The organism is Lelliottia nimipressuralis (assembly GCF_004115925.1).
Classification (GTDB): domain Bacteria; phylum Pseudomonadota; class Gammaproteobacteria; order Enterobacterales; family Enterobacteriaceae; genus Enterobacter; species Enterobacter nimipressuralis.
Window position 1 is genome coordinate 1 of record NZ_SDDX01000013.1, and the last position, 57,671, is coordinate 57,671.

The 57,671-nt window shown below is 55.0% G+C and carries 50 protein-coding genes (1 of these 50 running past the window's edge); 16 read left to right on the plus strand and 34 right to left on the minus strand.

The features are described 5' to 3' along the window. Positions 1–128 precede the first annotated feature (128 nt). A complete protein-coding gene (gene proS / locus ETG88_RS10895; protein ID WP_100777538.1) occupies positions 129–1,847 on the plus strand; it encodes a proline--tRNA ligase in 1,719 nt (572 codons plus the stop codon). 51 nt (positions 1,848–1,898) lie between these two features. Here the strand turns inward: proS and nlpE are convergent, their stop codons facing one another. From nlpE to ETG88_RS10910, 3 genes are read right to left on the minus strand one after another with little or no spacing between them, the layout of a single operon-like run. Then, positions 1,899–2,597, minus strand: a complete 699-nt coding sequence (gene nlpE, locus ETG88_RS10900; RefSeq protein ID WP_129035395.1) for an envelope stress response activation lipoprotein NlpE — start codon at positions 2,595–2,597, stop codon at positions 1,899–1,901. Positions 2,598–2,631: 34 nt separating this feature from the next. Continuing rightward, positions 2,632–3,054 (minus strand): alternative ribosome rescue aminoacyl-tRNA hydrolase ArfB, encoded by a 423-nt coding sequence (gene arfB / locus ETG88_RS10905; protein ID WP_100777540.1) that lies wholly within the window; start codon positions 3,052–3,054, stop codon positions 2,632–2,634. Further along, positions 3,051–3,596 (minus strand): YaeQ family protein, encoded by a 546-nt coding sequence (locus ETG88_RS10910; RefSeq protein ID WP_100777541.1) that lies wholly within the window; start codon positions 3,594–3,596, stop codon positions 3,051–3,053. The genes arfB and ETG88_RS10910 overlap by 4 nt, the downstream gene beginning before the upstream one ends. 198 nt (positions 3,597–3,794) lie before the next feature. Between ETG88_RS10910 and ETG88_RS10915 the strand changes: the two genes are divergently transcribed. Together ETG88_RS10915 and rof are read left to right on the plus strand one after the other, a co-directional pair. Then, positions 3,795–3,995 (plus strand): YaeP family protein, encoded by a 201-nt coding sequence (locus ETG88_RS10915; RefSeq protein WP_095280858.1) that lies wholly within the window; start codon positions 3,795–3,797, stop codon positions 3,993–3,995. Continuing rightward, positions 3,982–4,242: a Rho-binding antiterminator gene (gene rof, locus ETG88_RS10920; protein ID WP_100777542.1), complete on the plus strand. Its 261-nt coding sequence runs from the start codon at positions 3,982–3,984 to the stop codon at positions 4,240–4,242. The genes ETG88_RS10915 and rof overlap by 14 nt, the downstream gene beginning before the upstream one ends. A gap of 28 nt (positions 4,243–4,270) precedes the next feature. Here rof and tilS read toward each other — a convergent pair whose 3' ends face one another. The 20 genes from tilS to rpsB form a co-directional block, all read right to left on the minus strand. Further along, positions 4,271–5,557: a tRNA lysidine(34) synthetase TilS gene (tilS, locus tag ETG88_RS10925; protein ID WP_129035396.1), complete on the minus strand. Its 1,287-nt coding sequence runs from the start codon at positions 5,555–5,557 to the stop codon at positions 4,271–4,273. A gap of 62 nt (positions 5,558–5,619) precedes the next feature. Beyond that, positions 5,620–6,009 (minus strand): VOC family protein, encoded by a 390-nt coding sequence (locus tag ETG88_RS10930; RefSeq protein ID WP_100777544.1) that lies wholly within the window; start codon positions 6,007–6,009, stop codon positions 5,620–5,622. Positions 6,010–6,067: 58 nt separating this feature from the next. Then, on the minus strand, positions 6,068–8,206 hold the full coding sequence (locus ETG88_RS10935; RefSeq protein ID WP_129035397.1) for a lysine decarboxylase LdcC: 2,139 nt from the start codon (positions 8,204–8,206) through the stop codon (positions 6,068–6,070). Between the two features lie 102 nt (positions 8,207–8,308). Beyond that, positions 8,309–9,268: an acetyl-CoA carboxylase carboxyl transferase subunit alpha gene (gene accA / locus ETG88_RS10940; RefSeq protein WP_100777546.1), complete on the minus strand. Its 960-nt coding sequence runs from the start codon at positions 9,266–9,268 to the stop codon at positions 8,309–8,311. Positions 9,269–9,280: 12 nt separating this feature from the next. After that, complete coding sequence (gene dnaE / locus ETG88_RS10945) at positions 9,281–12,763, minus strand: DNA polymerase III subunit alpha (protein WP_123429456.1); 3,483 nt, start codon at positions 12,761–12,763, stop codon at positions 9,281–9,283. 38 nt (positions 12,764–12,801) lie between these two features. Next, positions 12,802–13,398, minus strand: coding sequence for a ribonuclease HII (gene rnhB / locus ETG88_RS10950; protein ID WP_102104634.1), 597 nt, complete (start codon positions 13,396–13,398; stop codon positions 12,802–12,804). Continuing rightward, positions 13,395–14,543, minus strand: coding sequence for a lipid-A-disaccharide synthase (gene lpxB, locus ETG88_RS10955; protein ID WP_123429458.1), 1,149 nt, complete (start codon positions 14,541–14,543; stop codon positions 13,395–13,397). The genes rnhB and lpxB overlap by 4 nt, the downstream gene beginning before the upstream one ends. Further along, positions 14,543–15,331, minus strand: a complete 789-nt coding sequence (gene lpxA / locus ETG88_RS10960; protein WP_100777550.1) for an acyl-ACP--UDP-N-acetylglucosamine O-acyltransferase — start codon at positions 15,329–15,331, stop codon at positions 14,543–14,545. The genes lpxB and lpxA overlap by 1 nt, the downstream gene beginning before the upstream one ends. Positions 15,332–15,334: 3 nt before the next feature. Beyond that, a complete protein-coding gene (gene fabZ, locus ETG88_RS10965) occupies positions 15,335–15,790 on the minus strand; it encodes a 3-hydroxyacyl-ACP dehydratase FabZ (protein WP_007373234.1) in 456 nt (151 codons plus the stop codon). A gap of 104 nt (positions 15,791–15,894) precedes the next feature. After that, positions 15,895–16,920 (minus strand): UDP-3-O-(3-hydroxymyristoyl)glucosamine N-acyltransferase, encoded by a 1,026-nt coding sequence (gene lpxD / locus ETG88_RS10970; protein WP_100777551.1) that lies wholly within the window; start codon positions 16,918–16,920, stop codon positions 15,895–15,897. 3 nt (positions 16,921–16,923) lie between these two features. Beyond that, complete coding sequence (gene skp / locus ETG88_RS10975) at positions 16,924–17,418, minus strand: molecular chaperone Skp (RefSeq protein WP_100777552.1); 495 nt, start codon at positions 17,416–17,418, stop codon at positions 16,924–16,926. A gap of 122 nt (positions 17,419–17,540) precedes the next feature. Continuing rightward, on the minus strand, positions 17,541–19,958 hold the full coding sequence (gene bamA / locus ETG88_RS10980) for an outer membrane protein assembly factor BamA (protein ID WP_102104632.1): 2,418 nt from the start codon (positions 19,956–19,958) through the stop codon (positions 17,541–17,543). Between the two features lie 31 nt (positions 19,959–19,989). Then, complete coding sequence (gene rseP / locus ETG88_RS10985; RefSeq protein ID WP_102104631.1) at positions 19,990–21,342, minus strand: sigma E protease regulator RseP; 1,353 nt, start codon at positions 21,340–21,342, stop codon at positions 19,990–19,992. A gap of 11 nt (positions 21,343–21,353) precedes the next feature. Next, positions 21,354–22,211, minus strand: coding sequence for a phosphatidate cytidylyltransferase (gene cdsA, locus ETG88_RS10990; RefSeq protein ID WP_100777555.1), 858 nt, complete (start codon positions 22,209–22,211; stop codon positions 21,354–21,356). Between the two features lie 12 nt (positions 22,212–22,223). Then, positions 22,224–22,982, minus strand: coding sequence for a (2E,6E)-farnesyl-diphosphate-specific ditrans,polycis-undecaprenyl-diphosphate synthase (gene ispU / locus ETG88_RS10995; RefSeq protein ID WP_100777556.1), 759 nt, complete (start codon positions 22,980–22,982; stop codon positions 22,224–22,226). A 181-nt stretch (positions 22,983–23,163) separates the two neighbouring features. Next, on the minus strand, positions 23,164–24,366 hold the full coding sequence (gene ispC / locus ETG88_RS11000) for a 1-deoxy-D-xylulose-5-phosphate reductoisomerase (protein ID WP_129035398.1): 1,203 nt from the start codon (positions 24,364–24,366) through the stop codon (positions 23,164–23,166). Between the two features lie 98 nt (positions 24,367–24,464). Further along, on the minus strand, positions 24,465–25,022 hold the full coding sequence (frr, locus tag ETG88_RS11005) for a ribosome recycling factor (protein ID WP_095280841.1): 558 nt from the start codon (positions 25,020–25,022) through the stop codon (positions 24,465–24,467). A 170-nt stretch (positions 25,023–25,192) separates the two neighbouring features. Then, positions 25,193–25,918: a UMP kinase gene (gene pyrH / locus ETG88_RS11010; RefSeq protein ID WP_100777558.1), complete on the minus strand. Its 726-nt coding sequence runs from the start codon at positions 25,916–25,918 to the stop codon at positions 25,193–25,195. 149 nt (positions 25,919–26,067) lie between these two features. Continuing rightward, the gene (gene tsf, locus ETG88_RS11015) at positions 26,068–26,919 is read right to left on the minus strand and encodes a translation elongation factor Ts (RefSeq protein WP_100777559.1); all 852 of its coding nucleotides are present in this window, start codon (positions 26,917–26,919) and stop codon (positions 26,068–26,070) included. A gap of 121 nt (positions 26,920–27,040) precedes the next feature. Next, positions 27,041–27,766, minus strand: coding sequence for a 30S ribosomal protein S2 (rpsB, locus tag ETG88_RS11020; RefSeq protein WP_100777560.1), 726 nt, complete (start codon positions 27,764–27,766; stop codon positions 27,041–27,043). A 322-nt stretch (positions 27,767–28,088) separates the two neighbouring features. Between rpsB and map the strand changes: the two genes are divergently transcribed. The 4 genes from map to ETG88_RS11040 all read left to right on the plus strand — a co-directional run bounded on the left by map (position 28,089) and on the right by ETG88_RS11040 (position 32,983). Continuing rightward, a complete protein-coding gene (map, locus tag ETG88_RS11025) occupies positions 28,089–28,883 on the plus strand; it encodes a type I methionyl aminopeptidase (protein ID WP_102104629.1) in 795 nt (264 codons plus the stop codon). A 64-nt stretch (positions 28,884–28,947) separates the two neighbouring features. Beyond that, a complete protein-coding gene (glnD, locus tag ETG88_RS11030; protein ID WP_107702225.1) occupies positions 28,948–31,623 on the plus strand; it encodes a bifunctional uridylyltransferase/uridylyl-removing protein GlnD in 2,676 nt (891 codons plus the stop codon). A 34-nt stretch (positions 31,624–31,657) separates the two neighbouring features. After that, complete coding sequence (dapD, locus tag ETG88_RS11035) at positions 31,658–32,482, plus strand: 2,3,4,5-tetrahydropyridine-2,6-dicarboxylate N-succinyltransferase (RefSeq protein ID WP_129035399.1); 825 nt, start codon at positions 31,658–31,660, stop codon at positions 32,480–32,482. Between the two features lie 111 nt (positions 32,483–32,593). Beyond that, a complete protein-coding gene (locus ETG88_RS11040; protein ID WP_100777563.1) occupies positions 32,594–32,983 on the plus strand; it encodes a DUF3461 family protein in 390 nt (129 codons plus the stop codon). A gap of 84 nt (positions 32,984–33,067) precedes the next feature. Here ETG88_RS11040 and cdaR read toward each other — a convergent pair whose 3' ends face one another. The 3 genes from cdaR to dgt form a co-directional block, all read right to left on the minus strand. Further along, the gene (cdaR, locus tag ETG88_RS11045) at positions 33,068–34,225 is read right to left on the minus strand and encodes a DNA-binding transcriptional regulator CdaR (protein ID WP_100777564.1); all 1,158 of its coding nucleotides are present in this window, start codon (positions 34,223–34,225) and stop codon (positions 33,068–33,070) included. Between the two features lie 152 nt (positions 34,226–34,377). Next, entirely contained in the window at positions 34,378–35,826 is a 1,449-nt protein-coding gene (gene degP / locus ETG88_RS11050) for a serine endoprotease DegP (RefSeq protein ID WP_100777565.1), read from the minus strand. Between the two features lie 130 nt (positions 35,827–35,956). After that, positions 35,957–37,471, minus strand: coding sequence for a dGTPase (dgt, locus tag ETG88_RS11055; protein ID WP_123429462.1), 1,515 nt, complete (start codon positions 37,469–37,471; stop codon positions 35,957–35,959). A gap of 82 nt (positions 37,472–37,553) precedes the next feature. On the opposite strand from dgt, the gene mtnN reads away from it, so the two are divergent. The 3 genes from mtnN to ETG88_RS11070 are packed head-to-tail and all read left to right on the plus strand — an operon-like array spanning position 37,554 to position 39,695. After that, positions 37,554–38,252, plus strand: coding sequence for a 5'-methylthioadenosine/S-adenosylhomocysteine nucleosidase (gene mtnN / locus ETG88_RS11060; protein ID WP_100777567.1), 699 nt, complete (start codon positions 37,554–37,556; stop codon positions 38,250–38,252). After that, positions 38,245–39,042, plus strand: a complete 798-nt coding sequence (gene btuF, locus ETG88_RS11065; protein WP_129035400.1) for a vitamin B12 ABC transporter substrate-binding protein BtuF — start codon at positions 38,245–38,247, stop codon at positions 39,040–39,042. Before mtnN ends, btuF begins: the two co-directional genes overlap by 8 nt. Before the next feature lie 29 nt (positions 39,043–39,071). Next, complete coding sequence (locus tag ETG88_RS11070) at positions 39,072–39,695, plus strand: TRIC cation channel family protein (protein WP_100777569.1); 624 nt, start codon at positions 39,072–39,074, stop codon at positions 39,693–39,695. A 74-nt stretch (positions 39,696–39,769) separates the two neighbouring features. Here the strand turns inward: ETG88_RS11070 and erpA are convergent, their stop codons facing one another. Both erpA and clcA read right to left on the minus strand, forming a co-directional pair. Beyond that, entirely contained in the window at positions 39,770–40,114 is a 345-nt protein-coding gene (gene erpA / locus ETG88_RS11075; RefSeq protein ID WP_100777570.1) for an iron-sulfur cluster insertion protein ErpA, read from the minus strand. An 85-nt stretch (positions 40,115–40,199) separates the two neighbouring features. After that, positions 40,200–41,600: a H(+)/Cl(-) exchange transporter ClcA gene (clcA, locus tag ETG88_RS11080; protein WP_107702230.1), complete on the minus strand. Its 1,401-nt coding sequence runs from the start codon at positions 41,598–41,600 to the stop codon at positions 40,200–40,202. A 178-nt stretch (positions 41,601–41,778) separates the two neighbouring features. Here clcA and hemL point away from each other — a divergent pair, with 178 nt between their 5' ends. Continuing rightward, positions 41,779–43,059, plus strand: coding sequence for a glutamate-1-semialdehyde 2,1-aminomutase (hemL, locus tag ETG88_RS11085; RefSeq protein ID WP_100777572.1), 1,281 nt, complete (start codon positions 41,779–41,781; stop codon positions 43,057–43,059). A 56-nt stretch (positions 43,060–43,115) separates the two neighbouring features. Here hemL and fhuB read toward each other — a convergent pair whose 3' ends face one another. The 6 genes from fhuB to hrpB form a co-directional block, all read right to left on the minus strand. After that, complete coding sequence (gene fhuB, locus ETG88_RS11090; protein ID WP_129035401.1) at positions 43,116–45,098, minus strand: Fe(3+)-hydroxamate ABC transporter permease FhuB; 1,983 nt, start codon at positions 45,096–45,098, stop codon at positions 43,116–43,118. Further along, a complete protein-coding gene (gene fhuD / locus ETG88_RS11095) occupies positions 45,095–45,985 on the minus strand; it encodes a Fe(3+)-hydroxamate ABC transporter substrate-binding protein FhuD (RefSeq protein WP_129035402.1) in 891 nt (296 codons plus the stop codon). The genes fhuB and fhuD overlap by 4 nt, the downstream gene beginning before the upstream one ends. Beyond that, a complete protein-coding gene (gene fhuC, locus ETG88_RS11100) occupies positions 45,985–46,782 on the minus strand; it encodes a Fe3+-hydroxamate ABC transporter ATP-binding protein FhuC (protein WP_123429467.1) in 798 nt (265 codons plus the stop codon). The genes fhuD and fhuC overlap by 1 nt, the downstream gene beginning before the upstream one ends. Positions 46,783–46,829: 47 nt before the next feature. After that, positions 46,830–49,007: a ferrichrome porin FhuA gene (gene fhuA, locus ETG88_RS11105; protein WP_129035403.1), complete on the minus strand. Its 2,178-nt coding sequence runs from the start codon at positions 49,005–49,007 to the stop codon at positions 46,830–46,832. Positions 49,008–49,245: 238 nt separating this feature from the next. Then, complete coding sequence (gene mrcB / locus ETG88_RS11110) at positions 49,246–51,768, minus strand: bifunctional glycosyl transferase/transpeptidase (RefSeq protein ID WP_129035404.1); 2,523 nt, start codon at positions 51,766–51,768, stop codon at positions 49,246–49,248. 83 nt (positions 51,769–51,851) lie between these two features. Then, complete coding sequence (gene hrpB / locus ETG88_RS11115; protein WP_129035405.1) at positions 51,852–54,281, minus strand: ATP-dependent helicase HrpB; 2,430 nt, start codon at positions 54,279–54,281, stop codon at positions 51,852–51,854. A gap of 72 nt (positions 54,282–54,353) precedes the next feature. Here hrpB and thpR point away from each other — a divergent pair, with 72 nt between their 5' ends. The 5 genes from thpR to pcnB all read left to right on the plus strand — a co-directional run. Next, positions 54,354–54,884, plus strand: a complete 531-nt coding sequence (thpR, locus tag ETG88_RS11120; RefSeq protein ID WP_129035406.1) for an RNA 2',3'-cyclic phosphodiesterase — start codon at positions 54,354–54,356, stop codon at positions 54,882–54,884. A 13-nt stretch (positions 54,885–54,897) separates the two neighbouring features. Further along, a complete protein-coding gene (gene sfsA, locus ETG88_RS11125) occupies positions 54,898–55,602 on the plus strand; it encodes a DNA/RNA nuclease SfsA (RefSeq protein WP_100777580.1) in 705 nt (234 codons plus the stop codon). Positions 55,603–55,776: 174 nt separating this feature from the next. Next, complete coding sequence (gene dksA / locus ETG88_RS11130) at positions 55,777–56,232, plus strand: RNA polymerase-binding protein DksA (protein ID WP_001155232.1); 456 nt, start codon at positions 55,777–55,779, stop codon at positions 56,230–56,232. Positions 56,233–56,303: 71 nt separating this feature from the next. Further along, positions 56,304–57,194, plus strand: coding sequence for a tRNA glutamyl-Q(34) synthetase GluQRS (gene gluQRS / locus ETG88_RS11135; protein WP_129035407.1), 891 nt, complete (start codon positions 56,304–56,306; stop codon positions 57,192–57,194). Positions 57,195–57,369: 175 nt separating this feature from the next. Then, on the plus strand, positions 57,370–57,671 hold the start of the coding sequence (gene pcnB / locus ETG88_RS11140) for a polynucleotide adenylyltransferase PcnB (protein WP_100777582.1). It continues 1,099 nt past the right edge of the window; the window shows 302 of its 1,401 coding nt (coding positions 1–302); the start codon lies at positions 57,370–57,372; its stop codon lies off the right edge, out of view.

The following is a 57,671-nucleotide window of genomic DNA, read 5'->3' on the forward strand; positions in this document are numbered from 1 at the left end:
CTGGAAGAGCGCTAATTTTATTTTTCCTCTCTTTTGGCATCTTTGCCACACTGGTAAACTAAACCACTTTTTTTGTGTCAGTCTGACGTTTCAGCCTGGTCCAATCGTCGAAATGGAACCGTAACAACATGCGTACTAGCCAATATCTGCTCTCCACACTGAAGGAGACACCTGCCGACGCTGAAGTCATCAGCCACCAGCTGATGCTGCGCGCCGGGATGATCCGCAAGCTGGCCTCCGGGTTGTACACCTGGTTGCCGACCGGCCTGCGCGTCCTGAAAAAAGTCGAAAACATCGTGCGTGAAGAGATGAACAACGCCGGTGCTATCGAGGTGTCCATGCCTGTGGTTCAGCCCGCTGACCTGTGGATGGAAAGTGGTCGCTGGGAGCAGTACGGCCCGGAACTGCTGCGCTTTGTTGATCGCGGCGAGCGTCCGTTTGTGCTCGGCCCAACGCATGAAGAAGTGATCACTGACCTGATCCGTAACGAGCTGAACTCGTACAAACAGCTGCCGCTGAACTTCTTCCAAATCCAGACCAAGTTCCGTGACGAAGTTCGCCCGCGTTTCGGCGTGATGCGTTCCCGCGAATTCCTGATGAAAGATGCCTACTCTTTCCATACCTCACAGGAATCCCTGCAGGAAACTTACGACGTGATGTACGGTGCCTACAGCAAAATCTTCTCCCGTATGGGTCTGGATTTCCGCGCTGTACAGGCTGATACCGGTTCAATCGGCGGTAGCGCCTCTCACGAATTCCAGGTGCTGGCTCAGAGCGGCGAAGATGATGTGATCTTCTCCGATACCTCTGACTACGCGGCGAACATCGAATTTGCTGAAGCGCTGGCACCTGCCACTCCGCGCGCAGCGGCGACCGAAGAGATGAAACTGGTCGACACGCCAAACGCGAAAACCATCGCCGAGCTGGTTGAGCAGTTCAATCTGCCGATTGAGAAAACGGTGAAAACGCTGCTGGTGAAATCCGTTGAAGGTAGCGCGTATCCGCTGGTTGCCCTGCTGGTTCGTGGCGATCACGAGCTGAACGAAGTGAAAGCCGAAAAACTGCCGCAGGTCGCAAGCCCGCTGACATTTGCTACCGAAGCGGAAATCCGTGCGGTGGTTAACGCAGGTCCAGGTTCACTGGGTCCGGTTAATCTGCCGGTTCCAGTCGTTATCGACCGTACCGTTGCCGCCATGAGCGATTTCTCTGCTGGCGCTAACATCGACGGTAAGCACTACTTTGGCATCAACTGGGATCGCGACACTGCGACGCCAGAAGTGGCGGATATCCGTAACGTGGTTGCCGGCGATCCAAGCCCGGACGGCCAGGGTCATCTTCAGATCAAACGCGGTATCGAAGTAGGCCACATCTTCCAGCTGGGGACGAAGTACTCTCAGGCGCTGAACGCAGCCGTTCAGGGTGAAGACGGTCGTAACCAGATCCTGACCATGGGTTGCTACGGTATCGGTGTGACACGCGTTGTGGCTGCTGCCATTGAGCAGAACCACGATGAGCGCGGCATCGTCTGGCCAGACAATATCGCGCCGTTCCAGGTAGCAATTTTGCCAATGAACATGCATAAGTCTTATCGTGTTCAGGAACTGGCTGAGAAACTGTACAGCGAACTGCGCGCGCAGGGCATCGAAGTGCTGATGGACGACCGTAAAGAGCGTCCGGGCGTGATGTTTGCGGATATGGAACTGATCGGTATCCCACACACAGTCGTCATCGGCGACCGTAACCTCGATAGCGACGAGATTGAATATAAATACCGTCGCAGCGGCGAGAAGCAGATGATCAAGACTGGCGACATTCTTGATTACCTGGTGAAAGCCATCAAAGGTTAAGACATAAAAAACCCCGCCTCGGCGGGGTTTTCTTTTACGTCTGATTCAGTCTTACTTGCTGTCGCAGTCTTTACCCGCCACAAACTTTGCATTCTTATCCGTTACCAGCGTTTTGACCATCTCACCGCTGTCCGGGTTCGGCTCCAGCGTGAAGTGACCGTCCACCGTCAACAGTACCGGCTTGCTGTCATTCCCGCGCGCCACGGCATAATCACGTTCCAGCTGGGCATTATTCGCGACACTCACTTTTTTGCCCGTGGCACAGTCGGTGAAGACCGCTGCATCCGCCATGTAGAAATACATGCCGCGCATTGCCATTGGAGTGGACGGCAGCGCTGCTTTAACTGGTGCAAGGGTGTAATTAAACTGGGACTCGATTGGATTCCCTTCTCGATCCAGCATCTCCATGCCTTCGCCTTTGGCACGGAAATAGGTTTTCTCGCCTTCAGCATCCGTCAGCACCAACTTCTCAGCCGTGCGTGCCCATTTACCATAAGACGCAAAGGAAGAGGGCTCTTTCGCGCCCTGATAGCGCTGGTTCATCACCCATGAACCGTCCTTTTCCAGGAACAGAGTCGTTTCAATACCTTCACAGTCTGCGCACGGCAGAACGCCGCGCCAGCTCTGCTGCATCGGCTTCAACTCTTCGGAGTGCGTCGGTTGCAGAGTCTGCATCTCGGCGCGGTTGTTACACCCTATTAATGCAAACAGTGTGGACGCGGCCAACACTGACAATATCGCTTTATTCACGATGAATTCCTTATAACAATGTAATCCTGGTACGTTATTCCTGGGGCCGACGTACTTTTCCACGCAGTGATTTTACGGTGGATTTCTGCGCTTTTGATGACAATCGGCGCTCTTTCGACGCCCGCGTCGGTCGCGTGGCCCGGCGGCTTTTTTGCACCGCCGTAAGCTCCTGTATGACCGCCACCAGCCGGGAAAGTGCGGCTTCGCGATTCAAATCCTGGCTGCGGTACTCTTGCGCCTTAATAATGATGACGCCATCGCTGGTAATCAGATGATGGCTGGCAGCCAGCAGGGCTTCTTTATAGGACTCTGGCAGGCTGGAGGCCCGAATGTCAAAGCGCAGATGAATCGCCGTTGAGGCTTTATTTACATGCTGGCCACCCGCACCCTGAGCCCGGATCGCGGTAATTTCCAGCTCATTATCAGGAATGGTAACGGTTCGGGACACCACAATCATGACGGGGATTGCCACGCAGTCAGATGAATTTCCAGATTATTCTGAGCATCAGACAGCCAGATTGCCCCATCCTGAATCGTCGCCTGCAGTGCCATCGTACGGGTGGCAAATGCGGTCAGTTGCGCCAGCTGTTCGTCATCCAGATACCATACCGACAGGTGCGAATACTGCGCGCATTTACGCTGGTTTTGCTGCCACCAAATCTCCGCAGCACGTTGATTATAGGCGAAAATCGCGACTTCAGCCGCCTGAGTGCAGGCCTTTTTGATACGACGCTCGTCCGGCAGACCCAGTTCGATCCACAAATCGATACCCATATGATCGTTACGCAGCCAGGCTTCCGGCTCTTCTTCAGCGCTCAAACCACGCGTAAATTGCAGGCGTTCATTGGCGTACTTAATCCACGCCAGCAGGCGCAGCATCATGCGCTCCTGCGTTTCGGACGGGTGACGGGCCAGCGTTAACGACGCATCGAGAAACTGGTTGCGGTCAAGGTCAGCTACGTTGACTACCGCTTTATAAATTGTCGCTTTCAGCGCCATGAGAGAACTCCATTCGAATCAGGTGCCCATTGTAGCGAAATTCCGGCCAAAAGGCTGTTACGCAGCGGCGAATCTCAGCAATATCAAGGCGCTGATATTGCTTGAATGAGTATGGTATAGTCACCTTGCTAAACCGAGTTTATCTTCGTAGGCTTAAGTGTATCTCACAGTAACGTCAGTGCGCTGGCAGGAGGGGATGTGGAAAATTATTGTGAGTTAATTCGCAAAAGGTATGCGGAAATTGCCAGCGGAGATCTGGGGTATATCCCGGATGCGTTGGGCTGTGTATTGAAAGTGCTGAATGAAGTGGCGTCGGACGCCAGCCTTTCAGAATCGGTCAGGGAAAAAGCGGCGTATGCTGCTGCGAATTTACTGGTGAGCGATTATGTCAATGAATGATACCTATCAACCCATCAACTGTGATGACTACGATAACCTCGAGCTTGCCTGCCAGAATCACCTGATCCTGGCGCTGGCCTTAAAAGACGGCGAGGAGCTGAAAGCAAAAGCGAGTGACCTTGTATCACGTAAGAACGTTGAATATCTGGTCGTCGAAGACGCAGGTGCAACGCGTGAACTTCGTCTCGATAAAATTGCCAGCTTTAGTCATCCGGATATCGGCACCGTCGTGGTGAGCGAATCCTAATTCCTTTTAACGGGCAGCTCACTGCCCGTTACGCTTTCCGCTCGAAACTCACACCCTGTTCCGCCCAGCCTTCCTGCGTGATAAACACGCCCGCCGCCGCAATTAAGTTTTCGCCATAAAAAAGCAGAGGCGTGGAATCACGTAGCCAGGGCGGGATATGGCACTCCTGCCAGATTTTTTTCAGCTTGCGCCCGCCGTTACGATCCACAATGTGTAAATTCCCGCTGGCCTTAAAACGGATCGTTACCTTTTCACCCGCCTCCGGCAGTCGTACATTCCCGGCACCTTCAAGACAAACCTGGCCCGCCCCCTGCGGCAGTTCCAGTGGCTTACGGATATTACCCCACGGAAGGATTTCATCGGCCAGTGACGGCTGATGCTTGATCCACCAGAGCTGCTCTTTGTAACGTCTCAGTTCAAAATCGTTAAAGCGTAAGCACGGATTGGCATCTTCGCGCGCCTGCGCGACCTCTTCCCAGATGCGGTTGAGCATGTCGCGCGAGGGCATCTGGGCATCATGACCGGCCAGCCAGCGTCGCAGCAGCGCTCCACGGCGCACGGCACTCATCGCCAGCAGCGGCGCAATGCGCAGCGCTCGCTCTTGCGACATCAGGCTCTCCAGCTCCTCGCTGAGGAGTTCATCCAGCAAGCTCTCCTGCTCTGCGCATAATTTCGCACTCCTCGCCGTCGCCTCGGCAAAGTGCGGCCAACGCTGAGAAAGTTCGGGCAAAATGCGCAGGCGAAGGAAGTTCCGGTCGTAGGCGTCATCCTGATTGCTTTCATCTTCAATCCAGCAAAGATAATGTTCCTGCGCCCAGCGCTCCAGTGAAGCGCGGGTTTCCCTCAGCAGTGGGCGTAATAAGTGCGTACCGGCAAATTCACTTCGCTCAGCCATTGCGGATAATCCTGCCGGGCCGCTGCCGCGTTTGAGCGCTAATAAGAAGGTTTCACACTGATCGTCGAGATGCTGCGCCGTGACAATCGCTTCGCCGGGCAGAAGTGATTTCTCAAAGGCAGCATAGCGCGCTTTCCGTGCCTGAGCTTCAGTCCCGAGACCTTCATCCAACAGCGTCACGCGTTCAATCAAAAGCGGGATATTCCAGGCCAGGCAAAGCGACTCGCAGTGAGCGACCCACTCATCGGCAAAGGGACTCAGCCCGTGATGAATATGAATCGCGCGGATTTGCACGTCCGCTTCCTGTTCGCGCCATAGCATCAGTCGGTGCAGCAGGACGGTTGAATCCAGGCCGCCGCTAAAGCCCACCAGCAGCTGGCGGTAAGGAGAAACTGACTGGGCAATCGCAGGTTGGGTCATAGCGGAATTCACAGAGAGACAATGCCCGGAAAATTACCGAGCATTGTCATGGATGGCAAGCATTACTGCTGATAAAGCTCCAGCGGCAAACCGTCCGGATCGTTGAAGAACGTAAAGCGCTTGTCGGTAAAGGGATCGATGCGAATGGCTTCGCACTTCACGCCATGCGCGTCAAGATGCTGCACCGCCTGCTCGATATCCCCTACGCTGAAGGCCAGATGGCGAAGCCCACAGGCTTCAGGCCGCGACGGGCGTGCTGGCGGGAAAGGAAAAGAGAACAGCTCAATCACATATTGCCCGTTCAACGCCAGGTCACCTTTCCACGAATCACGCTCGGCGCGATACGCTTCGCTCATCAGCGTGAACCCGAGAATGTCGCAATAAAATGCCTTACTTTTGGCATAGTCAGTCGCAATGATCGCAATATGGTGAACCTGTTTTAAACCCAGCATAGCCTCTCCTTTTTATGAGGAGTAAACGTTACAACCGAGCCCCCTGGCACGCAAGGGCTCAGCTATTTTTTAAGACTCGCACCCAGTAGCCGCCGTTTTCATCGCGTTTCGCCCCGTGAATGTCGGTCTCAAACCCGGGATAGTGCCGCCCCACCGAGCACAGCATCAGCAGGAAATCGAGCACTGCCCGGCTTTGTTCGGTAATCATCTCCCCCGGCATCAACAGCGGAACGCCTGGCGGATAAGGCAGGATCATATTCGCCGATATGCGCCCCACCAGATTTTCCAGCTCGATAGTTTCCACTTCCCCTTTCACCTGACGTTGCCAGGCTTTGTGCGGCGTCAGTTTCATTTCAGGTAAAACGTCAAACGCCTGCAGCATCAGCCGGGGCAGATCGTGCTGACGGATCAGCTTGTGGATCCCCTGAGCCAGATCCTGGATCCGCATGTTGCGGTAGAAATCTGGATCTTCGGCATACAGATCCGGCAGCATATTTTTTACCCGCAGATTGAGATCGTAGGCGCGTTTGAACTCCATCAGTCCTCGCAGCAGCCCCATTGCGCGGGTTTTATCGATGCCGATACTGAACAAAAACAGCAGATTGTACGGCCCGGTTTTCTCCACCACCACGCCTCGCTCATCGAGGAATTTCGCCACCAGCGCCGCGGGAATGCCGTCATCGCTCATCGTCCCCTGCTCATCCATTCCCGGCGTCAGAATGGTGACTTTTACCGGATCGAGGAACATATGATCCGCATCAGCATCGCGGAATCCATGCCAGCTCTCGCCTGGCGCGACGGACCAGCACTCCGCTTCATCAATCTCCTCCGGCTGCCAGATATCAAAGAACCAGCCGTCGGCTTCGTCTTTGAGTCGCTGGACCTCTTTGCGGAAATGGAGCGCTCGCTCCACCGAACGATTGATCAAGCGTTTGCCCGGATTCCCCCTCAGCATCGCGGCTGCCGTTTCAATCGAGGCCACCAGCGGATAGCTCGGCGATGTGGTGGTGTGCATCATAAAGGCTTCGTTGAAGGTCTCTTCGTCGTATTCGCCCTTAATGTGGATCAACGATGCCTGCGAAAACGCCGCCAGCATTTTGTGCGTCGACTGGGTTTCGAAGAACACTTTACCCGGCACCCGCTCACCGCTCATTCCGCTTTTGCCCGCATAGATCGGGTGGAAATTCGTGTAAGGAACCCAGGCGGAATCAAAGTGGATCGAGGGGACATCCAGCGTCTGCTTTATCCAGTTGGTGTTGTATAGCAGCCCGTCGTAAGTCGAGTTGGTGATCACGGCGTGAATGGGCCAGCTCGCTCCTTCAACAGATGCGACTTTTTGTTCAATGGCGGCGTAGGAAAACTCCCTGCGTGGAATACCCCCCAGGATGCCTAACGCATTTCGCGTCGGCGACAGCCAGAGCGGGACGACATCGCTCATCATCAGCAGATGGGCCAGCGATTTGTGGCAGTTGCGATCAATCAGCAGCGTACTTCCGGCCGGGGCGGCGTACATCCCGACAATCTTATTGGAAGTCGACGTGCCGTTCGTCACCATATAACTCTGTTCGGCGCCGAAGGTGCGGGCAATATACTCTTCCGCCTCCAGATGCGGGCCGGTGTGATCCAGCAGCGATCCCAGCTCTGTGACCGAAATCGAGACATCCGCTTTCAACGTGTTGCCGCCAAAGAAATCGTAGAACAGGCAGCCAACGGGGCTTTTCTGATACGCCGTACCCGCCATATGGCCCGGCGTGCAGAAGGTGTATTTGCCCTCTTTTACGTAATTGAACAGCGCACGGGTAAAAGGAGGCGTGATGTTATCGAGATACTCATGTGTGTATTGCTCGATGCGCGTCGCAATATCGTCGGCAGCGCCGAGGGCATACTCAAAAAACCACAGCGCCATGCGCATATCATGAGCGCTGACATCCATCGTCGAATGGGTATTGATAAAGGCGTACAGCGGCAGATATTCATTAAGTTGATTGATATCGCTGCACAGCTCCAGATCGTACTCATCCCAGTCGAAAACGACGCCACAGATGCGTGGATTGTGTTCGATAACCTTCAGCAGATCGGCGCTGTTGTTCGGCCAGATAAGCTGAAATCCGCGGGACTGCAGTGATTTTTCCAGCTCCTTGATGGGCTCGTCTTTATAAAAGACGCCATGTGGACCCATGATGGCAATGATGTTCATGGTCTACCTCCTTGAAAAACATTAGATAAGCATAGCCGAGGTAAACGGCAGGTATAAAAAAAGCCGCAACAGTGTGCGGCTTTTAAGATTTATGTGTGCAACTTACGCGTAACCGTAGCTCATCAGGCGCTGATAGCGACGGTTGAGCAGGTCTTCTTTGCTCAGCACATCGAGATCGGCCAGGTCAGCCAGCAGCTGCGCCTTAAGGGAAGCGGCCATCACTTCCGGCTTACGGTGCGCGCCACCCAGTGGTTCTGGGATCACGGTATCGATCAGTTTCAGCTCTTTCAGGCGTGGTGCGATGATACCCATTGCTTCCGCTGCCAGCGGCGCTTTGTCTGCACTCTTCCACAGAATGGAGGCACAGCCTTCAGGGGAGATAACGGAATAGGTGCTGTACTGCAGCATATTCACTTTATCGCCCACGCCGATAGCCAGTGCGCCACCGGAGCCGCCTTCACCGATCACGGTACAAATCACCGGAACGGAGAGACGCGACATTTCACGCAGGTTACGTGCGATAGCTTCAGACTGACCGCGCTCTTCTGCACCAACACCTGGGTATGCACCTGGGGTGTCGATAAAGGTCACGATAGGCATGTTAAAGCGCTCTGCCATTTCCATCAGGCGCAGGGCCTTACGGTAGCCTTCCGGCGCTGGCATCCCAAAGTTACGACGGATTTTCTCTTTGGTTTCACGGCCTTTCTGATGACCAATGATCATCACCGGGCGACCATCCAGACGTGCGATACCGCCAACAATGGCTTTGTCGTCAGCATAAGCGCGATCGCCTGCCAGTTCGTCAAATTCATCAAACGCCAGGCGGACATAATCCAGGGTGTACGGGCGCTGTGGATGACGAGCCAGCTGGGCAATCTGCCATGCGCCGAGATCGGCAAAGATTTTGCGCGTCAGTTCTACGCTTTTTTCACGCAGACGATGCACTTCTTCGTCGATGTTAATATCCAGTTTTTCATCCTGACGGCTTACCGCTGTCAAAGAATCGATTTTCGCTTCCAGCTCTGCAATCGGCTGTTCGAAATCAAGGAAATTCAGACTCATAGTATTCCTGTATTAGTCAAACTCCAGTTCCACCTGCTCCGAACCAATGAGGCCACGGAGATCGTTAAGTAAACGATCGCTCGGAGAGACACGCCACGTTGCACCAAAGCGCAACCGCGCGCGTGCATCCGCCCTCTGATAGTAGAGATGTACTGGAATGGTCCCCGATCGATGGGGTTCCAGAGACTGACGGAGTCGGTTTAAAAGCTGGTCATCAATTTGCCTGTCCGTCAGCGAGATAGCAAGCCCGCGAGCATATTTTTCCCGGGCTTCGTCAATATCCATCACTTCACGGGCCATCATTTTAAGCCCGCCGCTGAAGTCATCAAAGCTGACCTGTCCGCTGACGATAAGTATGCGGTCGTTTTCCAGCAAATGCTGGTATTTTTCCAGCGCTTCGGTGAATAACATCACCTCCAGCCGCCCGGAACGGTCATCCAGCGTACAGATGCCGATGCGATTACCGCGCTTGGTGACCATAACCCGCGCAGCAATGACGAGCCCCGCCGCCGTGGTCATTTTACCACGTTCTGTCGGATGCATGTCTTTTAGCCTGTAGCCTCCGACATAACGCTCAATTTCTTTCAGATACTGGTTGATCGGATGCCCCGTCAGGTACAACCCTAACGTCTCACGCTCCCCTTCCAGCACCGTATGTTCCGGCCACGGCTGGCAGTTGGCATATGATTGCTCAATTTGCTCAGGCTCTTCTGCCAGCACGCCAAACATATCCGCCTGACCAATCGCTTCCGCTTTTGCGTGCTGATCGGCGGCTTTCAACGCATCGCCGAGGGAATTCATCAGCGCTGCGCGATGCGGCCCGAGGCGGTCAAACGCCCCGGACATTATCAGTTTTTCCAGCACCCGGCGGTTCAGCTTTTTGGTGTCGGTACGGGCACAGAGATCGAAAAGCTCGCGGAAGTAACCGCCATTGTTACGCGCTTCGATAATGGCTTCGATTGGGCCTTCGCCTACGCCTTTGATGGCGCCAATCCCGTAGACAATTTCACCGTCGTCGTTGACGTGGAAATGGTACATCCCGGCGTTAATATCCGGAGGCAGGATTTTCAGCCCCATGCGCCAGCATTCGTCGACCAGGCCGACCACTTTCTCGGTGTTATCCATATCGGCGGTCATTACGGCCGCCATAAATTCTGCCGGGTAGTGCGCTTTCAGCCACAGGGTTTGATACGAGACCAGCGCGTAAGCAGCAGAGTGCGATTTGTTAAATCCGTAACCGGCGAATTTCTCTACCAGGTCGAAGATTTTTATCGCCAGCTCACCGTCAACGCCACGGCTTTTCGCCCCCTCTTCAAAGGTGCCGCGCTGCTTGGCCATCTCTTCCGGCTTTTTCTTACCCATTGCACGACGCAGCATATCCGCGCCGCCAAGGGTGTAGCCGGAAAGCTCCTGAGCAATCTGCATCACCTGTTCCTGGTACAGGATAATGCCGTAGGTTGGCTCAAGAACGGGTTTCAGACACTCGTGCTGCCACTGGACGTCAGGGTAAGAGATCTCTTCGCGCCCATGCTTACGGTCGATAAAGTTATCAACCATCCCTGACTGCAACGGGCCCGGACGGAACAGGGCCACCAGTGCGATCATATCTTCGAAGCAGTCGGGCTGAAGACGTTTAATCAGATCTTTCATGCCGCGCGATTCAAGCTGGAATACCGCTGTGGTTTCCGAGCGCTGCAGCATGTCGAAGCTTTTCTTATCATCGAGCGGGATGGCGGCGATATCAATCGGCTCCAGGCCCTGTTTGGCCCGGCGCGGGTTGATCATTTTCAGCGCCCAGTCGATGATAGTGAGCGTTCGCAAACCAAGGAAGTCGAACTTCACCAGGCCCGCGTACTCCACGTCGTTCTTATCAAACTGCGTGACCGGATGTTGCCCTGATTCATCGCAATACAGCGGGGCAAAATCAGTGATTTTAGTCGGCGCGATGACCACGCCACCGGCGTGTTTACCGGCGTTACGCGTGACACCTTCCAGCTTTCGCGCCATGTCGATCAGCGCTTTTACCTCTTCGTCAGCTTCGTAGATTTCCGGCAGCTGAGGTTCCGCTTCAAAGGCTTTCGCCAGCGTCATACCTGGATCGGGTGGCACCAGTTTGGAGATGCGATCGACAAAACCGTACGGATGGCCGAGCACGCGTCCCACGTCGCGGATAACCGCTTTCGCCGCCATCGTGCCGAAGGTAATGATCTGCGATACCGCGTCACGACCGTACATGTCCGCAACGTGCTCAATCACCTGGTCGCGTTTCTCCATGCAGAAGTCAACGTCGAAGTCGGGCATCGAAACACGTTCCGGGTTAAGGAAACGTTCAAACAGCAGGTCGAATTCCAGCGGATCGAGGTCGGTGATTTTGAGCGCGTAGGCGACAAGTGAACCCGCACCGGAACCACGCCCAGGGCCTACCGGCACGCCGTTATCCTTCGACCACTGGATAAACTCCATAACGATCAGGAAGTAGCCGGGGAACCCCATCTGGTTAATCACCTGGAGTTCAATATCCAGGCGCTCATCGTAGGCCGGGCGTTTTTCGGCGCGTTCGGCCGGATCCGGGAACAGGAATTCGAGACGCTCTTCCAGACCCTCTTTCGATTTCACCACGAGGAAATCTTCGGTGGTCATATCACCGGTCGGGAATTGCGGCAGGAAGTATTCGCCTAAACGAACAGTGACGTTACAACGGCGGGCAATTTCGACGCTGTTTTCCAGCGCTTCCGGAATGTCGGCAAACAGTTCACACATTTCGTCTTCGTTGCGCATGTACTGCTGCGACGAATAGTTACGCGGACGCTTGGGATCGTCGAGAGTAAAACCATCGTGGATGGCCACGCGGATCTCGTGCGCATCAAAGTCGCCAGGCTCAAGGAAACGCACGTCGTTGGTCGCGACGACGGGCAGACCGCGTTCTTCCGCAAGGGCCACCGCCGCATGCAGATAGCTCTCTTCATCAGGACGACCGGTGCGGATCAGCTCAAGATAGAAACGATCCGCGAAGTGTTCTTCATAAAATGCAACGCACTGATCCACCAATGCGCTATTGCCGCGCAGCAGGCTTTTGCCCACATCGCCCAGGCGGCCACCGGAGATCAGCAGTAAGCCTTCGTTCAGCTCTGCCAGCCACTCGCGGTCGATCCACGGACCCGCCGCGCCGTAGCCGCGCTGGTAGGCGCGGGAAATCAGCAGCGTCAGGTTCTGGTAGCCGGTGTTATTCATGGCTAACACGGAAATCTGCGTCAGCTCATCACCAATCAGATCGCACTGGACGTGAAAATCCGCACCGACAATCGGCTTCAGGCCGGAGCCGTGCGCCGTTCCGTAGAACTTCACCAGACCGCATAAGTTGGTGAAATCGGTGATCGCCAGCGCAGGCATGCCAAGGGAGGCCGCCTTTTTTACCAGCGGCCCGGTCTTCGCCAGCCCATCAATCATGGAGTAGTCGCTATGCACCCGCAGGTGTACGAAACGTGGTTCAGCCATCTTCAGATTCCGCGTTACTTAATTACTTGCGTATTGATTCAGGACACCAGTCCCAGTGCGCGTTTCACCGGACCAAAACTGCGCCGATGATGTTCAGTTGCGCCGTGTTCAGCCAGTCTTTCCAAATGGAAAGCGGTTGGATATCCCTTGTGCTGGGCAAAGCCATACTGGGGAAAGGTGAGGTCCAGCGCGGCCATTTCGGCATCGCGCGTGACTTTGGCAATGATAGACGCTGCGCTGATTTCAGCCACACGGCTATCGCCCTTCACCACCGCCATCGATGGCATAGGTAGCGCAGGACAACGGTTTCCGTCGATCAGCACATATTCAGGGACAATATTCAGCCCGGCAACGGCGCGCTGCATCGCCAGCATCGTGGCATGCAAAATGTTCAGCGTGTCGATCTCTTCTGGCTCGGCGCGGCCTAAGCTCCACGCCAGCGCTTTTTCTTTGATCTCATCGAACAGCGCCAGGCGGCGTTTTTCAGAAAGCTTTTTTGAGTCGTTCAGCCCGACAATCGGGCGAGCCGGATCGAGGATCACGGCAGCGGTCACTACCGCACCCACCAGCGGACCGCGTCCAACTTCGTCCACACCCGCAACCAGGTGCGTGTGAGGATAAACAAATTCCATCATTTTGCTAACTCCAGCACCGCATCAGCCGCCTGCTCATCGGCATTACAGCGGATCTGCTGATGCAACTCCCGGAAAGTGTCATGCATCTGGTGGCTGGTTTTGCCGTCTGCCAGCAAGGGCAGCAGCGCATCAGCTAATGCCTGAGGCTGACACTCATCCTGCAGTAACTCTTTCACCAGCTCGCGCCCGGCAAGCAGGTTTGGTAATGAGACATAATCCGTTTTCACCAGACGTTTCGCCAGCCAGAAGGTGAACGGCTTCATGCGATAACCCACTACCATCGGACATTTCGCGAGCATGCATTCCAGCGCCGCAGTTCCCGAGGCCAGCAGCGCAGCGTCGCTGGCGAACATCGCCTCGCGGCCTTTGCCATCCAGAAGGTGGATGTGCAGATCAGGGGCCACTTCGGCTTTGATACGCTCGAACTGCTCGCGGCGTTTGGCATTTACCAGCGGCACAACGACTTCAAGATCGGGGTAAGTCTGGCGAAGGATTTGCGCCGTTTTCAAGAAATCGGCGCTGAGCATTTCCACTTCAGCACCGCGACTTCCCGGCAACAGGGCCAGGCAGTGGGCGTCGTGCGGAATGCCAAGAATATCGCGCGCCGCGTTTTTATCCGGATCCAGCGGCATGGCGTCTGCCATGGTGTGGCCGATAAAGCGGCAGGGAACATTGAATCTATCGTAAAACGCTTTTTCGAAAGGCAGAAAAGCAAGCACCAAATCGGTCGATCTGCCTATTTTGAAAACACGTTTCTGTCGCCACGCCCAGACGGACGGACTGACGTAGTGGATCGTTTTGATACCCTGCTTTTTCAGGTTCCCTTCGAGGGTAATATTGAAATCAGGGGCATCGATCCCGACGAACACATCGGGTTTGAGATCGGTAAAACGACGGGTGAGATCGGCGCGGATGTGCAGCAGGCGGCGTAAACGGCCTAGCACTTCAACAATGCCCATCACCGCCAGCTCTTCCATTTCGTACCAGGCTTCACAGCCTTCGGCCTGCATCAGCGGGCCTGCCACGCCGACAAAGCGGGCATTGGGTACGCGAGCCTTGAGTGCGCGGATAAGACCTGCACCAAGAATATCGCCGGAGGTTTCTCCGGCGACCAGGGCTATCGTTAATGGACGATTGTCGACCATTAACGGATCAGACCGCGAGTTGAGCGTTCAAAGAACTCGGTGAACGCTTTCACTTCAGGGTGCTGTTCTGCCAGCTCTGCAACTTCTGGCTTGGCCTCTTCCAGCGTTTTACCGCTACGGTACAACAGTTTGTACGCGTTGCGGATCGCGGTAATCGCTTCGCGGCTAAAGCCACGACGCTTGAGACCTTCAATGTTGACGCCAAACGGCGTCGCATGGTTGCCCTGCGCAATCACATACGGTGGGACATCCTGCGCCACACCGGAGCAACCGCCGACCATCACGTGTGCACCAATGATGCAGAATTGATGGACTGCGGTCATGCCGCCAATGATTGCGAAATCGTCAACCGATACGTGTCCTGCCAGCGTTGCGTTGTTGGCGAGGATACAGCGGCTGCCCACAGTACAGTCGTGCGCGATATGCGCGTTGACCATAAAGAGGTTGTCGCTGCCCACCTTCGTCAATCCACCACCCTGTACTGTGCCACGATGAATGGTGACGCTTTCGCGAATGCGGTTGCGATCGCCGATTTCCACACGGGTCGGTTCGCCAGCATATTTCAGATCCTGGTTCACTTCGCCAATGGAGGCAAACTGATAGATCTCATTATCGCGGCCAATGGTCGTATGACCATTCACCACCACGTGAGATTTCAGTACGGTACCCTCGCCAATAACGACATGGGGTCCGACAATACAAAAAGGACCAATGTGGGCGTTAGCACCAATTACGGCGCCCTCTTCCACAATGGCGGTTGGATGAATAAAGGCGGATTTATCAATCACGTATCAGGCCTCCCGGCTACGCGCACACATCATGGTCGCTTCGCAAACAACTTTGCCGTCAACCAGCGCAACGCCTTTGAAGCGCGTCAGGCCACGGCGCGTTTTTTCAAAAGTCACTTCCATGATCATCTGATCACCAGGCACGACTGGGCGCTTAAAGCGCGCTTCATCAATACCCGCGAAGTAATACAGTTCACCTGGCTCCAGTTTACCGACGCTTTTAAACGCCAGAATACCGGTAGCCTGTGCCATCGCTTCCAGGATCAACACACCCGGGAAGATAGGTTTACCAGGGAAATGTCCCTGGAAGAATGGCTCATTTACAGAGACATTTTTCACTGCGCGCAGAAAACGACCTTCTTCAAAATCCAGCACACGATCTACCAGCAAAAACGGGTAGCGGTGCGGCAGAAGCTCTAAAATCTCTTCAATATGCAGAGTATGAGTGTCGGTAGTCAAAATACTCTTCCTGTCAAAATTTACTGAATAGCAATAATAACACGGCCTGCCGGTTTATAAGAAAGCCGACAGGCCGGGAAATTTAGCGTTATAGGGATGAACGTTTAGTCTTGTTGATCGATTTTGCGCTCAATCGCTTTGAGACGCTTGCTCATATCATCAATGTTCATCACCAGAGCTGCGGTTTTACGCCACACTTTGTTCGGTTGCAGCGGAATGCCGGAGGAATAGACACCAGGCTCAGTGATAGGACGCATCACCATACCCATGCCTGTCACCGTGACCTTGTCGCATATTTCCATATGCCCATTGATCACGCTGGCACCACCGATCATGCAGTAACGGCCAATTTTCAGACTGCCTGCCATGATCACGCCACCTGCAACAGCTGTATTGTCGCCAATCACAACGTTATGCGCAATCTGACATTGGTTATCAATGATAACACCATTACCAATGATGGTGTCGTCGAGGGCACCGCGGTCAATCGTTGTGCATGCGCCGATCTCAACGCGATCGCCGATAATTACCCGGCCGAGCTGAGGGATCTTAATCCAGTTACCACGATCGTTGGCATAACCAAACCCGTCCGAACCGATCACGGTACTGGACTGGATCAGGCAATTTTCGCCGATTTCGATCTCATGATAGACGGTCACATTGGCCCATAAACGGGAGCCTGCACCAATTTTAGTCTGTTTACCCACGAAACAACCCGCGCCAATCACCACGTTATCACCGAGAACAACATCGGATTCGATAACGGCATTCGGGCCAATTGCAACGTTATTACCCAGCTTCGCCGTCGGATCAATGACTGCACTGGCAGCAATGTTCTGCGCCGGCTGCGGCGTGGTATCAAGAATTTGAGCCATACGCGCGTAAGTCAGGTAGGGATTTTTTACTACCAGTGCGCTTGTCGTGGCAAACGGAAGGTCGTCCTGCGTCAGAACGACAGCAGACGCCTGGCATTGAGCCAGGTGCTCACGGTACTTCGGGCTTACCATGAACGTTATTGTGCCTGCTTTAGCAGATTGCATGGACGCAACAGCGGTGATGACGATATCGCCATCACCGTGTAATTCTGCATCCAACTGCTGAGCGAGATCAGCCAGTCGAATTGAAGGCATTACTTATTTAACCTGTTTCAGTACATCAGCAGTGATGTCTTTCACATCGCTACTGTTGAAAGCAACGGCATTCGCATCAACAACCAGATCGATGTTCTGATCCGCTGCAACAGCTTTCACAGCAGACTGAATACGAGTTACCAGTTTGCCACGCTCTTCGTTAGAACGACGCTGACGATCCTGCTCGAAAGCCTGTGCTTTCTGAGAGAAAGTCTGACGCTGTGCCATTACGTCTTTTTCCAGCTTGCTACGGTCGCTCGCTTTCATGGTAGAACCATCACGCTGCAGACGCTGCATTTTGGACTGAAGATCGTTTTCCATACCTTGCAGTTCACCAGCACGGCCTTTGAATTCGTTTTCCAGAGTCGCAGAAACACCCGTTTTCTGGGCTACCTGCTGGAAAAGATTACCCATGTTGACGATTGCAATTTTGTCCGCTGCCTGAGCAGAAGTCACCATTGCCAAACCCAGACCTGCAGCTAATAACCACTTTTTCACAATAAACTCCTTACCATCCCATTGGTACCCGAAGGTACCGTTCTTTGCGTGGCAAGGCGATCGTCTATGCGATCGCCGGTTGTCAGCGCTACACTGCCAACGCATTCCATTGCAACGGATAATTACCAGGTTTTACCAATGTTAAACTGGAACTGTTCCGCTTTGTCTCCATCGTATTTCTTAAACGGCTGGGCGTAGGAGAAGACCAACGGCCCCAACGGTGACATCCATTGTAATGCGATACCTGCAGACATGCGAATGTTGCTCGGATCGCTGTAATCCGGCACACCTTCTGCTTTCATCTGAGCAGTGTTATCCCAGTTGGTATCCCACACGGTACCCGCATCCCAGAAGAACGAGGTACGCACAGAGTTCGCATACTTATCGCTGATGAACGGCGTAGGCGTAATGATCTCCAGGCTGGCGACGCCCATGGCGTTACCACCCACCGCGTCATCAGAGCTACAGACTTCTGACGAAGACTTCTTATCACAGTTATCAGAGTCGTTGCCGCCGTAGTACACCGCTTTCGGACCAATGTTATTGGACTGGAAGCCACGTACTGTGCTGGAACCACCGGCATAGAAGTTTTCATAGAATGGCAACTCTTTGCCACCTAAGCCGTCACCGTAACCCCAACGTGTACGACCCAGCACAACCCACTTGTGATCCTCATCAATTGGGAAGTAAGACGCCGTGTCCAGCGTAACTTTGTAGAACTCGTTATCAGAACCTGGAACGGTCACTTTACCGTTCAGGTTGACGCGAGAACCCGCTGTCGGGAAGAAACCACGGTCAAGGCGGTTATACGTCCAACCGTAGTTGAAGGTGAAGTCATCTGCAGCGAAACCGTTGTTGTCGCTTGAGGTGCTCGCCGACTGACCGATAGAGTCCAGATAACGCCACATTGCCACCTGCGGTTGCATATTGGACAGGTCGTTATGCACGTAACCTAAACCAGCACGCAGGGTGTTGTATTCGTTAATCGGGAAGCCAAGCGTGCCATCCACACCATAACTTTTGTTGGTGTACGAGGACAGGTCCGCATCGTCTGCTTTAAAGTCGTTATAGAAAATACGACCGCCCAGGCTCACACCGTCAACGGTGAAGTATGGGTTAGTGACAGAGAACTCAGAATAGGTCTGGTAGTCGTTCTTGGTACCGTTGATACCAACGGAATAGCCCGTACCTAACCAGTTATCCTGCTGAACGCCGACCTGGAAGCTCACGCCACTTTCGGTGCCGTAACCCACGCCGAAGTTAAAGCTACCGGTGTTACGCTCTTTCACCTTGTAAACCACGTCTACCTGATCCGGGCTGCCTGATACACGCTGTGTATCGGTATCGACCGTTTCGAAGTAACCCAGACGGTTCAGACGCTCTTTACCCTGGTCAACGAGGTCGCTGCCCAACCATGCGCCTTCCATCTGGCGCATTTCGCGACGCAGTACGGAATCTTTGGAGGTATCGTTACCTTCAAAGCGAATTTTACGCACATAGAAACGGTTACCCGCATCCACGTTAACGTGGAGCTTAACGGTTTTATCCGTGTCGTTGATTTCTGGCTGAGTCTGTACGCGCGGGTAGGCATAACCATAACGGCCGAGCAGCTTTTTAATGCCGTCTTCCATTTTGGTCACTTTCGCGCCGCTATACAGTTCACCCGGTGCAAGCTTGGTCAGACTCTCGATCTCAGCGGAATGACCCGCCAGGTTTCCGCTTACTTCAACACCGGAAAGCTTGTACTGATCGCCTTCAGTGATGTTAACCGTAATGTAGATACCTTTCTTGTCCGGAGTCAGACTGACCTGAGTAGAGTCAATGTTGAAACGGGCATAACCGCGGTCCAGATAGTAGCTACGCAGGGTTTCGAGATCGCCCGCCAGCTTCTGCTTCTGGTATTTACGATCGCCGACTACGTTCCACCACGGCACTTCATCGCGCAGCTGGAAGGTAGAGATCAGCTCGTCCGTACTGAACGCGTGGTTGCCCACGATGTTGATCTGCTGGATCTTCGCTGAAACGCCTTCCTGGAAGACGAGTTTCAGATCGACGCGGTTACGCGGCAGCGGAGTGACAACGGCTTTGACGCTCGCGCTGTACTTACCGACGCTGTAGTAGAAATCTTCCAGTCCTTTTTCGATGTCGGACAGGGTTGTGCGGTCCAGAGATTCACCCACACGAACACCAGATGCTTCAAGGTTTTGCTTGAGCATATCGTCTTTCACCGATTTGTTACCGGAGAAAGTGATACTGGCAATCGTCGGGCGTTCTTTCACCTGAACCAGCAGCGTATCACCATCGCGCAGGACGCGAACGTCCTCAAAGTTGCCAGTGGCAAACAGTGCACGAATGGTGTTACTGATATCTTCATCATTAACCGTGTCGCCCTGGCGAACTGGCATACTGAGGAGGGCCGCACCGACGGCGACACGCTGAAGACCTTCGAAATGAATATCCTTCACTACGAAACCTTCAGCACCGTATACGGTTGCGCTGCTAAACAGCAGCGACGCTATGAGCAACTTTTTCATCGCCATCGTTATTATGCATTCTTCCTAACTATCTCTCTTACAACCGAGAGAAATCATTGAAAAGCGCAAGCCCCATTAACAGCACTAGCAGTATCGAGCCAATGCGATAACTAAAGTCTTGAACTCGCTCGGATACCGGTCCACCTTTTAGCTTTTCGATCGCTAAAAACAGCAGATGCCCCCCGTCTAATACGGGAAGCGGGAACAGGTTGATTATCCCGAGGTTCACGCTAATGAGCGCGAGAAACATGAGATAGTAAATCACCCCGAATTCCGCTGACATCCCAGCCCCTTGAGCGATAGAAATCGGCCCACTGAGGTTGTTCAGTTTTACGTCACCGGTAATCAATTTCCCCAACATGTTGACCGTCAGCTTCATCAGTTGCCATGTTTTATCCGTGGCTTCAAGGATGGCGCTGAACGGCCCATACTGGCGTATTGTCTTGTACTCATCTGGCAGCGGAATCACTTTGGGCACTACGCCCGCAAATCCTTCTGCCTTACCACCGCCCGGTTTGGTGTCCGGGATTAGCGTCAAGGAGAGCGGACTCCCCTGTCGTTCGATCTCAACTGCCAGCGGTGTGCCAGGATTATCGCGCACCAGAATAACAAACGTCATCCATTGTGTTAACGGTTGACCATCGACTTTAACGATCCTGTCGCCCGCTTGCAAACCTGCTTTACTCGCCGCCGAGTCAGCCTGCACTTCAGCTAACACCGGTTCGATCTGCGCACCGCGTGGGCGAATGCCCAATGCCGCAACCGGATCTTCTTTATCTGGCTCAAACGCCCAGTGACGCAAATCGAGGACTTTATCCTGACGCTGACTGGCACCAAAGGGTGAAACAGTGATGGTGGTCTGGTCATCGCCGATTTTAGAAACCAATTGCAGCCTGACAGCTTCCCAATCAGGGGTTTCGATACCATCGATCGCTTTAAGTTCCATGCCCGGTGCAATTTGCGCCGTCGCGGCGATGGAGTTGGCGGTTATTTCACCAACAACCGGACGAACACCAGGGACACCGATGATAAACACCAGCCAATAGGCGAAAATGGCGAAGATGAAGTTCGCTACCGGACCGGCAGCAATGATGGCGGCGCGCTGGCCGACGGTTTTGTTGTTGAAGGCGTAGTGTCGCATCTCAGGCGCAACAGGCTCTACGCGCTCATCCAGCATTTTTACGTAGCCGCCGAGCGGGATCAGCGCAATGACAAACTCAGTACCATGGCGATCAGTGCGACGCCAAAGCGCTTTACCGAAGCCAATCGAAAAACGCTCGACCCGCACACCGCAACGCCGCGCAACCCAGAAATGGCCAAATTCGTGCACAGTGATGAGTACACCAAGTGCAACAATGAACGCCGCCAGATTCCATAGGATGCTCAGCATAAAACCTTCCGTTAAATCGTGCCAAATACCAGCAACAACAGGCATGCGAAGACCGGTACCGCAGCCGTCAGGCTATCGATGCGATCCAGTATTCCACCATGTCCTGGGATAAGGTGACCGCTGTCTTTGATCCCTGCTTCACGCTTGAACATGCTCTCGGTTAAATCCCCAAGAACGGACGCCAGCGCGGCAAAAATAGAACAAATCAGCAGCGTGCTCGGTGCGACGTCAAGATTCGCCCACACGCCATATCCCCAGGAGATAATCGCCGCCGTAAACAGACCGCCGATGAACCCCTGCCAGGTTTTGCCAGGCGACACTTTCGGCGCCAGTTTATGTTTGCCAAAGAGTTTACCAAACATATAGGCCCCGGAGTCAGCACCCCAGACGAGAATCATCACATAGAGCAGCCACAGTGAGCCACTGTAGTGGTTGTCGTCGTAGTGCCAGACACGCAGCACAAGCATACCCCAGAAAAAAGGAACAATTGTGAGCAGGCCGAAAATCAGGCGCAGCGTTTTAGAGTTGCGCCAGAATGTTGCAGAGCCGGGATAAAAAAGCACCAGCAGCAATGCGACAACCCACCAGCCCAGCGAGGCCCACAGGGAACCCTCAATCAGTGGCTGATGGATATTGTGATGATACTCAGGCAACAACAACAGCATCAGCGCCAGTAACAGGCCACAGAGTACAGCCAGCCATACCCGCTGAGTGCGCGAAGTAAAGCCGCTAAGCTGCCCCCATTCCCACGCGGCGAGCATACACACCACCAGCGTGACAATGGCAAATCCCACCGGCGGCAGTAAAAACAGCGCCGCGATAACGATGGGTATTAATACAAAAGCGGAAATCAGGCGATACTTCAGCAAAAGCTACCCCCATCAGACTTTTTCGGCGCCTGGCTCAGTGCCGCCGAAGCGACGCTCACGATTGGCAAAGGCATTCAGCGCACCTTCAAAGTCTTGTTCATCAAAATCGGGCCAAAGAACATCCGTAAAGTAAAGTTCGGCATAGGCAATTTGCCAAAGCAAAAAGTTACTGATTCGATGTTCTCCCCCTGTCCTAATAACCAAATCCACAGGTGCCAGTTCGTTCATGCAGATTTGCTGACCCAGCGCCTCTTCATCAATTTGGTCGGGTCTTAACAGCCCTTCCTGAACTTGCTCAGCCAGATGCCGAACACCCTGGATAATGTCCCAACGTCCGCCGTAATTCGCCGCGATATTGAGCGTCAGACCGGTATTGTTTTCGGTCACCGCTTCCGCTTTACGAATGCGTTCCTGCAAACGTGAGTTGAAACGACTGGTATCACCGATAATGCGCAAGCGGACGTTGTGGCGGTGCAGGCTTTTTACTTCGCTGTCGAGCGCCCACACAAACAATTCCATCAACGCAGTCACTTCCTGCGGCGGTCGATTCCAGTTTTCACTGCTGAAAGCATAGAGCGTTAACGCATCAATGCCGTTATTGGCGGCAAAAGATACGGCGCGGCGAACAGATTTCGCCCCAGCTTTATGCCCAAAGGCTCGTATCTTCCCTTGTCTTTTCGCCCAGCGGCCATTGCCATCCATGATGATTGCTACATGGCGACAGCCATGAGCTGGCAAGTTTTCGCTTATTGGTTGATTCGCAGACAACATAACGCGTTTTTAGTCCCTGAAAGGATTTAACGGTACTCAGGAATACTGAAGCCTTTCCACAAAAAAGCCGTGTAAACCACGGCTTACCTGACCACTCTACGTCAAATACCAGCGATCAGGTGGCGCAGACTATATCACCGAAGCCCAACGCTAACAAATAGCACGACGACTCGTGGGTGGATTATCGCCCGCTTGCGAGACGCGTCACTTGTTCGCGTGCAACGACGCGCGCTTGCGCATCGACTGCCAGCACTGCTTCCACGCTCTGCGGTTCACGCAAATCCATCGCTTCAAGCACCGAAAGATTGAGTGCGGCGATATCCGTAAAGCGGATGTGCTGATTCAGAAATGCCTCAACGGTCACTTCATTGGCGGCATTGAGCGCGGTAGTCGCCGCTTGTCCCTGATCGAAGGCGTTCATCGCCAGTTTCAGACAAGGGTAGCGATCGTAGTCAGGCTCGCTGAAAGTCAGTGAGCTGATTTTGCAAAAGTCGAGCGGTTTTACCCCTGAGACTACACGGTTCGGCCACGCCATCGAATGGGCGATAGGCGTGCGCATGTCCGGTTCGCCCAGTTGCGCCAGCACGCTACCGTCCTGATAGCGCACCATCGAGTGAATCACCGACTGCGGGTGGATCAGCACTTCCATCTGTTTCGCCGATGCATTAAACAACCAGCGAGCTTCAATGTATTCCAGACCTTTGTTCATCATAGTGGCGGAATCGACGGAGATTTTTCGTCCCATCGACCAGTTCGGATGCCGACAGGCCTGATCGGGCGTCATTGCGGCCAGTTCAGACAGCGGCGTTTCACGGAATGGGCCACCAGACCCGGTAAGCAAAATTGACACCACGCCATTCTGCTCAAGTGAAGCGTACCCCAGGTTTTCCTGAAAAGGTTGCGGTAAACTCTGAAAAATCGCGTTATGTTCGCTATCTACCGGTAAAAGTCGCGCACCTCGCGCTTTCACGGCTTCCATAAACAGGCGGCCGCAGGTCACCAGCGACTCTTTATTTGCCAGCAGTACCGTCTTACCGGCATCAATAGCAGCAAGCGTTGGCAGTAAACCCGCTGCCCCCACGATGGCCGCCATGACCTGGTCCACGTCACTTAGCGCAGCCATTTCGCATGCAGCCTGCTGACCACTTAAAACCTCAGTGCGACTGCCATTCTCTGTCAGTAACGTTTTGACCTGGCGAGCACTTTCCTCGTCATCCATCACCGCATAGCGGGGAGTAAACTCCAGACACTGTTCAACCATGCGCTGCACGTTCTTACCGGCCACGAGGGCGATTACCGTGTACTGGTCAGGGTTGTGACGAACAACGTCGAGAGTGCTGCAACCGATAGAGCCGGTCGAGCCGAGAAGAGTTAAATGCTTCATGAGATGCCCGGAAGAAAAGTTAGACCATATAAAAGCAAAACGCCGCCAGCAAAGTCACAGGACTTTCTGAACGGCGTTTTATCAGATGACGTCAGAAATCAGAACTGCATCAGTTCCGCTTCTTTATCTGCCAGCGCCGCGTCAACTTTCTTGATCGCAGCGTCGGTCATTTTCTGCACGTCGTCCTGAGAACGACGATCGTCATCTTCGCTGATTTCTTTCTCTTTCAGCAGTGCTTTCACTTTATCGTTCGCATCACGACGCACGTTACGCACGGCAACGCGAGCGCCTTCAGCTTCGCCACGCACGACTTTGATCAGCTCTTTACGACGTTCTTCTGTCAGTGGAGGCAGCGGAACGCGGATATCAGTGCCCGCAGAGCTTGGGTTCAGACCCAGATCGGAAGCCATGATGGCTTTTTCAACAGCCGGACCCAATGAACGATCGAAAACGTTGATTTTCAGGGTACGGGTGTCTTCAACCGTTACGCTCGCCAGCTGACGCAGCGGAGTTGGGGTACCGTAGTATTCCACTACAATGCCATCCAGCAGGCTTGGGGAAGCACGACCAGTACGCACTTTGCTGATTTGGTTTTTGAACGCTTCTACGCATTTTTCCATGCGTGTTTCAGCATCTTTTCTGATGTCGTTAATCACGTTACGAATCCTTGAACACTAGTCTCAGGCAGACTATCCGCCAGCACAGCCGCTATAGGTGTGCTAAGTATAGTCGCGTTTAATTCATGACAACGCCAAAGGCGCGTCCAGGTAACAAACCCACTACAAAAGTAATGCGGAATCTTACCTGTATTTGTCGTCAACGGAAATTATTCCGTGATCAAAGTGCCTTCTTTTTCACCCATCACTACGCGACGCAGTGCACCAGGCTTATTCATGTTGAAAACACGAATCGGTAATTTGTGGTCACGAGCCAGCGTAAAGGCGGCAAGATCCATCACTTTCAGCTCTTTATCCAGCACTTCGTTGTAGCTCAACTGATCATACATGGTCGCAGTCGGATCGGTTGCTGGATCGGCAGTAAACACGCCGTCGACTTTGGTGGCTTTCAGCACCACGTCTGCTTCGATCTCGATCCCGCGCAGGCACGCTGCGGAGTCGGTCGTAAAGAACGGGTTACCGGTACCGGCGGAGAGGATCACGACGCGGTTATTGCGCAGCAGGCTGATCGCCTCTGCCCAGCTGTAGTTATCACATACGCCATTCAACGGAATAGCGGACATCAGGCGGGCGTTCACATAGGCACGGTGAAGCGCATCACGCATCGCCAGGCCATTCATCACGGTTGCCAGCATACCCATGTGGTCGCCCACAACGCGGTTCATACCCGCTTTCGCCAGACCAGCGCCACGGAAGAGGTTGCCACCGCCAATAACTACGCCAACCTGGATACCCAGTTCAACCAGTTCTTTGATTTCCTGTGCCATGCGGTCAAGAATGCTTGCGTCAATACCGAAGCCTTCCGTTCCCTGCAGTGCTTCGCCACTCAGCTTAAGCAGAATGCGTTTGTACACGGGTTTTGCATTGGTAGCCATGTTTCTTTCCTGAGACTGTCAACGATTAAGATGGGGGTTAATTCTGGCGACATAGTATGCCGCTTATCAGTACAGAAACCAGAGGGCTCTGTCTGATTTACACATGAGGGGCAAAAAGAAGCCGCCCTCAGGCGGCTCCTTCGCAATCATTAAGACTGCTTGGACATTGCAGCAACTTCTGCTGCGAAGTCAGTTTCAACTTTCTCGATGCCTTCGCCCACTTCGAAGCGGATGAAGCCAGTTACGTCAGCGTTGTGCTCTTTCAGCAGCTGAGCAACAGATTTGCTTGGATCCATAACGAAAGGCTGGCCAGTCAGAGAAACTTCGCCGGTGAATTTCTTCATGCGGCCTTCAACCATTTTCTCTGCGATTTCTTTAGGCTTGCCAGACTGCATGGCGATGTCCAGCTGAACCTGGTACTCTTTTTCTACTACTTCAGCAGACACGTCTTCTGGTTTCACGAATTCTGGCTTGCTTGCAGCGATGTGCATAGCCAGCTGTTTAACCAGCTCTTCGTCAGCGCCTTTAGCCGCAACCAGAACACCGATACGTGCGCCGTGCTGGTATGAACCCAGAACGTCGCCTTCCAGTGCTGCAACACGACGGATGTTGATGTTCTCACCGATTTTAGCAACCAGAGCAACACGTTCTTCTTCGAACTGTGCTTTCAGAACGTCAACGTCAGTGATTTTGCCAGCAACCGCTGCGTCCAGTACTTTGTTTGCGAAAGCCTGGAAACCGCCGTCTTTAGCGACGAAGTCAGTCTGGCAGTTAACTTCCAGAATGATGCCGTAGGTGCCGTCGATCTTAGTGATGATCACGCCGTCAGCTGCAACGTTACCTGCTTTTTTCGCCGCTTTGATTGCGCCGGATTTACGCATGTTTTCGATTGCCAGCTCGATGTCGCCGTTCGCTTCAGTCAGCGCTTTTTTGCAATCCATCATGCCTGCGCCAGTACGCTCGCGCAGCTCTTTTACCAGGGATGCGGTAATTTCAGCCATTCTTTAATCCTCGGGAGAGATGTCCTGCCCGGTTTAAGAAACCAGACAGGCTTAAAAGTGAAAAAGGGGCCAGATAGAGGCCCCTATTTATACACGGTACTAAATAAGGGACAGAACCTTATTATTCAGCTTCTACGAAGCTTTCTTCCGCCTGGGAAGCCAGATCCTGGGAACGGCCTTCACGAACGGTAGCAGCAACAGCGCTCAGGTACAGGCTAACAGCACGGATTGCATCGTCGTTACCCGGGATAACGAAGTCAACGCCGTCCGGATCGGAGTTGGTATCAACGATAGAGAATACCGGGATACCCAGGTTGTTAGCTTCTTTGATTGCGATGTGCTCGTGATCAGCGTCGATAACGAACAGAGCGTCTGGCAGACCGCCCATGTCTTTGATGCCGCCCAGGCTGTTTTCCAGCTTGTCCAGCTCACGAGTACGCATCAGCGCTTCTTTTTTGGTCAGCTTATCGAAAGTACCGTCCTGAGACTGGGTTTCCAGATCTTTCAGGCGCTTGATGGACTGACGAACAGTTTTCCAGTTGGTCAGCATGCCGCCCAACCAGCGATGGTTCACGAAGAACTGATCGCAGCTGTTTGCAGCTTCTTTCACAGCTTCGCTTGCAGCGCGCTTAGTACCAACGAACAGAATCTTACCTTTACGGGAAGAGATCTTGTTCAGCTCAGCCAGGGCTTCGTTGAACATTGGTACAGTTTTCTCAAGGTTGATGATGTGAACTTTGTTACGCGCGCCGAAGATGAAAGGCTTCATTTTCGGGTTCCAGTAACGGGTCTGGTGACCGAAGTGAACACCAGCCTTGAGCATGTCGCGCATGGAAACAGTTGCCATGTTTAAAACCTCTATTTAAAAGTTGGGGTTATGCCTCCACGTATCCCATATTACCGACCCCGAAGGGCACCCCGGAATATGTGCCGATACGTGTGTGTTATTTACACAATGTGAGAGTTGTCGCCTCTGGTCCATCTTGTGTATTACAAATGGATCGGAAGTCCGGCGCGCTTTATACCACAAAACGCCACCATAAACCAATAATTGTTGGCGGTGTGTGCTGTTAATGATTCTCAATTTGGCAGGCAACGCTCCAGACTGGTACCATTGACAACACTTAGACTAGTATTGTCGAAAAAATCGACACTGATGGACAGATTACATGGCTATCTCTATTAAGACCCCAGAAGAAATTGAAAAGATGCGCGTCGCCGGTCGTCTGGCCGCTGAAGTGCTGGAAATGATCGAACCGTACATCAAACCGGGCGTCAGCACCGGCGAACTGGATCGCATCTGTAACGACTATATCGTCAACGAGCAGCACGCGGTCTCCGCCTGCCTCGGCTATCACGGTTTCCCGAAATCCGTCTGCATCTCTATTAATGAAGTGGTGTGTCACGGTATTCCGGATGACGAGAAACTGCTGAAAGATGGCGACATCGTTAACATCGACGTGACCGTCATTAAAGACGAGTATCACGGCGACACCTCCAAAATGTTTATCGTCGGCAAGCCGACCATCCTCGGCGAGCGCCTGTGCCGCATCACCCAGGAGAGCCTCTACCTGGCGCTGAAAATGGTTAAGCCGGGCATCCGCCTGCGTACCATTGGTGCCGCGATCCAGAAATTCGTGGAAGCGGAAGGTTTCTCCGTCGTGCGCGAATACTGCGGTCACGGCATTGGCCGCGTGTTCCACGAAGAGCCGCAGGTTCTGCATTACGATGCGGATGACGGCGGTGTGGTGCTGCAAAAAGGCATGACCTTCACTATCGAACCGATGGTGAACTCCGGCGACTACCGCATCCGTACCATGAAAGATGGCTGGACGGTAAAAACCAAAGACAGAAGCTTGTCTGCGCAGTACGAGCATACTATTGTGGTAACAGACAACGGCTGCGAAATTATGACGTTGCGAAAGGATGACACCATCCCGGCGATACTCTCGCACAACGAATGATAAGAAGCCGGCAAATGCCGGCTTTTTTAATGGCTATAGCTTTTACTTATGGGTGGCGCACGAGATGAGTAACCTTTTACCCGAACAGTATCCGAACACGGCACTCCCCACCCTGCCCGACCAGCCGGACAACCCTGGAGTCTGGCCACAGCGCGAGCTCACGGTGGCGGATATTAAAGCGCATATCGACGTTTTTCAGCGCTGGCTGGGTAAAGCCTTTGACGAGGGTATTTCGGCGGAAGAGCTCATCGAAGCGCGCACCGAATTTATCGATCAGCTGCTGCAACGCCTGTGGATCGAGTATGGTTTTGGTCAGATAAGCGACGTCGCGCTGGTCGCCGTGGGCGGCTACGGTCGCGGTGAACTGCACCCGCTTTCCGATATCGACCTGCTGGTGCTGAGCCGCAAAAAGCTGCCCGACGAACAGGCGCAAAAAATTGGCGAACTCCTGACACTCCTGTGGGACGTGAAGCTGGAAGTTGGTCACAGCGTCCGCACGCTCGAAGAGTGCCTGCTGGAAGGGTTATCGGATCTCACGGTCGCCACCAACCTGATTGAAACGCGCCTGCTGATCGGCGACGTCGCCCTGTTCCTGGAACTGCAAAAACATATCTTCAGCGACGGTTTCTGGCCGTCTGAGCGCTTTTTCGCCGCAAAAGTTGAAGAGCAAAACGTACGCCACCAGCGCTATCACGGCACCAGCTATAACCTTGAGCCGGACATCAAAAGCAGCCCCGGTGGCCTGCGCGACATTCACACTTTACAATGGGTCGCGCGTCGCCATTTTGGCGCGACGTCTATGGATGAGATGGTCGGTTTTGGCTTTTTAACCGAAGCCGAACGCAACGAGCTTAACGAATGCCTGCATCTGCTGTGGCGCATCCGTTTTGCCTTGCATCTGGAAGTGACCCGTTACGATAACCGTCTCTTGTTCGACCGCCAGCTCAGCGTCGCCCAGCGCCTGAACTACAGCGGCGAAGGCAACGAGCCGGTTGAACAGATGATGAAGGATTTCTTCCGCGTCACCCGCCGCGTCTCTGAGCTTAACCAGATGCTATTGCAGCTCTTTGATGAAGCCATCCTGGCGCTGACCACCGATGAAAAGCCGCGTCCGATTGATGACGAATTCCAGCTGCGCGGCACCCTCATCGACCTGCGCGATGAAACGTTGTTTATTCGCGAGCCGGAAGCGATCCTGCGGATGTTCTACACCATGGTGCGCAACAGCACGATCACCGGGATCTACTCCACCACGTTGCGTCATCTGCGCCATGCGCGCCGCCATTTGACGCAGCCTCTGTGCTATATCCCGGAAGCCCGTTCGCTCTTCCTGAGCATGTTACGCCACCCCGGTGCTGTCAGCCGTGGCCTGCTGCCGATGCACCGCCATAGCGTGCTTTGGGCCTATATGCCTCAGTGGTCGCACATTGTCGGCCAGATGCAGTTTGACCTGTTCCACGCTTACACGGTGGACGAACACACCATTCGCGTGATGCTGAAACTGGAAAGTTTCGCTAAAGAAGAGACACGGTCGAAGCACCCGCTGTGCGTTGAGCTTTGGCCGCGCCTCAGCCACCCAGAACTGATTCTGATTGCCGCCCTGTTCCACGATATCGCCAAAGGGCGCGGCGGCGACCACTCGGTGCTCGGTGCCCAGGACGTACTGAAATTTGCTGAACTACACGGCCTGAATTCGCGCGAAACCCAACTGGTCGCCTGGCTGGTTCGCCATCATCTTCTGATGTCTGTCACCGCGCAGCGCCGCGATATTCAGGACCCGGAAGTGATCAAGCAGTTCGCCGAAATCGTCCAAACTGAAAACCGCCTGCGTTTTCTGGTCTGCCTGACGGTCGCGGATATCTGCGCCACCAACGAAACCCTGTGGAACAGCTGGAAGCAGAGCCTGTTGCGCGAGCTCTATTTCGCTACCGAAAAACAGCTGCGTCGCGGGATGCAAAATACGCCGGATATGCGTGAACGCGTACGTCACCACCAGCTTCAGGCGCTGGCGCTGCTGCGAATGGACAACATTGATGAGGAAGCGCTGCATCAGATCTGGTCGCGCTGCCGGGCCAACTACTTTGTCCGCCACAGCCCAAATCAGCTCGCCTGGCACGCGCGGCATCTGCTGAAGCATGATCTGAAAAAACCGCTGATCCTGCTAAGCCCACAGGCAACGCGCGGCGGGACCGAAATCTTTATCTGGAGCCCGGATCGGGCCTATCTGTTTGCCGCCGTCTGCGCAGAACTCGACCGGCGCAATCTGAGCGTTCACGACGCGCAAATTTTCACCACCCGCGACGGCATGGCGATGGACACCTTTATCGTGCTGGAGCCGGACGGCAGCCCGCTCTCATCCGACAGGCACGAAGGCATTCGCTTCGGTCTGGAACAGGCGATTACCCAGCACAGCTGGCAGCCGCCACAGCCACGTCGCCAGCCGGCGAAATTGCGCCATTTTACCGTCGATACGGAGGTCAATTTCCTGCCGACCCATACGGACCGGAAATCGTTCCTCGAACTGATCGCCCTTGACCAGCCGGGCCTGCTGGCGCGCGTTGGCCAGGTTTTTGCGGATCTGGGAATTTCGCTGCATGGCGCCAGAATTACAACCATTGGCGAGCGAGTAGAAGATTTATTCATAATCGCCACCGCCGACCGACGTGCCCTTAATAATGAGCTGCAACTTGAGGTACAACAACGGTTGACAGCAGCCCTCAATCCAAACGATAAAGGGTGACGTGTTTTTTAGTGAAATGGAAAGAGTAAAAACAATGCAGCAGTTACAGAACGTTATTGAGTCCGCCTTTGAGCGTCGCGCCGAAATTACCCCGGCAAATGTGGATACCGTCACCCGCGAAGCGGTGAATCAGGTGATTTCTCTGCTTGATTCCGGCGCGCTGCGTGTCGCGGAAAAAATTGACGGCCAGTGGCTAACTCATCAGTGGCTGAAGAAAGCCGTGCTGCTCTCTTTCCGTATTAACGATAACCAGGTTATCGACGGAGCAGAAAGCCGCTACTTCGATAAAGTGCCGATGAAATTCGCTGATTACGACGAAGCGCGTTTCCAGAAAGAAGGTTTCCGCGTGGTTCCGCCTGCGGCCGTTCGCCAGGGCGCGTTTATCGCACGCAACACCGTACTGATGCCGTCCTACGTGAACATCGGTGCTTACGTTGACGAAGGCACCATGGTGGATACCTGGGCAACCGTCGGTTCTTGCGCGCAGATCGGTAAAAACGTTCACCTGTCCGGTGGCGTCGGCATCGGTGGCGTTCTTGAGCCACTGCAGGCCAACCCAACCATCATTGAAGATAACTGCTTCATCGGCGCGCGCTCCGAAGTGGTTGAAGGCGTGATCGTAGAAGAAGGCTCAGTGATCTCAATGGGCGTCTACATCGGCCAGAGCACCCGCATTTACGATCGTGAAACGGGTGAAGTGCATTACGGTCGCGTTCCGGCCGGTTCGGTTGTCGTTTCCGGTAACCTGCCGTCTAAAGATGGCAAATACAGTCTGTACTGTGCGGTTATCGTGAAAAAAGTCGATGCGAAAACGCGGGGCAAAGTCGGTATCAACGAACTGCTGCGTACCATCGATTAATCGGGTATAACAAAAAGCGGGGGCCACCCCGCTTTTTTTACATCTGATGGTGGCGAAGATAGATTTTTTCGTTAATTATTCATAGGTTATGTTGAGCTCAAGGGTACCGCTATGTACGATAATCTGAAAAGTCTGGGCATTACCAATCCTGATGAAATTGATCGTTACAGCCTCCGCCAGGAAGCGAACAACGATATTCTGAAAATCTATTTTCACAAGGACAAAGGAGAGTTTTTCGCGAAGAGCGTGAAGTTCAAATACCCGCGTCAACGTAAAACCGTCGTCGCTGATGGCGTCGGCCAGGGATATAAAGAGGTTCAGGAAATCAGCCCGAATCTCCGCTATGTCATTGATGAACTCGATCAGATCTGCCAGCGCGATCGCACCGAAGTCGATCTTAAACGTAAGATCCTTGACGATCTGCGTCATCTTGAAAGCGTTGTGACCAACAAGATCAGCGAAATTGAATCGGATCTTGAGAAGTTAACGCGCGGGAAATAAATGTAAAACGGCAACTCCCGGTTGCCGTTTTTTGTTTTTCACTCTTCCGTAAAAAAGCGCGGAGTTAAGGCGTCAGGCCCTACATCACCGCTGCTCATCCAGCTGCAACGCCACATACAGCAACAACCTGTCATCGAAATTCCCCAGATCCAGCCCGGTCAGTTCCGATATACGGTTCAACCGGTATTCCAGCGTATTGCGGTGAATAAACAACGCCTTCGAGGTCGCCAACGGCTGAACGTTATGACGAAACCAGGCCTGCAGCGTACGGCGCAGTAGCCCGTTATTATCCATCGCTTTCAGGCGCACCAGCGGTCGCGCCAGCTCATTGGCCTGCCAGCCGCCGCGTAAACTGTCGAGCAGCACCGGCAACATTAAATCCTGATAGAAATAGCCCCGGCTTTCGGGCATCCGCTGCTTCCCCACCATCATGGTGGTGCGCGCCGTTCGCCATGAACGCGCGATGCTGCCCGGCCCGGTGAAATAGTTGCCGAGCGCGACGCGAAAACGCAGCTGCCCGTTCTCTTTCATGCGTGAGATAAGTTGCTCAACCCGACGCCGATGGTCTTCCGCATCCCAGCGGCCAAACGGGTTCAGCGCCGGTTTCAGCACCACCATTTCCGTCAGCGACACAATCGCTACCAGGTTATTCCGCTCCGGTGTCGCCAGCGCGTTTTGCAACTGCTGCAACTCCGCCATTGCGCTATCCACACCAAGCTGACCGCTGTCTACCTCAATCACCGCCACCACGCGCGGTTGATTGAGATCGATACCCAGACGCTGCGCCCACTCCGTGAGCGCAGGCGTGTGCTCTTCGGCCTGAATCAGGTTCATCACCAGCTCTTCGCGCAGACGGCTGTCCTGAGCCAGGAGGTGCATCAGGCGCGATTGCTCCAGCATCATCTCGGCGGTCATGCACACCAGTTCACCGTATTTACGCAGTGATTCCGGTTCACCGGTCAGGCCGATGACGCCCACGATCTCCCCTTCCAGGCGCAGCGGCAGGTTTATCCCCTGACGCACGCCGTGCAGGTGTCGCGCCACCGCATCGTCGATATCCACCACCCGCCCCTGAGAAAGCACCAGAAGCGCGCCTTCGTGCAATTCCCCAATGCGCTCGCGATCGCCGCTGCCGATAATTCGCCCACGGGCATCCATTACGTTGATATTGGTATCGATGATGCGCATGGTTCGCGCCACGATTTCCTGCGCCATTTTGGTATCAAGATGCCAGCCAGCCATGTAACCCTCCTGTGAGCTGAGCTCAAGCATAGGGGAGTTCAAAGGGTGTCGCATTGTGCGGATGCACAAAGTCAGGGGGAGAAGTATGGACTTGTGGAAAGGGTCACAGAAACGAAGAAAGCCCCTGCCTGATAGCAGGCAGGGGCTGGGGATTACTGCATCAACAGGTACAGCGTAGTGTCACCTCGCTGAATATTCAGCGCCAGCACCGTTGGTTTGCTGTCGAGAATTTTGCGCAGTTCCGCGATATTTTTCACCGGCTGCTGGTTTGCGCCGATAATCACATCGCCTTTTTTCAGGCCAATACGCGCCGCCGGAGTGTTAGCTTTGACATTGCTCACCACCACACCTTTATCCGCGCCTTTGTTGCTCATATCCGCACCTTCAATACCGCTGAAGATAGTGCTGGAGTCGACCTGATTCTGGCTGCTCTGCTGCAGTTCCAGACTCACGTTCACCGGTTTGCCATCGCGCAGCAGACCCAGGTTCACTTTGCTGCCGACCGGCATAGAGCCGACTTCAGCACGCAGCGCCGCGAAGCTGCTGATTGGCTTGCCGTTCAGGGTGGTGATCACATCACCGGCCTTGATACCGGCCTTCGCCGCAGAAGAGCTCGGCATGACCTGGCTGACGAATGCGCCGCGCTGAGCGTCAACTTTCATTGCTTTCGCCAGCTCGGAGTTCAGCTCTGTACCCAGAATACCCAGCTCGCCACGTTTCACCTGGCCAAACTCAACCATCTGACTGGTCAGGTTTTTCACCATGTTGCTTGGGATCGCAAAGCCGATACCAATGTTGCCGCCGTCCGGTGCCAGGATCGCGGTGTTAATCCCGATCAGCTCACCGTTCAGGTTTACCAGCGCACCGCCGGAGTTACCACGGTTAATCGCCGCATCGGTCTGAATGAAGTTTTCATAGTTTTCCGCATTCAGGCCGCTACGACCCAGCGCAGAAACGATACCGGAGGTTACGGTTTCACCCAGACCAAACGGGTTACCGATTGCCACGGTGTAATCACCGACGCGCAGAGCATCGGAGTCAGCGAGCTTAATCGCCGTCAGGTTTTTCGGATCCTGAATCTGGATCAGAGCGATGTCAGAGCGAGGATCTTTACCCACCACTTTGGCATCAAATTTACGGCCATCGCTCAGCTGCACTTTGATGGTGCTGGCGTTGTCCACCACGTGGTTGTTGGTCACGACATAGCCTTTCGCGGCATCAATAATGACACCTGAGCCGAGCGCCATGAATTTCTGCTGCTGACCGCCGCCGTTACCCGCACCTGGGCCATCATCGCCCGCGCCGCCACCCTGACAGAATGGCGAACTCTGGAATGGGGAACCGTCCTGGCAGAACGGTGAGTTGTCACCGAAGAACTGCTGGAAGTTACGCGGCATGCGCGGTGTATTAACGGTTGTGCTCCCCTCAACGTTAATACTCACCACCGATGGCATCACTTTTTCGAGCATCGGGGCAAGGCTTGGCATCTGCTGCGCCGTGGCGGCCGAAGAGGCGGTCTCGGCTGCGGTGGCAGTCAGAGGGGATAACGCTAAACCTAAACTCAGAGCCAGTGCACTCATTGCTAATGTGGTTTTTTTCATGTTCTCAATCTCGATTTACAGATAACGCAAAATTGCTGTGTACATCAGATTCGTTTTATAGCCCGAAGTTCCGGGATTAAGTTTTTGGAAAAAGTAAAAATTTATTGTTCGTCTTTACAAAACTCATTCATTATTCCACTGCCATCAGGCGCCGGTATTCATCCCATGCATACAAATCGGTCATTCCGCTGATATAGTCCTGAATAAGACGGCAGCGATAATAATATTCCAGCACCGGCCACTGCACGGTATCGCGTTCAATTTTACTCACCGCTTCGACGTAGGCAAGACGATGGCGTGTCGAGAGTTTATGCAGCAGCCGCGTTTCTATCGGCAGACGCTTAATACGATCTTTTTCCACTAGCTCGGTAAAATCGTCGACGGATAATTGCAACAGCGGTCGATAAATTTCCAGCAGGCCGCTGATCACCCGGTAACCCTGCAATTCCAGCTGTTCGACGTCGGGATGGCTAAATACATGCCGCATCGCAACGTTCTTATACAACTCAAGCAGTTGGCTGAAACCGCTGTCATCTTCCAGCAGCGCGTGATTAAACTCGCCGCTAAAAATCGCCGGCAAATTATCGATAAAACGTGATGCCGCGTAGGGCACCAGTTTATTTAATGTATTGACGCGCAAATACATGAAGAACTGATCTTCGGTGCTGCGACTCAAAGAATTAGAACGCGATTTATCCCACGCGTTTTCGACCACCTGAGAAAACAGAGAGCCTTTCTCATGCGTGCCCCAGGCCTCGTAAAGATGCTGGTAAAGCTCTTCAACGCTGAATATTCTTTTCTCAACCGCGTCTTCCAGATCGGCCACGCAATAGGAGATATCGTCCGCGGCTTCCATAATCCAGGTCAATGGAAAGCGGCCATGCGGGGTCAGCGAAAGTTCTTTACGCAGCCTTTCAATATAGCGTTCTTCGGATAAATAATAGCCGGGCTTTTTCATTAAATAGCTGTGCGTCGCGGGCGGTTCACCCATCCACCACGCCGGGCGGGTGTATTTCAGAATGCAGCCGACCTGCGCCCACGTCAGGTTCATGCGCATCAGGGAGTGCACCAGCCGAATCCCCTGCGCATTGCCTTCGAACTGGCAAAGATCCTGCCGCACCTTGCGACGCAATTCGTTTAAGGTCTCTTCGCCTTCGCGCAGACGAAGCGCCCTGACGATACAACGGTCATCGCTCAGCGGCTGGCTTGCCGCATCGGAGGGGAACAGTTTCTGTTTGAACCAGTCGTTTATCGCCGCCTCGCCAAAATGACCAAACGGCGGGTTGCCAATGTCATGCATCAGACAGGCCATCTCTACGATGCTCTCGAACGGTCCGGTCAGTTCATCCAGACCGTAGGTTTCGAGCAAACGCTGCTCTTTCAGGCGACTTAAAATCTCTTTGGCGATGTAACGCCCGACCTGCTGTACTTCCATGGAATGGGTGAGGCGCGTGCGAACCGCGGCATTACGCTCCAGCGGGAACACCTGGGTTTTTTGTTGCAGGCGGCGGATCGCCGGGGAGTTCACAATGCGCCCGCGATCGCTTTCGAAGATACGCAGGATCTCGTGCTCACTCTTTTCTCCCTGCGGAGAACGGAAACGACGATGCCAGTTAATTTTGTTGCGAAAATCGATTGGTGCCATGAGCTCCCCCGCCTGAGAATGCGTTTCCCCTGATGCGCATGATAGACTATGCATCTTAACAAGGCACATCGCGAGTAAATCTATGAAAATCGGCATTATTGGTGCAATGGAAGAAGAAGTTACGCTGCTGCGTGACAAAATTGAGAACTGTCAGACGCTCTCTCTGGGTGGATGTGAAATCTACACCGGCCAGCTGAACGGAACTGACGTCGCTCTGCTGAAATCAGGCATCGGTAAAGTGGCGGCAGCACTGGGCGCGACCCTGCTGCTTGAGCGCTGCAAACCGGACGTAATCATCAACACCGGTTCTGCGGGCGGTCTGGCTCCTACGCTGAAAGTGGGCGATATCGTGGTCTCCGATGAAGCGCGCTATCACGATGCCGATGTCACGGCATTCGGTTACGAATATGGCCAGCTGCCTGGCTGCCCGGCAGGCTTTAAAGCCGACGATAAGCTGATTGCTGCCGCAGAAAGCTGCATCGCCGAGCTGAACCTGAACGCCGTGCGCGGTCTGATTGTCAGCGGTGATGCGTTCATCAACGGCTCTGTCGGTCTGGCGAAAATCCGCCACAACTTCCCTCAGGCGATTGCCGTAGAGATGGAAGCGACCGCTATTGCACATGTGTGCCACAACTTCAGCGTGCCGTTTGTGGTGGTTCGCGCCATCTCCGACGTGGCCGATCAGCAATCCCACCTGAGCTTCGACGAGTTCCTGGCAGTTGCCGCCAAACAGTCCACCATCATGGTCGAAACCCTGGTGCAGAAACTGGCGCGTGGCTAAGTATGCAAGGGCGCTGGTCGCCCTCTTCTTACTTGCACCGGCGTGGCTTGTGGCCGCGCCGCGTGTTATCACCCTCTCCCCCGCCAATACGGAACTGGCTTTTGCCGCCGGGATCACCCCCGTGGGTGTGAGCAGCTTTTCTGACTATCCCCCGGAAGCGAAAAAGATCGAAGAGGTCTCGACCTGGCAGGGGATGAATCTCGAGCGCATCGTGGCGCTAAAGCCGGACCTGGTGCTTGCCTGGCGCGGCGGGAATGCCGAACGTCAGGTCAATCAGCTCTCATCGCTCGGCATTAAAGTGCTGTGGGTCGATGCCATCAGCATTGAGCAAGTGGCGCAGGCATTACGTGATTTAGCCCCCTGGAGCCCGACACCTGAAAAAGCGCTGCAGGCCGCACAGCAAATGCTGAACGACTACGCTGCACTGAAGAAAAAATACGACACGCCGGTGAAAAAGCGCGTCTTCCTGCAGTTTGGCAGCCAGCCGCTGTTTACCACCGGAAAAGGGTCGATTCAGAATCAGGTTCTGGAAGTGTGTGGCGGTGAAAATATCTTCGCAGCAAGCCGCGTTCCCTGGCCTCAGGTCAGCCGCGAACAGGTACTGGCGCGTCAGCCACAGGCCATTGTGGTGATAGGGAATGCGAGTGAGATTCCGAAAATTGAAAATTTCTGGCAAAGCCAGCTAAAAATTCCCGTTATTGCCCTACACAGTGACTGGTTTGAACGGGCAAGCCCGCGTATTATCCTCGCCGCAAAACAACTCTGCTCTGCCCTGGCGCAGAGCCATTAATTAGGCCCTCATCCTCTGAGGATTGAAAAATGCTCGTTTATTGGCTGGATATCCTTGGCACAGCCGTTTTTGCTATCTCCGGCGTTCTGCTTGCGGGCAAATTACGCATGGACCCCTTTGGCGTATTAGTGCTTGGCGTGGTGACGGCCGTCGGCGGGGGCACAATCCGCGATATGGCGCTCGATCATGGCCCGGTGTTTTGGGTCAAAGATCCCACCGACCTGGTGGTCGCGATGGTGACGTGCCTGCTGACCATCGTGCTGGTGCGCCAGCCACGCCGGTTACCAAAATGGATCCTGCCGGTGCTTGATGCCGTGGGTCTGGCGGTGTTTGTCGGGATTGGCGTCAATAAAGCCTTCATGGCAGGAACCGGTCCGCTGGTGGCAATCTGCATGGGCGTATTGACCGGCGTCGGCGGCGGGATTATCCGCGATATTCTGGCGCGCGAAATCCCAATGATTCTGCGCACCGAAATCTACGCCACCGCCTGTATTATCGGCGGAATTGTCCACGCAACCGCGTTCTACACCTTTGGCGTAGAGCTGGAAACCGCAGCGATGATCGGCATGGTGGTGACGCTGGTGATTCGTCTGGCGGCAATTCGCTGGCACCTGAAGCTGCCGACATTTGCACTGGATGAAAACGGAAGGTAAAAGCAAAACGGCAACCCAAGGTTGCCGTTTTTGGTGTTCGTACCCTCTCCTGGTCGGAAAAGGCCGCATCACAATTAAATACTGAACGAAGATCCACACCCACAGGTGCTTTTCGCGTTCGGGTTAGTCACCACAAAGCGCGAACCTTCCAGGCCTTCGGTGTAATCCACCGCGCCACCGACCAGATATTGCAGGCTCATCGGGTCAACGACCAGCGCGACACCCTGCTTCTCAATGGTCATATCACCGTCGTTAATCTGATCGTCAAAGGTGAAACCATACTGGAAGCCGCTGCAACCACCGCCGGTAATATAAACACGCAGTTTCAGCTCCGGATTATTTTCATCCGCAATCAGGCTTTTCACTTTAATGGCTGCTGCTTCGGTAAACTGCAACGGCAGCGCTACGTCATCACTCATTTTTTGCTCCCATGAATACTGCTACTGAATCGGATTAAAAAACATCCAATTCTTTTTTTCATTATCTAATACCCTGGTAATTCATTCAAGTATTCTGCTTCTCAGCCAGTGCCGCCTCCTGCTTCGCCAGGGTACGCGCAAGAATGGTGGAGTATAACGGCTTTCCGCCCAGGAATTGGGCTAATAGTGTCGCGCCGAGACAGGTAATGATCATTGGCAAAATGAGCTGATAATTGTCGGTCATCTCCAGAACCAGCACGATGGCGGTCAGCGGCGCGCGCAACGACGCCGCCAGCAGCGCCCCCATTCCGGCAACGGCAAAGGTCCCGGCCTGCAACTCATACGCCGGAAATCCCGCTGCGGCGGCCATTCCAAAAGCGGTGCCGAGCAACATTCCTAGCGCCAGCATCGGCGCAAAAATTCCGCCCGGGGCGCCCGACGAAAAACAGAGCAGCGTCGTCACCACGCGGGAGATAAACAGAAACAGCAGCATTCCCAGGCTAAAATTGCCGGCCACGGCGATGGGAATCAGGTTGAATCCGCCGCCTGCGGCACCCGGTTCGATCACGCCCAGCACACCGCACATCCCGCCGAGCAGACCGCCGATCAACACCCATTTCGTGATATTACCGCCGTGAATGCGCTGGAACATATCCTGTGTTTTGAGTATCAGGAAATTAAACAGCGGCCCCAGCACGCCAAAAATCATCCCCAGAATCAGATACAGCCACAGCGTGTTCACCGGCGCATTGGTGAGCTTACCCACCTCAATGACTGCGGATTCGCCGTTGAAAATGCGAAACACAATGCTCGACATGATCACGCCAGTGAAGACCGCCTTGATCGAGATAAGGTTGTAGCGAAACTGCGGGCGCATCTCTTCGATGATAAACAGTATCCCGGCCAGCGGCGCGTTGAAGGCCGCCGAAAGCCCCGCTGCGGCCCCTGTCGCCAGCAGCGTATGGCGTGCTTCGCCGCTGCGCATGCGGAAAACATCTGCCACCATCCGCCCGATATTTCCGCCGAGCTGCACCGTTGGCCCTTCACGGCCTAACACCATGCCTGCGCCAAGCGTTCCCATCCCACCGATGAATTTCACCGGAATCACGCGCCACCAGCGCACCGGACGCAGCTCTTCTAGCGCGCCTTCGATCTCGGGAATACCGGAACCGCCCGCCTCCGGGGCAAATTTGCGTACCAGGAAATAGCCCAGCATTGCCAAAAGCGCCGACAAGCCAAAAGCCATCGACCACAGCAGCCACGGGTTATCGGCCACCCCGCCAAGCGTGCCGATGCGCCAGTTTTGTACGCCATTGACGGCTTTCTCAAACGCCACGCCCACAAGCCCTGCGAGCGTCCCGACTACCGCGGCCATCACCAGGATCACCAGCGGCGTTTTGTCGCGATTCAATAAGCGTCGAACGCTGACCCGACGGCGCTGGCGGGCAAATTGCTGTTCTTCAAAAGAGGAGTTTTGTGCTGTCATCACGGCTTCTTTTATTGGTCATACAATTAACGCAGGGATTTTAATGCCCCTGACGCTGCCCGTCGCCTGAAAAATCCTAAACAATTGTTCAGGATCATTGGGGCAAAAATTTTATAACCTTCGGCGAATCCCTTAGAATAGCTGGCTAAACCCTTTTCTACGAACCAGGAACGACGCTATGAGTAAGTCTGAAAACCTCTACAGTGCAGCACGCGAGCTAATCCCAGGCGGGGTCAACTCTCCTGTTCGCGCCTTTACCGGCGTCGGCGGAACGCCGCTGTTTATTGAACGTGCGGACGGCGCGTATCTGTACGATGTGGACGGCAAAGCCTATATCGATTATGTCGGCTCCTGGGGTCCGATGGTGCTGGGTCACAACCACCCGACTATCCGCAATGCGGTAATTGAAGCGGCGCAGCGTGGCCTGAGCTTCGGTGCACCTACCGAGATGGAAGTTAAAATGGCGGAGCTGGTGACCGAACTGGTCCCGACCATGGACATGGTGCGCATGGTGAACTCCGGTACGGAAGCCACCATGAGCGCTATCCGCCTGGCGCGCGGCTTCACCGGTCGCGACAAAATCATCAAATTCGAAGGCTGCTATCACGGTCACGCCGACTGCCTGCTGGTAAAAGCCGGTTCCGGCGCGCTGACCCTCGGACAGCCGAACTCTCCGGGCGTACCGGCAGATTTTGCCAAACACACTCTGACCTGCACCTATAACGATCTGGAGACGGTTCGCGCCGCCTTCGAACAGTATCCGCAGGAGATCGCCTGCATCATCGTGGAACCTGTCGCGGGTAACATGAACTGTATCCCTCCGCAGCCAGAATTCCTGCCAGGCCTGCGCGCGCTGTGCGACGAATTCGGCGCGCTGCTGATCATCGACGAAGTAATGACCGGCTTCCGCGTGGCGCTGGCAGGTGCTCAGTCTTATTACGACGTGGTACCAGACCTGACCTGTCTGGGCAAAATCATCGGCGGCGGTATGCCGGTGGGCGCCTTTGGCGGACGCAAAGAGGTGATGGAAGCGCTGGCCCCGACGGGTCCGGTTTATCAGGCGGGTACCCTGTCCGGTAACCCGATTGCGATGGCGGCAGGTTTTGCCTGCCTGACCGAAGTGGCGCAGCCGGGAATCCACGAAACCCTGACCGATTTGACCACCCAACTGGCTAACGGGCTGCTGGAAGCCGCAGAAGAAACGGGCATTCCGCTGGTGGTGAACCATGTGGGCGGCATGTTCGGGATCTTCTTCACCGATGCGAAAACCGTGACCTGCTATCAGGACGTGGTGAAGTGCGACGTTGAACGCTTTAAGCGTTTCTTCCATCTGATGCTGGAAGAGGGTGTGTACCTCGCACCGTCAGCGTTTGAAGCGGGCTTTATGTCCGTGGCGCACAGCGAAGAAGATATCAATAACACCATCGACGCAGCGCGTAAGGTGTTTGCGAAGCTTTAATCGCCACGCGACAAACAAAGTAAATGAACAACGGCAGCCTCTCGGCTGCCGTTTTTTTATCGGCTCTGCTTTCTCAGCAAATAAATAAAGTACGGCGCACCAATAAACGTCGACAGCAGCCCCGCCGGGATCTGATACGGGAACAGCACCATCCTGCCCAGCCAGTCGGCGATGACCAGTATCATCCCGCCCACCAGCGCGGAGATCACGATATGCGGCATCGTGCGGCGGAACCCCATCATGCGCGCGATGTGCGGCGCCATCAGACCAACAAAACTCAGTGGGCCGATGGTCATGGTCGCGACGGCGGTCAGGCAGGCCGCCAGCAGCAGCAATCCGACGCGCGAGGGCGTCAGTGCAATCCCGACCGCGCGTGCCGTTTCACCGCCCAGCGGCAGAATCGTCATCCAGCGGCGGCACAACGGCGTGATTGCCAGCAGCAAGATCATCGCAATCCCGGAATGCACCACCTGTGCCCCCGTCGCGCCGTAAGTCGAACCAGAAATCCAGGTCAGGATCTGCGCCATGCGCGGATCGCCGCTGGCCTGCAGCATCATCAACAACATGGTAAATGCAGTGCTAAGCGCCATACCGGCAAGCAGCATCCGGTGCGGTGAAAAGCCCCCGCGACCGGCGGCGATCATAATGATCATCAGCGTGGCGGCAGCACCGATACTGCCCGCAGGCATCAGCCAGCCAAACGCATCGCCCGGTACGAAGAACAGCATCATCACCACACCAAACGCCGCGCCGGAGCTGATGCCCAGCACTTCCGGGCTGGCCATCGGGTTACCCGTCAGACGCTGGATAATGCACCCGGCGACCGCCAGCATCACGCCTGCGATCAACGCAGAGAAAATACGCGGCCAGCGCCATTGCAGCAATTCATCCAGCATCGGGCCTGTCGCCCAGTGCCAGCCGCTGGCATCGCGCCCCAGTGAGAGGGCAATCCACGCGACAATCAGCAACACGATCAGCCCGGTCAGCACAAACCACTGAATGTGCTGACGCTCGGCATAGACTTTATCCCCGGCGTCCATCGCGGGCGCGCTCATGCTGCGCAGACGCGGCAGCAGCCACAGCAACAGCGGCGCGCCAATCAATGCGGTGACGGAACCGGTGGAGACTTCCATCCACACGCGGGCGAGCCAGAGAATGATTTGATCCGACAGCCAGAGGATCAACGCCCCAATTAACGGCGCCAGCATCAGTCGCGACAGCAGGCGACGCGCACCGAGCATTTTCGCCAGCAACGGTGCAAACAGCCCGATAAAGCCGATAATCCCGACCGCATTTACCAGCAGTGCGCTGAGCACAATCGCCAGCGTCAGCGCGGCGAGACGTGCCAGGGAAAGCGCCAACCCGAGATTGCGCGCCACGCCATCATCCAGCCCCATCAGCGTCAGCGGACGCAGCAGCAGCAGGGTCAGCACTACGCCGCCGATCAGCTGTGGCCACAGGCGTTGCACGATACTCCAGTCGGTCTGGGTCAGCGTCCCGGTGCTCCACAGGAACATGCTTTGCAGCTCGTCGTGATGGAACAGCACCAGCAGCTGGTTGATGGCCCCGCAGTAGAGGCTCACCACCAGCCCCGCCAGAATCAGCGTTACCGGAGAAAGACGTTTTCCCCACGCCACACCGAAGACCAGCGCACCGACAACACAGGCCCCCGCCAGCGCAGCGAACTGGCTGGTGAGTGCGCCGGGCAGCGCCCAGAGCGTGGTGATGGTGATACCAAGCTGTGCGCCAGTGGCGACGCCAAGCGTCGTCGGTTCCGCCAGCGGGTTACGCAGCACCTGCTGGAACAGAACGCCGACCAGCCCCAGCCCCGCGCCCACCAGCAATGAAATCGCCAGGCGTGGCAACAGGCTGTAGTGGAACAGCATCTGCTGGATGTTATCGATATCCGGTACGGAGAAGGCCTGGCCCCACTGCGCGCGCGGCAGCGCAATCGACAGATTTGACCAGGTTAAAAACAGTGCGACGATGAAAACGACGGTTAACAGCAGCGTCGGGAAAAGCGCGATCCGCGATCTCATGCTTTGCCTCCCAATGCGCCATCAAGCACGCGGGCAAAGTGCATCGCCGACAGCGTCGCTCCGTAGAACCACACCGCAGGCACACGCTGGAAACGCTGCTCGCGCACGAACGGCATCGCCTGCCACAGCGGCGTCGACATCAGGGTTTGCATCTCACGATCATTGCCATGATCGAAACAGAGCACGTCTACATCGCGGAATTGCGCCAGACGATCGATGCCGACGGTGGTACTGCCCCAGAAGGTCATCTCCCCTTCCCAGGCATTCGTAATAGCGAAGCGATCGAGCACTTCCTGGAACAGACAGTTTTTGCCAAACACCAGCACATGACGCGCATCCAGCAGCGTAACCATCAGCAACGGACGGTTGCCGCGCGCGGCAAAGCGGGGTTTGAGCGAATCGATAAAACCGTCGAAATGGTCGAGGTGCTGTTTTGCCGCCGCCTCGCGGTCCAGAAGCTGGGCCATTTCATTAATCGAATGACGCGCCATGGTCAGCGGTTTTTTACCGTCGCTGAAGGTGAACCCCCGGCCCGGCGCAATGCGTGCCAGTGTCTCCGGCGAAGGGCCGTAGCCCGCAGACCAGACCAAAAACGAGGGTTTCATCTGCGTCAGGAGTTCGAGATTCGGCTCGGTGCGCAGGCCGATATCGATAGTTGACGCGGGGATCTTCGGCTCGTTGACCCACATGTTGTAGTTAGGAATATCCGCCACGCCGTACGGCGCGATGCCCAGCGCCAGCATCAGCTCAACCGGCAGCCACTCCAGCGCCACGATGCGGTGCGGATCAATAGAAGCCGCACGCGCGGTATTCATTTTTAACAGCAGTGGCGAAAGCGCCAGCGCCGTCAGTAACCGACGGCGACTTATCAACGTTGGATCCAGCATCAATACACAAAGCTCACCGGTGCAGCCCCTGACGGGTGAGGCAGGATACCCATTGGAATACCGTAGATCAGTTCCAGCGTTTCGCCGCGCATCAGCTCAGACGGCGTACCTTGCGCAATCATCTCGCCCCCGCGCAGGGCCACCAGATAATCGCAGTAGCGCGCTGCCATATTGATATCGTGCAGAACGGCGATCACCGTCAGCCCTTTCTGCTGGCTGAGGCGATGAATCAGCGCCAGCACATCCACCTGATGGGCGATGTCCAGCGCCGAGGTCGGTTCGTCCAGCAGCAGGCAGTTACTGTCTTGAGCCACCAGCATCGCGATCCACGCGCGCTGACGCTCGCCGCCGGAGAGGCTATCCACCAGACGGTGCGCCAGCGGTTTTAACCCCACCAGCGCGATCGCCTCTTCCACTTTCTCTCTGTCAGCCACACCAAACCGCCCGAGCGCGCCGTGCCACGGATAACGTCCAATCGCCACCAGTTCGCGCACGGTCATCCCTTCAGCCTGCGGCAGTTGCTGCGGCAGATAGGCGACTTTGCGGGCAAAGGCTTTGCTTTTCCAGCTCTCAAGCGGCTGCCCGTCGAGCAGGATCTCCCCTTCGGACGGCGGCTGATGGCGACCCAGCATTTTGAGCAGCGTGGATTTACCCGAACCGTTGTGACCGATAAGGCCCGTGACTTTGCCGACAGGGAATGTCAAAGAGAGCGGATGCAGCAGCGTGCGTCCAGGGACGCGAAAGGAGGTGTTATTAAGCGCAAACGTGGTATCGGAGTGCGGTCTAATTTCCTGCATAGTGGCCAACTTGTTAAAGGGCACGGCGAACCGTGCCCGAAGAGAGATTAGAAGCGGAAGGTCGCCGTGGCGACAACCTGGCGTTCAGCACCCCAGAAGCAGCCGTAGGTCTGGAAGCAGCTTGCGACGTACTCGCGATCAAGCAAGTTGTTCACATTAACCGCAACACTTGATCCTGCCATACCAAAACGAGCGAGATCATACTTAACTACAGCATCCATAACGGCAGCACTACCGACTTTAAAGCTGTTAGCCGGGTCTCCATAACTAGACCCGATGAAACGTCCACCGGTTCCTAATGTTAATCCTGACAATGGGCCGTTGTTAAAGGTGTAGTCACCCCACAGGGAGGCCATGTGCTCAGGCACCTGCTCCGGGGTATTGCCTTTCAGGTTGGTATCTTTTGTATATTCAGCGTCGGTATAGGTATAAGAAGCCGTCATATTGATATTTGCTGTCAGCGCTGCTTTCGCTTCCAGTTCAACACCACGAGCACGAATCTCGCCCGCAGGAATCTGACCCAAAGGATTCGAAGGGTCGGCAGTCAGGTTGTTAGTTTTGGTCAACTGATACAACGCACCTGTCACCACGATTGGCTTGTCCTTCGGCACATACTTCACGCCAGCTTCATACTGCTCACCCTTTGAAGGTGCGTAGGAAACACGTGGTGTGCTCCAGAGATCGAATGCACTAGGCTCAAACGACTGGCTATAACTAAAGTACGGTGAAATCCCATTATCAAACAGGTAGTTCACACCCCCACGCCAGGTAAACTTATGGTCGTTACGTTCAATATAACCGTTATCACTACGGACAGTAGTGGCCTGCTGAGACCAGTCATAACGACCACCAAGTGTAAGCACCCATTTATCCCACTCAGCTTGATCCTGAATGTACAGGCCAGTCTGCTTACTCTCGTTCATTTGATATGGGACGGCATCGCCAAATGTGAAGTCTTCAGGCGTATAGTTACCGTTAAGATCGATAGGCGGCGCACTGCCAAAAGCTGCGTTAATGTCATTACGCATACGCATATAATCCACACCGGTCAATAAGGTGTGATCTACGCCGCCAGTTGCAAACTTGCTCTCCAGTTGTGTATCAACACTAAAGTTTTGCAAACGTTCATTGTCAACAACCGTTCCACGGTTCAGCGTATGGCCATCTGCTGCGATACCGGTTCCATAAACACTTTTCTGAGACGTTTTCATTTCAGCGAAACGCAGATTCTGACGCACGGTAAAGGTGTCGTTGAAGCCATGTTCAAAGCTATAACCGACCATTTTCTGGTTACGGGAATAGGTATTGTTCGACGCGCCTTCATTGAAGTCCGTTGGCAAACGCTTGCCGTTTGGCAATGGTTCAACAGTTCCTTCTTTAGGCAACCAACCGTAATAGCCTGTTTCCGGTTCATTCTGGAAATAGGACAAGAACGTAAAGTTAGTTTTGTCATCCGGACGCCATGAGAATGATGGTGCAATGGCGTAGCGCTGGGATTCAGAGTTAATTTGTTGCTCATTCGTCGAGCGCGCCAGGCCTGTCAGGCGGTACGAGAATTCACCGTTATCATCCAGTGAATCGCTAAAGTCAAAACCAGTCTGGAAGAGATTGTCTGTCCCCATTTTGAACTGAACTTCTTTTAATGGCTCAGTCGTCGGGCGCTTGCTCACCATTGAAATAATACCGCCCGGGTTACTTTTCCCGTAAAGAACGGACGTCGGGCCACGCATCAATTCAACGCGTTCGAGCATGTAAGGGTCGATTACCGCATCGTTGTAGAAGTTACCCTGAAGTTTCAGACCATCCAGATAATTGTTCTGATTAAGACCTACAGAGGAGAAACCGCGGATGATGACAAAATCATAGGTATTAGAAGCCCCACGGCTATTCACCGTCACGCCAGGAGTGTAACCCAACGCCTCTTTCACTGAGTTGAATTGATGCATTTGCATCTCTTCGCTAGTCACCACGGAAACAGACTGAGGTGTCTTTTCAATTGGGGTATCAGTTTTAGTTGCCGTTGCGGAGCGTTTGGCCGCAATCGTAGGTGCCGGTCCCCATGCACTTTCTTGTGCCGCTGGGGCCGCCGTCACCGTAATGGTGTCTTCTTTTTTGGGGGTGTCAGCCGCATGTGCAAAAGCAGACATGCCGCCTACCGCTGTGGCTACAACGACCGCGATTTTACGCAGCGAAGGACTCTTTGGCTGAGCAGTTTTGAGCGCCATTGGTATATCTCTGATGAAAGAGTGAATGATAACGTAAACGAGAATTATTATTATGACCGCAGAATAATATGCGAAACGCTGGCGGCATAGCAAGCGATATGCGGCCCTACAAGAATTGAGGGTTTAAGAAATAACCAGAGGGAAAATGAGGAGTTAAAGCAGGATTAAATAAGGGTTAGGAATATGTTCTTTATGCGTGAATAAACTCCCTCTCCCGGAGGAGAGGGAATTCTCAGACTTAGTTACTGCCGAACATATCTTTGATCCAGCCCGCCACGCCGTCGCTGTCTTTCTTCTCATTCTGCGGCTGCTGCTGTTGTTGCTGCGGCTGCTGTTGAGGCTGAGACTGCTCAAACGGGTTGCCCGTCGGCTGTTCTGGCTGGCTTTGCTGACACAGTGATTCCGGTTTGTCCGTCCAGACCGGCAGGGAACGCATCCCGCCGCCGCAGACGAAGTTACCCGACTCATCCACGCCCATATCGACGATATCTTCCGGCGGCGTCAGGTTCAGCGGCACCGGCGACTGGTTGGTCAGGTAACGCTGGTAGATGGACATCGCGCCGCTCGCACCGTACAGACGGGTCGGCTGGTTGTTATCACGTCCAACCCAGGTGATCACCACTTCGCGGCCATCAATCCCGGCAAACCAGGTATCGACGTTGTTGTTGGTGGTCCCGGTTTTACCCGCCAGATGCAGGCCCGGATATTTCGCGCCCAGCTGGCGACCCGTACCGCGCTGCACCACTTGCTGCATGGTCCACAGGGTCATATAAGCAGCCTGCGCGGGAACTACGCGTTCTGCCTGCGGGAAGCTCTGATAAAGCACCGTACCGTCTTCAGCAATCACCGAGCGCACCGCAGAGAGCTGCGCACGGTTACCGCCGCTGGCGATGGTCTGGAACGCTTGCGCCACTTCGATAGGCGTCAGGTTCAGCGCCCCCAGAATCATCGCTGGCACCGGGTGCAGCTGATCTTTTGGCACACCCAGTTTCTGCCAGGTGTCGGTGATCGCCGGCAGACCCAGCGCCATACCGAGGTTAACCGTCGGGACGTTCATCGAGCGCGTCAGGGCATCCACCAGCATCACCTGGCCGCTGAACTGTTTATCGTCGTTCTGCGGAGACCATACCTGGCCATTCGGCTGACGCAACGCAATCGGCGCATCGGCAATCCAGGTATTGAGTCGATACTGATTCGGCTGGCTCAGAGCAGTCAGATAGGTCGCCGGTTTTGCCAGAGAACCAATCGAACGACGCGCCTGCATCGCACGGTTGTAGCCCGCAAACTGCGGCTCTGCCCCGCCAACCATCGCGCGCACTTCACCGCTATAACGATCGACGACGACCATCGCGGTTTCCAGATCGCTCAGCTTGCGCTGCTTTTTCAGTACCGGAATGCCGTCAACGGCAGCTTTCTCAGCGGCGTCCTGCGCCACGGAGTCAAAGGTGGTAAAGATCTTCACGCCGGAGAGATCTTTCACTTTGTCGCCGAGTTTGGTCTGCAGCTCCTGACGCACCATCTGCATAAATGCAGGCTGTGGCGAGATCACGCCACCGCGCGGCTGCACACCCAGCGGACGCGCGCTCAGCATGTCGTACAGCTCCTGATCGATCACCTGCTGCTGTTGCAGCAAGCGCAGAACCAGGTTACGACGCTCCAGCGCCAGTTTCGGGTTGCGCCACGGGTTATAGATTGACGCGCCTTTCACCATCCCCACCAGCAGTGCCTGCTGGTCGAGGCTCAGCTCTTCCACCGGACGGCCAAAGTAGTAGAGGCTCGCCAACGGGAAACCGCGGATTTCGTTATCGCCGCTCTGACCGAGATACACCTCGTTCATGTACAGCTCAAGAATACGATCTTTGCTGTAGCGGGCGTCCATCAGCACAGCCATGTACGCTTCGTTGGCTTTACGCCAGTAAGAGCGTTCGCTGGAGAGGAACAGGTTTTTCACCAGCTGCTGGGTCAGGGTACTCGCCCCCTGCACCGTGCGACCGGCCGTCAGGTTCGCCAGCACCGCACGCCCGATGGAGTACAGGCTCACGCCGTCGTGCTCGTAGAAGTGGCGGTCTTCGGTGGCCAGCAGGGTATCAACCAGCAGATCCGGGAAGCCATTACGCGCGACAAACAGACGCTGCTCGCCGTTTGGCGAGGAGAGCATGGTGATCAGGCGCGGGTCGAGACGGAAGAAACCGAACTGACGGTTGCTGTCCAGGTTCTCGATGGTTTCCAGATGGTCGCCGTCAAAGGTCAGACGCGCGCGCACCTGCCCCTCTTTGCTGTCCGGGAAATCGAACGGACGACGAATCATCTCGATGCTGCTCGCCTGCACGGTAAACTCGCCAGGACGGGTCATTTTCGACACCTGACGGTACTGCGTGGCTTCCAGCAGTTTGACCATTTCGTTCTTGCTGATGGACATGTCCGGCTCAAGGTTCACCATGCGACCGTACACCGCCGCAGGCAACTGCCAGACTTTACCGTCGATACGGCTGCGGATCTTCTGATCCAGGTACACACCGTAAATCGCCATCAGAACAACAAATATAATAAACAGCTTCAGCAGCAGCCAGAACCAGCCGCGTCTGCCACGAGGCTTCCGCCCTTTGCCTTTTCCTTTACGCGGCATGGGTTCATCCTCATCATCGTCTTCATAGTCATCGTCATACTCCTCATCTCTGAGGCGACGACGGCTGATTTTTTCCTTCGCCGGACGCGCAGGTTTACCCTTACGTCCTATTGGCTCGCGGTCATTCCCCGCCATGCTTTCTCTCCGCAACATTCCAGGCGCAACGGCCCGATTCTCTTTTCTTCCACCCAACGGTGAAAGAAGAAATCTCTCAAAACCTATGAATACTTCTTCGTCCGCCGCGTCGGCGCGGTATTCGCCGGATCGTCCGGCCAGACGTGTTTCGGATAACGCCCTTTCATCTCTTTCTGCACGTCGCGATAACTACCGGCCCAAAAAGCACCGAGATCGCGCGTGATTTGCAATGGACGATGGGCGGGCGACAGCAGCTCCAGCACCAGTGGAACGCGCCCGTCGGCTATCGACGGCGTGGTGGCTTCACCAAACATCTCCTGCATCCGTACCGCCAGTGCCGGAGGATTATCCTCATGATAACGAATGGCGATCCGGCTTCCGGTCGGCACAGTGTAATGCGAGGGGAGCGAACTCACCAGTCGTTGACGTAATGACCAGTCGAGTAAATTCTCAAGCGCGGCCTTCACATCCAGTGATTTAAGCGCTTTCAGGGAGTGCACACCGCCCATTTCTGGCAGTAACCAGGTTTCCAGGGAGGCCAGCAGCGCATCGTCGTCCACCTCGGGCCATGGGTACTCCGGCAGCCAGCGCGCGGCGCAGTGTAAGCGCAGGCGATACTGTTCCGCTTCCGGCGTCCAGTTCAGCACAGTCAGCCCTTTATCGCGAATACCGTTGAGCATCGCCTGATGCAGCTCGTCTTCCGACGGTTTTGCCAGCGGTTTAACGCTGACGGTCAGTTTGCCGATCTGGCTGCGGCGAAATGCTTTCAGGGTGCCCTGCGCGTCGTCCCACTCGATGGTGTCCGACTGCTGCAACAGCTGCGGGCAAACGCGTGTGAGCGCGTCGATATCCACCGCTATCGCCTGTAAAATTCGCGCGTCCGGGGACGAACTGCCCTGCAACAGCAGCGGCGCGATCAGCCATTCGTGGCGAGTGAGCGCGTCATCGCTGTCAAGCATCGCGCCCATGCCGTTCGCCAGCTGGTAGCGGCCATCGATGCCCCTCCTGCGTGCGATGCGATCCGGGAAAGCCTGCGCCAGCAAGCCGGGGATCAGATCGCTGTCCAGCGCTCCGCCACGGCGGTTCAGGCGCTGGCAAAGCCGCTGGGCGCGCTGCTGCCAGTTGGGCTGATTGCGCGAAAAGGCCGAGGCCAAATCGCTGCTCCCGCCGCGCGGAGGCTCTTCCAGAATCGCCGCAAGCTTCGCGGCAGTGGCGATTTCATCATCCTCTTTTGCCGCCACCAGCATCGCCGCTAGACGCGGTTCGTTGCCAAGGGTCGCCATTTTCTGGCCGCGAGGTGTCAGGCGTTCATTATCTAACGCACCAAGCTGAGTAAGCAGCCTGCGCGCCGCCGCCAGATTCACCGCAGGCGGCTGATCGAGCCAGGCCAGTTGACTCGGGTCCGGGCAGCCCCATTGCAACAGCTCCAGCAGCAGGCCGGAGAGATCGCTTTGCAGAATTTCCGGCGTGCTCTGCGTCGCCGCACGTTCCGCCTGCTCGGCGCTGGTCAGGTGCAGACAAATCCCCGGCTCCAGGCGTCCGGCGCGGCCAGCGCGCTGTGTCATGGATGCCTGGCTGATACGCTGCGTGAGCAGGCGGGTCAGGCCGGTGCGCGGATCGAAGCTCGCCACCCTCTCCTGCGCCGTATCGACCACCAGACGAATGCCCTCGATCGTTAAACTGGTTTCGGCAATGTTGGTCGCCAGCACCACCTTGCGCTGCCCGGCAGGTGCCGGAAGGATCGCTTTACGCTGTTCGTTCAGCGACAGCGCGCCATACAGCGGGCAGAGCAGCACATCGCTGCCAACGCGTGGCGCCAGTTTCTCCTGCACACGCTGAATTTCGCCGACGCCTGGTAAAAAGAGCAGCAGCGAGCCAGACTCGTGGCGCAACAGCTCCGCGGTAGCGATAGCGACCGCCTCATCAAAGCGCTGGTTCGCCGACAGCGACTGGTAGCGGCGATCGACGGGAAATGCCCGCCCTTCGGAGGCGATCACCGGTGCATCGGGAAGGATCTGTTGCAGACGTGGGTTGTCGAGCGTCGCCGACATCAGCAGCAGCCTGAGATCGTCGCGCAGCCCGTGCTGAACATCGAGCAGCAGCGCCAGCGCCAGATCGGCCTGCAGGCTGCGTTCGTGGAATTCATCGAGGATCACCAGCCCCACGCCGCTCAGTTCCGGATCGTTTTGCAGCATCCGGGTGAGAATGCCCTCCGTCACCACTTCGAGGCGCGTCGCGGGGCCGACGCAAGTTTCGGCGCGCATGCGGTAGCCGATCGTTTCGCCCGGCTTTTCATTCAGCAGTTCGGCGAGGCGTTGTGCCACGTTGCGGGCCGCCAGTCGGCGCGGCTCCAGCAGAAGAATTTTTCCGGGAATATTCCCCTCTTTGAGGATCTGCAGCGGCAACCAGGTCGATTTACCGGCACCCGTGGGCGCATTCAGCAGGATCTGAGGGGCATGTTGTAACGCGGCAAGTAGCTCGGGAAGTACGGCGGCGACCGGCAATGAGGACACGAACAGCTCCAGAGGGTTAACATTAGACGGCGGACATTGTAGCATCGGCGCATATCATTACCGAGCCCCCCTATGTCTGATTCAAAACGACTGTTTTTCGCCATTGAGCCACCGGCCACTGCTCAGCGGCAAATCGTCCGCTGGCGCGCGGCGAATTTTCCGGCCGAAGCGGGCCGCCCGGTTGCGGCTGCCAACTTACACCTGACGCTGGCGTTTCTCGGCGAGGTCAGCGCAGAAAAGCAGCAGGCGCTGTCGGCGATGGCCGGGCGGATCCGCCAGCCGGGTTTTACCCTCAATCTGGACGATGCCGGGCAGTGGCTGCGCTCTCGCGTGGTGTGGCTCGGGACGCGTCAGCCGCCGCGCGGATTGTTGCAGCTGGCGAATCTGCTGCGCGCCCAGGCCGCTCGCAGTGGCTGCTATCAAAGCCCGCAGCCCTTTCACCCGCACCTCACCCTGCTGCGTAATACCGCGCATGCGGTTGCCATTCCCGCCCCAGGCTTTAGCTGGGCCTTTCCGGTGACCGAATTTGTCCTCTACGAATCCGTATTCCATCAGGGACGCACCCGCTACACGCCGCTGACGCGCTGGACGTTAAGCGAATAATCAAGGACTCATGATGAAGTTTAGCCCTGCCTTACAGCAAGCCACCCTGATTCAGCGCTATAAGCGCTTTCTGGCCGACGTGATCACCCCCGAGGGCGAGCATCTCACGTTGCACTGCCCGAACACCGGCGCGATGACGGGCTGCGCCACGCCGGGCGATACGGTCTGGTACTCCACCTCTGCCAATCTTAAGCGTAAATATGCGCATACCTGGGAAATTACCGAGACCCAGCAAGGCGCCTTTATCTGCGTAAATACCCAGCGCGCCAACCCGCTGGTGAAAGAGGCCATCGACGCCGGGCTGATTCCAGAGCTTATGGGTTACAGCACGCTGAAAGGCGAAGTGAAATATGGCGAGGAAGGCAGCAGAATTGACTTCATGCTACAGGCGGATGACCGCCCTGAGTGCTATATTGAAGTCAAATCAGTGACGTTAGCAGACAGGGATAATGGCTACTTTCCGGATGCGGTGACGCTACGCGGCCAAAAGCATCTGCGAGAGCTAATGAGTGTTGCGGCGGCGGGCAAGCGCGCCGTATTGCTGTTTGCCGTGTTGCATTCAGCGATTGAACGATTCTCACCCGCCCGCCACATTGACCCAAAGTACGCACAATTGTTGAATGAGGCACAAAAGCAGGGGGTAGAAGTTTTCGCTTATAAAGCGGAACTTTCTGCCGATAATATGACTCTGAAGTCGACGCTCCCCGTTGTGTTATAAGGGGTTAGAAGATGACGATTTGGTGTTCTGGCCGCGTGCGCAAATACGCTTTTCCTCACAGGCTTGTCAAGTGTTACGTTTAGATAATTGCCTTACGGAAAAGCATCTGCTATTTATAGCGACCTGATTTTTCCCCCACACGGGGATCGATAGTGCGTGTTAAGGAGAAGCAACATGCAAGAAGGGCAAAACCGTAAAACATCGTCCCTGAGTATTCTCGCCATCGCTGGGGTGGAGCCGTACCAAGAGAAACCGGGCGAAGAGTATATGAACGAAGCCCAGCTGTCTCACTTCAAGCGTATTCTTGAAGCATGGCGTAATCAACTTAGGGATGAAGTCGATCGCACTGTTACCCATATGCAAGACGAAGCAGCAAACTTCCCGGACCCGGTAGACCGTGCCGCTCAGGAAGAAGAGTTCAGCCTCGAACTGCGTAACCGTGACCGCGAACGCAAACTCATCAAAAAGATTGAGAAAACGCTGAAGAAGGTCGAGGACGAAGATTTCGGATACTGCGAGTCCTGCGGTGTGGAAATTGGCATTCGTCGCCTGGAAGCGCGTCCGACTGCCGATCTGTGCATCGACTGCAAAACGCTGGCTGAAATCCGCGAAAAACAGATGGCAGGTTAATTCCTGTTCTGTCGTAACGATCATAAAGGCGGGAGTCACTCCCGCCTTGTGACTTTTTGTCTGCTGTGACTATGCCTCAATCCGACTATATCGGGCGCTTTGCGCCATCTCCCTCTGGTGAGCTGCACTTTGGTTCGCTCATCGCCGCTCTCGGCAGCTACCTGCAAGCGCGTTCTCAGCACGGCCTCTGGCGCGTGCGTATCGAAGATATTGATCCCCCTCGTGAAGTTCCCGGTGCAGCAGAAACCATCCTGCGTCAGCTGGAACATTACGGTTTGAACTGGGACGGAGAGGTATTGTGGCAGTCAAACCGCCACGAGGCTTACCGCGAACAGCTGGCGTGGCTGTATGAGCAAGGGCTGTCTTATTACTGCACCTGCACCCGTGCGCGTATTCAGCAGGCAGGCGGCGTCTACGACGGCCATTGCCGAACCCTGAATAACGGGCCGGAGAATGCGGCGGTGCGTCTGCTTCAGCATCATCCTGTCACCCGCTTTAAGGATTTACTGCTCGGCGAAATTAACGCCGATGAGCGTCTGGCGCGTGAAGATTTTATTATTCATCGTCGCGATGGCTTATTTGCTTATAATCTTGCTGTGGTGGTGGACGATCATTTCCAGGGCGTGACAGAAATTGTGCGCGGCGCAGATTTGATTGAACCGACAGTGCGACAAATTTCGCTCTACCAGCAGTTAGGCTGGAAGGTTCCGGACTATATTCATTTGCCGCTGGCGCTGAATGAACACGGGAATAAACTTTCCAAGCAGAATCACGCGCCCGCGCTGCCTGACGGGGATCCGCGCCCCGTTTTGATCGACGCATTACGATTTCTAAACCAAAATGTGAACAATGAATGGCAGGATTTATCCGTTGATGAATTGCTGAAAAAAGCCGTCGAGGGCTGGTCGCTCTCTACCGTGCCAAAAATCCAGCATTCTCAAATGCGTCTCGCTGAGCTATGATTAGCCGCTTTTTACACGAAGCATCTCCGCTGTATCAAGGCGGCAACTGAGTGAATCACCGCGAGTTTACGCTTGTAAACGGCCCGTGAGAGCGAAGGCAGCCAACGCAGAGGCAGCATAAAAGATGACGTGTAATTTTTTGTCCAATATATGAAACACACTACCGAGGTGTACTATTTTTACTCGAGTCGCTAATTTTTGCCGTAAGGTGCTAAGCCGCGATGAGAGCGTAGCGAATGACGCTATTGCTCAATCCCATATGTCGGTTATTCCGCGTGAGCAGCACACTATTTCCCGCAAAGATATCAGTGAAAATGCCCTCAAGGTGCTCTATCGTCTGAATAAAGCAGGCTACGAGGCCTATCTCGTGGGCGGCGGGGTTCGCGATTTACTGCTTGGCAAAAAACCAAAAGATTTTGATGTGACGACCAGCGCCACACCGGAACAGGTGCGTAAATTATTCCGCAACTGTCGTCT

Excerpts from the sequence above, each read along its gene's own strand:
- proS (WP_100777538.1), top strand. The coding sequence starts at position 129 with ATGCGTACTAGCCAATATCTGCTCTCCACACTGAAGGAGACACCTGCC.
- arfB (WP_100777540.1), bottom strand. The coding sequence starts at position 3,054 with ATGATTGTGGTGTCCCGAACCGTTACCATTCCTGATAATGAGCTGGAA.
- ETG88_RS10910 (WP_100777541.1), bottom strand. The coding sequence starts at position 3,596 with ATGGCGCTGAAAGCGACAATTTATAAAGCGGTAGTCAACGTAGCTGAC.
- rof (WP_100777542.1), top strand. The coding sequence starts at position 3,982 with ATGTCAATGAATGATACCTATCAACCCATCAACTGTGATGACTACGAT.
- tilS (WP_129035396.1), bottom strand. The coding sequence starts at position 5,557 with ATGACCCAACCTGCGATTGCCCAGTCAGTTTCTCCTTACCGCCAGCTG.
- ETG88_RS10930 (WP_100777544.1), bottom strand. The coding sequence starts at position 6,009 with ATGCTGGGTTTAAAACAGGTTCACCATATTGCGATCATTGCGACTGAC.
- ETG88_RS10935 (WP_129035397.1), bottom strand. The coding sequence starts at position 8,206 with ATGAACATCATTGCCATCATGGGTCCACATGGCGTCTTTTATAAAGAC.
- accA (WP_100777546.1), bottom strand. The coding sequence starts at position 9,268 with ATGAGTCTGAATTTCCTTGATTTCGAACAGCCGATTGCAGAGCTGGAA.
- dnaE (WP_123429456.1), bottom strand. The coding sequence starts at position 12,763 with ATGGCTGAACCACGTTTCGTACACCTGCGGGTGCATAGCGACTACTCC.
- rnhB (WP_102104634.1), bottom strand. The coding sequence starts at position 13,398 with ATGATGGAATTTGTTTATCCTCACACGCACCTGGTTGCGGGTGTGGAC.
- lpxB (WP_123429458.1), bottom strand. The coding sequence starts at position 14,543 with ATGGTCGACAATCGTCCATTAACGATAGCCCTGGTCGCCGGAGAAACC.
- lpxD (WP_100777551.1), bottom strand. The coding sequence starts at position 16,920 with ATGCCTTCAATTCGACTGGCTGATCTCGCTCAGCAGTTGGATGCAGAA.
- bamA (WP_102104632.1), bottom strand. The coding sequence starts at position 19,958 with ATGGCGATGAAAAAGTTGCTCATAGCGTCGCTGCTGTTTAGCAGCGCA.
- rseP (WP_102104631.1), bottom strand. The coding sequence starts at position 21,342 with ATGCTGAGCATCCTATGGAATCTGGCGGCGTTCATTGTTGCACTTGGT.
- ispU (WP_100777556.1), bottom strand. The coding sequence starts at position 22,982 with ATGTTGTCTGCGAATCAACCAATAAGCGAAAACTTGCCAGCTCATGGC.
- ispC (WP_129035398.1), bottom strand. The coding sequence starts at position 24,366 with ATGAAGCATTTAACTCTTCTCGGCTCGACCGGCTCTATCGGTTGCAGC.
- pyrH (WP_100777558.1), bottom strand. The coding sequence starts at position 25,918 with ATGGCTACCAATGCAAAACCCGTGTACAAACGCATTCTGCTTAAGCTG.
- tsf (WP_100777559.1), bottom strand. The coding sequence starts at position 26,919 with ATGGCTGAAATTACCGCATCCCTGGTAAAAGAGCTGCGCGAGCGTACT.
- rpsB (WP_100777560.1), bottom strand. The coding sequence starts at position 27,766 with ATGGCAACTGTTTCCATGCGCGACATGCTCAAGGCTGGTGTTCACTTC.
- map (WP_102104629.1), top strand. The coding sequence starts at position 28,089 with ATGGCTATCTCTATTAAGACCCCAGAAGAAATTGAAAAGATGCGCGTC.
- glnD (WP_107702225.1), top strand. The coding sequence starts at position 28,948 with ATGAGTAACCTTTTACCCGAACAGTATCCGAACACGGCACTCCCCACC.
- dapD (WP_129035399.1), top strand. The coding sequence starts at position 31,658 with ATGCAGCAGTTACAGAACGTTATTGAGTCCGCCTTTGAGCGTCGCGCC.
- ETG88_RS11040 (WP_100777563.1), top strand. The coding sequence starts at position 32,594 with ATGTACGATAATCTGAAAAGTCTGGGCATTACCAATCCTGATGAAATT.
- cdaR (WP_100777564.1), bottom strand. The coding sequence starts at position 34,225 with ATGGCTGGCTGGCATCTTGATACCAAAATGGCGCAGGAAATCGTGGCG.
- degP (WP_100777565.1), bottom strand. The coding sequence starts at position 35,826 with ATGAAAAAAACCACATTAGCAATGAGTGCACTGGCTCTGAGTTTAGGT.
- dgt (WP_123429462.1), bottom strand. The coding sequence starts at position 37,471 with ATGGCACCAATCGATTTTCGCAACAAAATTAACTGGCATCGTCGTTTC.
- mtnN (WP_100777567.1), top strand. The coding sequence starts at position 37,554 with ATGAAAATCGGCATTATTGGTGCAATGGAAGAAGAAGTTACGCTGCTG.
- ETG88_RS11070 (WP_100777569.1), top strand. The coding sequence starts at position 39,072 with ATGCTCGTTTATTGGCTGGATATCCTTGGCACAGCCGTTTTTGCTATC.
- erpA (WP_100777570.1), bottom strand. The coding sequence starts at position 40,114 with ATGAGTGATGACGTAGCGCTGCCGTTGCAGTTTACCGAAGCAGCAGCC.
- clcA (WP_107702230.1), bottom strand. The coding sequence starts at position 41,600 with ATGACAGCACAAAACTCCTCTTTTGAAGAACAGCAATTTGCCCGCCAG.
- hemL (WP_100777572.1), top strand. The coding sequence starts at position 41,779 with ATGAGTAAGTCTGAAAACCTCTACAGTGCAGCACGCGAGCTAATCCCA.
- fhuB (WP_129035401.1), bottom strand. The coding sequence starts at position 45,098 with ATGAGATCGCGGATCGCGCTTTTCCCGACGCTGCTGTTAACCGTCGTT.
- fhuD (WP_129035402.1), bottom strand. The coding sequence starts at position 45,985 with ATGCTGGATCCAACGTTGATAAGTCGCCGTCGGTTACTGACGGCGCTG.
- fhuC (WP_123429467.1), bottom strand. The coding sequence starts at position 46,782 with ATGCAGGAAATTAGACCGCACTCCGATACCACGTTTGCGCTTAATAAC.
- fhuA (WP_129035403.1), bottom strand. The coding sequence starts at position 49,007 with ATGGCGCTCAAAACTGCTCAGCCAAAGAGTCCTTCGCTGCGTAAAATC.
- mrcB (WP_129035404.1), bottom strand. The coding sequence starts at position 51,768 with ATGGCGGGGAATGACCGCGAGCCAATAGGACGTAAGGGTAAACCTGCG.
- thpR (WP_129035406.1), top strand. The coding sequence starts at position 54,354 with ATGTCTGATTCAAAACGACTGTTTTTCGCCATTGAGCCACCGGCCACT.
- sfsA (WP_100777580.1), top strand. The coding sequence starts at position 54,898 with ATGAAGTTTAGCCCTGCCTTACAGCAAGCCACCCTGATTCAGCGCTAT.
- dksA (WP_001155232.1), top strand. The coding sequence starts at position 55,777 with ATGCAAGAAGGGCAAAACCGTAAAACATCGTCCCTGAGTATTCTCGCC.
- gluQRS (WP_129035407.1), top strand. The coding sequence starts at position 56,304 with ATGCCTCAATCCGACTATATCGGGCGCTTTGCGCCATCTCCCTCTGGT.